Origin of the sequence: Streptomyces sp. NPDC046759 (assembly GCF_040645475.1) — a bacterium.
Taxonomy (GTDB): domain Bacteria; phylum Actinomycetota; class Actinomycetes; order Streptomycetales; family Streptomycetaceae; genus Streptomyces.
Genome location: NZ_JBEYYJ010000019.1, coordinates 1 through 57,671, shown reverse-complemented (window position 1 = coordinate 57,671; position 57,671 = coordinate 1). Strand labels below are relative to the sequence as shown.

Here is a 57,671-nt window from a genome sequence, read left to right as displayed (position 1 = left end):
CCCTGGACCAGCCGGCCCTGGAGTCGCTGATCGAGCGTGCGGTGTCGATCGGCCTGACCCCGCTGGTCGAGGTGCACGACGAGGACGAGGTCGAGCGGGCCGTGGACGCGGGCGCCAAGGTCATCGGCGTCAACGCGCGCAACCTGAAGACGCTCGAGGTGGACCGCGGCACGTTCGAGCGGGTCGCGCCGGAGATCCCGGACCACCTCGTCAAGGTCGCCGAGTCCGGCGTCCGCGGCCCGCACGACTTGATCGCCTACGCCAACGCGGGCGCCGACGCGGTGCTCGTCGGCGAGTCCCTGGTCACCGGCCGCGACCCCAGGACCGCCGTCTCCGACCTGGTCGCCGCGGGCGAGCACCCCGCGCTGCGGCACGGGCGGGGCTGAGCGCCGGTAGGCTGACACCGATGACTCTCACCGTGACGACCGTCGACCGGTACGCCCGCCTGGCGCGGGGCTGCCGGCCGCGGGGCTGCCGTGCGCCGGCGCGGCGCGTGCACGGCCGTCGCGTGCGCTATGTCATCGGTGACGAGCCGGGACAGGTGAACGGACGCCGATGGCAGCGCGCCCTGCAGGGGCGCGGGGAACTGCGCGACCGGCCGCACACGGCCTGAGGTCGTCCACCGAACTCCGCCCCCACGGCGAAACAGTGTCTTTTCACACGCACTCACCGTGAGGTTCCGGCATGCCCAGCGATTTCTTCTTCCCTGACCCCGAGGGGCAAGTCCCCACCGCCGAAGGCTATTTCGGCGTCTTCGGCGGCAAGTTCATCCCGGAGGCCCTCGTCGCCGCCGTGGACGAGGTCGCCGTCGAGTACGACAAGGCCAAGGCCGACCCCGAGTTCGCCCGCGAACTCGACGACCTGCTCGTCCACTACACCGGCCGGCCCAGTTCCCTGACCGAGGTGCCGAGGTTCGCCGAACACGCCGGCGGTGCCCGGGTGTTCCTCAAGCGCGAGGACCTCAACCACACCGGCTCCCACAAGATCAACAACGTCCTCGGCCAGGCCCTGCTCACCAAGAGGATGGGCAAGACCCGGGTCATCGCCGAGACGGGCGCCGGCCAGCACGGCGTCGCCACCGCCACCGCCTGCGCGCTGTTCGGCCTCGACTGCACCATCTACATGGGCGAGGTCGACACCAAGCGCCAGGCCCTGAACGTGGCCCGCATGCGCATGCTCGGCGCCGAGGTCATCGCCGTGAAGTCCGGCAGCCGCACCCTGAAGGACGCCATCAACGAGGCGTTCCGCGACTGGGTCGCCAACGTGGAGTACACCCACTATCTGTTCGGGACCGTCGCCGGCCCGCACCCGTTCCCGGCCATGGTGCGCGACTTCCACCGCGTGATCGGTGTGGAGGCACGGCGGCAGCTGCTGGAACGCGCCGGGCGCCTTCCCGACGCCGCCGTCGCCTGCGTCGGCGGCGGCTCCAACGCCATCGGCCTCTTCCACGCCTTCATCCCCGACGAGGGCGTCCGCCTCATCGGCTGCGAGCCGGCGGGACACGGCATCGAGACCGGCGAGCACGCGGCCACCCTGACCGCGGGCGAGCCCGGCATCCTGCACGGCTCCCGTTCCTACGTGCTGCAGGACGAGGAAGGCCAGATCACCGAGCCGTACTCGATCTCGGCGGGCCTGGACTACCCGGGCATCGGCCCCGAGCACTCGTACCTCAAGGACTCGGGCCGCGGTGAGTACCGCGCGATCACGGACGACGCGGCCATGCAGGCCCTGCGTCTGCTGTCCCGCACCGAGGGCATCATCCCGGCCATCGAGAGCGCCCACGCCCTCGCCGGCGCCCTGGAGGTCGGCAAGGAGCTCGGCAGGGACGGCCTGATCGTCGTCAACCTGTCCGGCCGCGGCGACAAGGACATGGACACCGCCGCCCGCTACTTCGGCCTGTACGACACCGACGCCGAGGTGGCCGCGGACCAAGCCGACACCGCCGAGATCGAGGGGGACGCCAAGTGACCGGGAACATCCAGCTGCTGACCGACACCCTCGCGAGGGCGAAGGCCGAGGGCCGGTCCGCGCTCATCGCCTACCTCCCGGCCGGGTTCCCGACGGTGGACGGCGGCATCCAGGCGATCAACGCCGTCTTCGAGGGCGGGGCGGACGTGGTGGAGGTGGGGCTGCCGCACAGCGACCCCGTCCTCGACGGCCCGGTCATCCAGACCGCCGACGACATCGCACTGCGCGGCGGCGTCAAGATCGCCGACGTGATGCGCACGGTCCGTGAGACGTACGAGGCGACCGGCAAGCCCGTGCTCGTCATGACCTACTGGAACCCCATCGACCGCTACGGCGTCGAGCGTTTCACCGCGGAGCTGGCCGAGGCGGGCGGTGCCGGCTGCATCCTGCCCGACCTGCCCGTCCAGGAGTCGGCGCTGTGGCGGGAGCACGCCGACAAGCACGGCCTCGCGACCGTTTTCGTCGTGGCGCCGAGCAGCAAGGACGAGCGGCTCGCCCAGATCACCGCGGCGGGCAGCGGCTTCGTCTACGCGGCCTCGCTGATGGGTGTCACCGGCACCCGCGAATCCGTCGGCGCGCAGGCCCAGAACCTGGTCGGACGCACCCGCGCGACCGGCACCGGCCTGCCCGTCTGCGTGGGACTCGGCGTCTCCAACCAGGCGCAGGCCGCCGAGGTCGCCGGCTTCGCCGACGGCGTCATCGTCGGCTCCGCCTTCGTGAAGCGGATGCTGGACGCACCCGACCACGCGGCGGGCCTCGAGGCGGTCCGCGAGCTGGCCGAGGAGCTGGCGAAGGGCGTACGCGGCCAGGCGTGACCGCAGGTCACTGCCCCTGTCGGAAAATTCGCTCAGAATATTCGGTCACTCGAACGAGTGGACCTCGGGCCGGGGAGGCGCGCTGCGCCTCCCCGGTTCGTTCTGGGGGTGTGAGCGAGAAGAACCATGACGGAAAGCGCACCGCCCGGGAGCGGCTGGCGGTCGAGCGCGAGAAGCAGAAGGCCGCGGACAAGCGGCGGCGCACGCTGATCGTGGGGGCGAGCATCGTCTGCGTCCTGGGCCTTGCGGCGGTGATCGGCGTGATCGCCGCGAACGCCGGCAAGAAGGGCGGCGAAAAGGCGGGCCCGGTGGTGGCGCCCTCGGGCGCGCAGGGCAAGGACAGCCTCGCCGTCCCGGTCGGCAAGGACAACGCCAGGTCGACGCTCACCATCTGGGAGGACGTCCGCTGCCCGGCCTGCCAGGCCTTCGAGGTCGCCTACCGCCCGACGCTCCACCAACTGGCCGACTCCGGCAAGCTCAGGATCCAGTACCACCTGGTCCGGCTGATCGACGGCAACCTCCACGGCACCGGCTCCCTGCGCGGAGCCAACGCCGCGGCCTGCGCCCAGGACGCCGGAAAGTTCCGCGAGTACCACGACGTGCTGTACGCGAACCAGCCCAAGGAGACCGACGACGCGTTCGCCGACAACGCCAAGCTGATCGAGCTGGCCGGCAAGGTCCCCGGTCTGGACACGCCCGCCTTCCAGAAGTGCGTCAAGGACGGCACCCACGACAGCTGGGTCGACAAGTCCCACAAGGCCTTCCAGCGCGGCGGCTTCACCGGCACGCCCACCGTCCTGCTCAACGGCAAGAACATCTACGAGGACCAGACCATGACCCCGGCCAAGCTCAAGCAGATGGTCGAGGCGGCCGACCGCGGGTGAGGACCTTCACTCGGCCGCCGGTTTTTCTCACACCCCCGTTATGGACCCGTAGCCGGGCTGCTTGCCGTCCCCACGGCCCGGCACGGTAGCGTCGGACCTGCCATGGAACTTGCCTACATTCCCAGCCCGTCGCGCGGGGTGCTGTATCTCGGCCCCATCCCGCTGCGCGGCTACGCCTTCTGCATCATCATCGGCGTCTTCGTCGCCGTCTGGCTCGGCAACAAGCGCTGGATCGCTCGCGGCGGGCGGCCCGGCACGGTCGCCGACATCGCGGTCTGGGCTGTGCCGTTCGGCCTGGTCGGCGGCCGGCTGTACCACGTGATCACGGACTACGAGCTGTACTTCAGCCCGGGCCGTGACTGGGTGGACGCCTTCAAGGTGTGGCAGGGCGGCCTCGGCATCTGGGGCGCGATCGCGCTCGGCGCGCTCGGCGCGTGGATCGGTGCGCGGCGCCGGGGCATCCCGATGCCCGCGTACGCCGACGCCGTCGCGCCCGGCATCGCCTTCGCGCAGGCGATCGGCCGCTGGGGCAACTGGTTCAACCAGGAGCTGTACGGCCGCGAGACCCATGTGCCCTGGGCCCTGCACATCACCTCCTCCGAGGGCGGCCGGGTGCCGGGCTACTACCACCCGACCTTCCTGTACGAGTCCCTGTGGTGCATCGGCGTGGCCCTGCTGGTCATCTGGGCCGACCGCCGTTTCAAGCTGGGCCACGGCCGGGCGTTCGCCCTGTACGTCGCCGCGTACTGCGTGGGCCGCGGCTGGATCGAGTACATGCGCGTGGACGACGCGCACCACATCCTGGGGCTCCGCCTGAACGACTGGACCGCGCTGCTCGTGTTCCTGCTGGCGGTGACGTACATGGTGGTCTCGTCGAAGATGCGGCCAGGTCGCGAAGCCGTGGTCGAGCCCGGCGCCCACGAGGAAGTGCGCGGCGACGAGCCGGACACTGCCGCCGGGGCGGAGGACAAGGGCGAGGACAGGGCCGAGGACGAGCCCGGGGACAGGGCCGAGGACGAGCCCGGGGACAAGGGCGAGAACAGGGCTGAGGTCAAGCCGCAGGCCGAGGACGGGGCCGAGGCCGAGCCGGGTCCCGTTGCGGCGAAGGACGAGGCCGGGTCGGCGACGAAGAAGAGCTGACCGCCGGCTGCAGGACGAGGGCGCCCGGAGTTCCTCCGGGCGCCCTCGTCGCGTTGCGGATCACTTCCGGCGTGCCAGCGACAGCGTCCGCCGGGCCGTCGCGACCACCGCCGCGTCGACGAACCGGCCGTCGGGGAGGGCCTGGGCGCCCTCCTCCGCGGCGGCCGCCTTCAGGATCGTCTCCGCGTGTTCGATCTCCGCCGGGGTCGGCAGATAGGCCCGTTCGATCACCGGGAGCTGCCGGGGATGGATGGCCGCCCGGCCCAGGAAGCCGAGGGCGCGGCCGTGGGCGCAGGAGGCGGCGAGGCCGTCCAGATCGCGGATGTCGGGGTGGACCGACTGCGCCGGCGGCGCGAGACCGGCCGCACGGGCGGCGACGATCACCCGCGAGCGCGGCCAGTCGAGGCCCGCCTCGGCCTGCACCCCGAGGTCGGCCCGCAGATCCGCCTCGCCGAGGGCGATGCCCCGCAGGGCGGGGTGCGCGGTGGCGATGGCGTGGGCCCGCTCGATGGCGAGGGCCGTCTCCAGCAGGGCGTACAGCGGCAGCGGGGCGGCCGCGGCGACCCGTGCGATCTGCTCCGGGGCGCTCACCTTGGGCAGCCGCAGGCCCGACACGCCGGGCAGCGTGGCCAGGGCGGCCAGGTCGTCGGCCGCCCAGGGGCTGTCCGGGGCGTTGAGGCGGACGTGCACCGGGACCGGCTGGCGTGCGCTGAGAAGGTCGGCGGTGGCCGAGCGGGCGTACGCCTTCCGGTCCGGGGCGACGGCGTCCTCCAGGTCGATCACCACCACGTCCGCGCCCGCGACCAGCGCCTTGGCCACCACGTGCGGCCGGTCGCCGGGTACGTAGAGCCAGGTGAGCGGGGCGCGGGTCACAGTGCGCCCTCCGTGCGCAGGGCGGCGATGTCGGCCCGGGTGAGACCCAGCTCGGTGAGCACGGCCTCGGTGTCGGCGCCGTGCGGACGGCCGGCCCAGCGGATCGCGCCCGGGGTGGAGGAGAGCCGGAAGAGCACGTTCTGCATGCGCAGCGGGCCCAGTTCGGGGTCGTCGACGGTGGTGACCGTGTTCAGAGCCTGGTACTGGGGGTCGGCCAGCACGTCGCGGACGTCCTGGACGGGGGCCGCCGCGGCCTCCGCCTTCTCGAACGCCTCGAGGACCTCGCCGCGGGTGCGGGCGGCGATCCAGGAGCCGACCGCCGCGTCCAGGACGTCGGCGTGAGCGGCCCGGCCGGCGCCGGTGGCGAACCACGGCTCCTCGGTCAGCTCCGGGCGGCCCACCAGACGCATCACCCGCTCCGCGACCGACTGCGCGGAGGTGGAGACGGCGACCCACAGGCCGTCGGCGGTGCGGTAGGTGTTGCGCGGGGCGTTGTTCGCGGAGCGGTTCCCGGTGCGTCGCTGCACATGGCCCAGCTGGTCGTACCAGGTGGGGTGCGGGCCGAGGACCGCCAGGATAGGCTCGATGATCGCCATGTCGACGACCTGCCCGGCGCCGCTGCGCTCTCGCGCGGCCAGCGCGGTCAGCACGGCGTAGGCGGTCGCCAGGCCCGCGACCGAGTCCGCGAGACCGAAGGGCGGCAGCGTCGGCGGCGCGTCCGGCTCGCCGGTGATGGCGGCGAAGCCGCTCATCGCCTCGGCGAGGGTGCCGAAACCGGCGCGGTGCGCGTACGGGCCGTACTGGCCGAAGGCGGTGACGCGGGTGAGGACCAGCCGCGGATTGGCCGCGGACAGCTCCTCCCAGCCGAGGTCCCACCTCTCCAGGGTGCCGGGGCGGAAGTTCTCGATCACCACGTCGGCGCTTGCGGCGAGCCGGAGCAGGGTGGCACGGCCGCCGGAGGTGGACAGGTCCAGGGTGATGGTCCGCTTGTTGCGGCCGAGCACCTTCCACCACAGGCCGACGCCGCGTCTGGCCGGGCCGTGCCCGCGGGACGGGTCCGGCCGCCGCGGGTGCTCGACCTTGATGACGTCGGCGCCGAAGTCGCCGAGCAGCGTGGCGGCCAGCGGGCCCGCGAACAGCGTCGCCAGGTCCAGCACCCGCAGACCGGACAGGGGCGGTGCCGTCGTGCTCATGCGGTGAACCGGGCGTCGATCTCCGGGCGGTACGGCATCGACGTCGACGCCCCGGCCCGCTGGACCGAGATCGCCGCCGCGGCCGCCGCCCAGGACAGGGCCTCCCGTACCGGTTTCTCCTCGGCGAGGGCCACCGCGAGCGCGCCGACGAAGGTGTCCCCGGCGCCGGTGGAGTCGACGGCGGTCACCCTCGGCGCCGGGATCACCAGCGGCTCGGTGCCCCGCGCCAGATACAGGCTGCCCGTCGCACCGAGGGTGACGACGACCTCCGGCACCACGTCCAGCAGGGCGGCGGCGGCCTCGCGCGGATCGGTACGGCCGGTCAGGGTGACCGCCTCGTACTCGTTGGCCACCAACAGCTCGGTCGTGTCCAGGAGTTCCGGCGGAAGCGGCTGGGCGGGCGACGGGGTGAGGACCGTACGGACCCCGTGCCGGCGCGCCGCCTCGGCGCCCGCGACGACCGCGGCCAGCGGGATCTCCAGCTGCAGCAGCAGCGCGTCGGCGGAGGCGATCACCCCCTCGTCGCCGGGGGAGAGGTGGTCCACGGTGCCGTTCGCACCGGGGATGACGACGATGGAGTTGGCGCCCTCGTCGTCCACCACGATGTGCGCGGTGCCGGACGGGCCCTCGACCGTGCGCAGGAAGTCGGTGTCCACACCGGAGTGCTCGAGGGTGTCGCGCAGCCGCAGGCCGAAGGCGTCGTTGCCGACGGCGCCGATCATCGAGACGGTGGCACCGGCGCGGGCCGCGGCGATCGCCTGGTTGGCTCCCTTGCCGCCGGGGGTCGTACGGAACTCCCGTCCCGTCACCGTCTCGCCGCGCTGCGGGGCCTTCGTGACATAGGTGACGAGGTCCATGTTGGTGCTGCCGAGGACGACGATGTGGGTCATGAGCGGGTCGCCTCCAGGTGGGTGAGGTGGGCGAGGGTGTCGAAGCCGGTGCCGTCGAAGTCGGCGACGGTGCTGGCGAGCCGGTTCTTCAGGGGGGCCCGCCAGTGGTCGGGCAGGGCGGCGGGATCGCCCGCGAGCAGCCCCGCGATGCTGCCGGCCGTGGCGCCGACCGAGTCGGTGTCCCAACCGCCCGCCACCGCACGGGCGATGGAGCCGCCGAAGTCGCCGTCCGCGTGGGTGAGGGCGGCCGCGAGCAGGGCGGTGTTGGGGATGGCGTGCACCCAGTGGTGGGCGGCGGAGTAGCGGGCGTGGAGTTCGTCCGCGACGTCGTCGAAGTCCTCGCAGGACTCGGCCAGCCGGACGGCGTGGTCGACGGCCCGCGCGAGCCGGGAGCGGGGCGGGATCACCCGGCGGCCGGTGCTCAGGCAGGCGTGGACGTCGTGCTCGCCGGTGGCGGCGGTGGCGATGACGGCGGCCGCGAACATCGCCGCGTAGACGCCGTTGGCGGTGTGGGTGAGCACCGCGTCGCGGTACGCCTGCTCCGCGGCGGCGGCCGGGTCACCGGGATTCGTCCAGCCGTGCACGTCGGCGCGGATCAGGGCGCCGATCCACTCGCGGAAGGGATTGCGGTGGCGGGCCGTGTGCGGGGGTTCGATGCCGCTGAGCAGATTGCGGTAGGCGATGCGTTCGGCGGTGAAGGTGCGGCCGGGCGGGAGTTCGTCCAGCCAGAGCCGCGCCACGTCCGCGGTGGTGAAGCCCCTGCCGTGGCGTTGGAGGAGAAGGAGGTCGAGGAGGGGGTGGTCGAGGTCGTCGTCCTCGGGCATGCCGTCGATGTTCTCGGCGAGGGAGGTGGCGGCCGAGCGGCGGTTCCAGGGATGGGCGGCGAGGAGGTCCGCCGGGACGCCGCGTGCCGTGAAGTAGCCGGTGAGGGGCCAGTTCCCGGCCGCCCGGGCGAGGGCACGGATGCCGTCCAGGGGGAGCTTTTCGACGGGCTTGCCGAGGAGACAGCCGATGGCACGGCCCAGCCAGGCGGCTTCGAGGGCGGCCGGGAATCGCTCCGAAGGGGCGCGCGGCGAGAGATCGCGTGGCTCCGACGCGTGGGCGCGGACGGCCACGTCCGGCCCGCCGCCGCGTGACGGCGGTTCGCCGCAGTTCGCAGGCACCGGCCAGTCGGCGCACAGGGACCTGATGCGGGCGAGGTCCGTCGGCTCGTCCTCGGACAGCGCACTGGGGAGGTCGGCCAGTTCGTCCAGCAGGTCCTCCGCGAGGAGACGCAGATAGCGGGACGCCCGGTGCGGGGACGCTCCCGCGCGGGACGGCGCTTCCAGGCCGCCCGCCGCCCGCCATCTCGCCTCGATCCGGGACGGTTCCCGCCCGTCCAGCCGGGCCTGGCGGAGCTCGTGGCCCAGCAGGTCCTCCGGCTGGACCCAGGTCAGTCGGAGCATGCGGCGCCTCCGAGAGCCGTGAACGCCCGCTCGTGGGCCCGTCGCCGGCGTACGTCCCGCCGGAAGACCTCGCGCGCGACCTCGCCGAGCGTGCGGGCGGGCTCCCACAGGTCCAGTCGGCTGGCCTCCGCCACCGTCTTCGCCCAGTCCTCGGGGACGGGCGAGCCGAGGGCACCCGCGAGGGCACCGGCCATCGTGGCGATCGAGTCGCAGTCGCGGCCGTAATTGACCGCGCCGAGCACGGCGTGCCGGTAGTCGCCGCCGGACACCAGCAGCATGCCGAGTGCGACGGGCAGTTCCTCGATCGCATGCAGCCGGGAGGGGCGGCGGGCGGCCAGGGAGGGGGCGCGGTAGTCCGGACCGACGGTGTCGTACGGGGCCACCGCCGCGCGCAGCGGTCGTAGCGCGGACTCGAAATCCCGGTGCCGCACGGCCACTTCGCAGACCTTCTCGATGGCCTCGCGTGTGCCGTCCTTCGCCAGGGACAGACAGGCGGCGACGACCGAGTCCGGGGTCGCGCCCGGTGTCGCGGCGGCGGCGACGGCCGCGGCGAGGACACCGGCCGCCTCACGGCCGTACGACGACTGGTGCGCACCGGCGACGTCCAGCGCCTCGGCGTAGGCGGCGGCCGGGTCGGCCGCGTTGACCAGGCCGACCGGGGCCATGTACATCGCCGCACCGCAGTTGACGATGTTGCCGACGCCCGCCTCCCGGGGGTCGGCATGGCCGTAGGCCAGCCGGGCCACGAGCCACTTCTCGGCGAGGAAGAGGCGGTGCAGGGGCAGGGCCTCGGCCTCCAGCTCCGGGATCCAGCGCGGGTTCGTCATCAGGTCCGGGACCAGGTGCTCGGCGACGGCGTACGCGTCGAGGTGGTCGCGGACGCGGGCGTACACCCGGATCAGCGCGTGGGTCATCAAGGTGTCGTCGGTGACGTGGCCGTCGCCCTTGTGGTACGGGGCGATGGGGCGGGCGGTGCGCCAGGCGTCGCCGTCCCAGGGGCCGACGAAGCCGTGGATGCGGCCGCCGTGGCGCTCGGCGATGCGGTCGGGGTCGTAACCCTCGACCGGGCCGCCGAGGGCGTCGCCGACGGCGGCCCCGACCAGGGCGCCGGTGATCCGCTCGTCGAGCGTGTGCGCGGCAGCGTGTGGAGCTGGATCGTTTTCCGGTTCTTTGAGTCCTTTGGACTCTTTGGGGGTCATGCCCCGAATCATCCTCCTGGGCGGGCCGGTTGTGCGGCTTCCAGGAGTCCGGCGAGTTCCACCAGGTCGGTGCCGGTGAGACGGGGCAGGGCGCAGCCGGACAGGGTGCGGCAGGCGTCCCGCCAGGTCTGCGGGACGGCCGCGCCACCGCCGAGGGCCCCGGTGAGGGCGCCCGCGAGGGCGGGTGCGGAGTCGGCGACCCGGGACAGACAGGCGGCGGCGGGCACGGCCTCGGCGATACGGCCGCCGGCCGCGGTGGCCAGGGCGAGGGCGACCGGGACGGTCTCGGCGGCGGCGATGCCGTAGCTGTAGACGTGGTCGACGATCTGGTGCTCCAGGAGCGGGACCAGGGCGAAGGCGGAGTCGCTGTCCCGGGTGAGGGCGAGCGCGTGGCGGGCGTTGCGGCCGATCTCCGTGTCGGCCGGGAGTTCGGCGAGGGCGGCGGTCACACAGGTGTCCGTGCCGGCGTCGGCGAGGGCGAGTGCGAGGGCCGCGGCCATGGCCCGGGCGCCGTGCACACCGTCGCCGTCCTGGGTGTAGCGGGCGTCGAACTCGGCGAGGGCGGCGGCGCGTTCGGGGTCGCCGGGATGGGCGACGGCGAGGACGCAGGCGCGGACGCAGGCGGCGTCGTCGAAGTAGTGCGGGTTGTCGTGGCCGGTGGCGGGCGGGCGCAGGCCGGTGGCGAGGTTGCCGAGACCGGCGCGGACGGAGATGCGGGCGCGCAGGGGGAGCACGGCGGACTCGATCTCGGGTGCGCGGTCCGCCGCGGCGGCGACCTCCGCGGCCACGGCGGTCCAGGTGAGGTCGATGGCGGCGCGGGTACGGCGCTCCCGGCTGAGGTCGCCCAGGGCGTCGTCGTCGCCGGCGCGCAGCACGGCCTCCGCGGCGAAGGCCGCCCACTCGGCGTCGTCGGAGGGGCCGAGGCGGAGGGGCCCGGGGGGCTGGTTGAGGGCGATCGGCACGGGCAGCGTGGTGGTCGCGTTCTGTTCGGCGAAGGTGTCCAGTTCGCGGGTGAGGCGGCGGGTCCATTCGGGCATGCGGGCGGCGCGGTGGCGTGCGGCGGGCCAGCCGGCGGCGTCGCCCGCGGCGAGGCCGAGCAGGAGGCCCTCGATCCGGCGGGGTTTCATGGCCGGCCCTCCCTGTCCGCACCGACGAGGGGGTTCCGATCCCGGGGTCCGCTTTCGCCGGAGGCGGGCGTGAGGGGTGTGAGGTGTCCGGCCGGCCGGGCGGTGGGCGGGAGAGGAGGGGGAGGAAGGGGAGGGGGCGGCTCCGGGCATGGCACGGGCGGCAGCAGTCCCGGGAGGATCACCCCCGCCCCCCACTTCCCGCCCTCCTCGGGGACCAGCAGCTCGGCGATGTCCAGGACGTGGTGGCCGGCCATGGAGGGCAGGCAGCGCCCCCGGGCCGGGCCGATGGCCGCGGCCCAGTCGGGTGGGATCGCGGCGAGGCCCTGCGTCGCGCCGGCCAGGGCGCCGGCCACCGCCGCCGTCGTGTCCGCGTCGCGGCCCATGTTGACGGCCGTCAGGACGGCCTCCCGGAAGTCGCCGTCGGCCGCCGCGTACGCGCCGAAGGCGAGGGCGACCGCCTCGGGCGCCAGGTCGGTCCAGGGATAGCCGCCGATGACGACCGCGGAGCGGACCGCGCGCTCGCCGCGGTGGGCCACGGCGACCGCACGGCGCAGGGAGCGGGCCGTCCAGGAGTCCTCGGGGATCGCCGCCAGGGCGGAGGCGATCACCACCGGAACCCGGGCGCCGGCCATCGCCGCCGCGACCCCGGCCGCGACCGCCTGGCCACCGTAGATCCCCTCGCCCTCGTGGCTGATCGAGCCGTCGATCGCCGCCAGCCGGGCCGCTTCGGCGGGGCGGCCGCACGCGAAGACGCCGAACGGGGCGGCCCGCATCGCCAGGCCGTCGCTCCAGGCGTGCCGGTGCTGGGCCGAGATGGGCGCGGCGAGGCCACGGCGCAGGTTCTCCAGGGTGCCGCGCTCGCTGAAGCCCGCGCCCCGGAAGGGCCCCTCCGCGCGGTCGGCGATCCACTGGAGCCAGGCCGCCTCCACATGGGCGGGAGTGAGCGCCGAGCCGTGCCGGGCCAGCAGGAGGCCGGAGAAGATCGCGTACTCCGTGTCGTCCGTGCCGGAGGGGTTGTTTTCGACGTACCCGGTGATGCGGCCCCAGCGGGCGCGGATCTCGGACGGTCTGAGATTCTCCGCGGGTGCTCCCAGCGCGTCCCCGACGGCCAGGCCGAGCAGCGCGCCTCGGGCCCTGTCATGGAGTCCGGCGGGGCCGTCGGGCGTCGGGACCGGGGAAGTGCAGGCGATCGACGCCATGGGCGGCCTCCTTCAGCGGGCCCCCGAGGGGGACCACGAGACGCTTTGCGGATGTGTGCCACGGTGGGCGGCGGCGCGAGCCTCCGTGAGCACCGAGTCACCCGCTTGCCATCTGAGCAAGATCATGCACGGATGAGCAAAGTCAGGTAAAGGCGCAGGTAAGCCCAGCCTTTCCTTGCTGGCGGAAACAGGGGAAGGGGCGTAGGTTCTCTACCGTCGAAAAGTAGAACTCGTCCAAAGTTAGCTTTGGCTAAGCTATCCGGGGGCCCCACGTGGCGATCATCGAGACCCAGGCCGCGCTGCACGAGGCGCACCGTGACAACCACACGCACCGCGATGTCAACGGCGGCTGGCTGCGCCCCGCCGTCTTCGGCGCCATGGACGGACTCGTTTCCAACCTCGCCCTGATGACCGGTGTGGCCGGCGGTTCCGTGAGCCACCAGACCATTGTCATCACCGGACTCGCGGGGCTCGCCGCCGGCGCCTTCTCCATGGCGGCCGGCGAGTACACCTCGGTCGCCTCCCAGCGGGAGCTGGTCGAGGCCGAGCTCGATGTCGAGCGCCGTGAGCTGCGCAAGCACCCGCAGGACGAGGAGGACGAGCTCGCCGCGCTGTACGTCGCCCGCGGCGTGGAGCCGGACCTGGCCCGGGAGGTCGCGCGCCAGCTGTCCAAGGATCCCGAGCAGGCCCTGGAGATCCACGCCCGGGAGGAACTGGGCATCGACCCCGGTGACCTGCCCTCGCCGCTCGTCGCCGCCGTCTCCTCCTTCGGGTCCTTCGCCCTCGGTGCCCTGTTGCCCCTGCTGCCGTATCTGCTCGGCGCGACCGTGCTGTGGCCCGCCGTGCTGTTCGCCCTCGCCGGGCTCTTCGCCTGCGGTGCCGTCGTGGCCAAGGTGACCGCGCGCAGCTGGTGGTACAGCGGCCTCAGGCAGCTCGCCCTGGGCGGCGCCGCGGCCGGTGTGACGTACGCCCTGGGCACCCTGTTCGGAACGGCCGTAGGATAGCTACACTGGTACTTATGCATCGGGCCGCATAAGTAGCCGCCATCACCCGTTACTCGCTGGTTTCGACCGCGTGACCACCGGGCATGAGCCGTAAGCGCCGCGGGCAACGACGCCCGACGCACCCCCGCGGGATGAGTGAAGACGCTCCCCCCGCCCCCTTATCGGGCCGCCGGACGCCGGATCCGACCGATCTCGTCCGTACGGTCCCCCTTCATACGTGCGCCGTCACCGCGCGGCACCCCAGGCCGCCACGCGCGGTCCCCGTCGCCCTGCGCGGCACCCCCGTCGCCACCGTGCGGCACCCCCCGCCGCCCATGGGCGGCACCGACGCCACGGAGCCCGTGGCGTCCGCATGTTGGAACGGTCTATCCGCTTCCCGAGAACCGCCCCATCATGTAACCTGCACGAAATTTTGATCTCACGCAGAGGGCCAACGTCGTCCCTCGGCACCTGCCACATGCCTCATGACGACGACGGGAGAGCCGATGCGTACGCCGCGCCAGCCGTCCCAGCATTCCGCGAATGGCCAGAACTGGTCGTTCATGGATGCTCGCCCTGCTGCGCAGGGTATGTACGACCCCCGCAACGAACACGACGCCTGTGGCGTCGGTTTCGTCGCCACCCTCACCGGCGAGGCGTCCCACACCCTGGTCGAGCAGGCACTCACCGTGCTGCGCAACCTGGAGCACCGCGGCGCCACCGGCTCCGAGCCCGACTCGGGCGACGGCGCCGGCATCCTCTCCCAGGTGCCCGACGCCTTCTTCCGTGAGGTGGCCGGATTCGAGCTGCCGGCGGCCGGGGCGTACGCCGCCGGCATCGCCTTCCTGCCCGCGGAGGGGACCGCCGAGGTCGTCTCACAGATCGAGACGATCGCCGGTGAGGAGGGGCTGAACGTCCTCGGCTGGCGTGAGGTCCCGGTCGCACCCGAACTGCTCGGGGCCACCGCCCGTTCCACCATGCCGGTCTTCCGGCAGCTCTTCGTCGCCGAGGGCGCCAGCGAGGGCATCGCGCTGGACCGCAAGGCGTTCGTGCTGCGCAAGCGCGCCGAGCGCGAGGCCGGTGTCTACTTCCCGTCGCTCTCCGCGCGCACCATCGTCTACAAGGGCATGCTGACCACCGGCCAGCTGGAGCCCTTCTTCCCGGACCTGTCCGACCGCCGCTTCGCCTCCGCGATCGCGCTCGTGCACTCCCGGTTCTCCACGAACACCTTCCCGTCGTGGCCGCTCGCCCACCCGTACCGGTTCGTCGCGCACAACGGTGAGATCAACACCGTCAAGGGCAACCGCAACTGGATGGTCGCCCGCGAGTCCCAGCTGGTCTCCGACCTCTTCGGCGACCGCGAGCTCGACCGGATCTTCCCGGTCTGCACGCCGGACGCCTCCGACTCCGCCTCCTTCGACGAGGTCCTGGAGCTGCTGCACCTGGGCGGTCGTTCGCTGCCGCACTCCGTGCTGATGATGATCCCCGAGGCGTGGGAGAACCACGACTCCATGGACCCGGCCCGGCGCGCCTTCTACCAGTTCCACTCCACGATGATGGAGCCCTGGGACGGCCCGGCCTGCGTCACCTTCACCGACGGCACCCAGGTCGGCGCCGTGCTCGACCGCAACGGTCTGCGCCCCGGCCGCTACTGGGTCACCGACGACGGCCTCGTCGTCCTCGGCTCCGAGGTCGGCGTCCTCGACATCGACCCGGCCAGGGTCGTCCGCAAGGGCCGTCTGCAGCCCGGCAAGATGTTCCTCGTCGACACCGCCGAGCACCGCATCATCGAGGACGACGAGATCAAGTCGGCCCTCGCCGCCGAGCAGCCGTACGCCGAATGGCTGGAGGCCGGCGAGATCGAGCTGGGCGACCTGCCCGAGCGCGAGCACATCGTCCACACCCACGCCTCGGTCACCCGCCGCCAGCAGACCTTCGGCTACACCGAGGAGGAGCTGCGCATCATCCTGGCGCCGATGGCCAAGGCCGGCGCCGAGCCGATCGGCTCCATGGGCACGGACTCGCCCATCGCGGCCCTCTCCGAGCGCCCGCGGCTGCTGTTCGACTACTTCACCCAGCTGTTCGCGCAGGTCACCAACCCGCCGCTGGACGCGATCCGCGAGGAGCTGGTCACCTCCCTGCGTTCGTCGCTCGGCCCGCAGGGCAACCTGCTCGACCCGACCGCCGCCTCCTGCCGGTCCGTCGTGCTGCCCTTCCCGGTCATCGACAACGACGAGCTGGCCAAGCTCATCCACATCAACGCCGACGGCGACATGCCCGGCTTCAAGGCCGCGACCCTCTCCGGCCTCTACCGGGTCTCCGGCGGCGGCGACTCCCTCGCCGCGCGCATCGAGGAGATCTGCGCCGAGGCCGACGCCGCCATCGACAACGGCGCCCGCCTGATCGTCCTGTCGGACCGCCACTCCGACGCCGAGCACGCGCCGATCCCGTCGCTGCTGCTCACCGCGGCCGTCCACCACCACCTCATCCGCACCAAGCAGCGCACCCACGTGGGCCTGCTGGTCGAGGCCGGCGACGTCCGCGAGGTCCACCACGTCGCCCTGCTCATCGGGTTCGGCGCGGCCGCCGTCAACCCGTACCTGGCGATGGAGTCGGTCGAGGACCTGCTGCGCGCCGGCACCTTCCTCAGCGGCCTGGAGCCGGAGAAGGCCATCAAGAACCTGATCTACGCGCTCGGCAAGGGCGTCCTGAAGGTCATGTCGAAGATGGGCATCTCCACCGTCGCCTCCTACCGCGGCGCCCAGGTCTTCGAGGCCGTCGGCCTGGACGAGGCCTTCGTCGAGAAGTACTTCAACGGCACCGCCACCAAGATCGGCGGCGTCGGCATCGACGTCATCGCCGAGGAGGTCGCCGCCCGCCACGCCAAGGCGTACCCGGCCTCCGGCATCGCCCCGGCGCACCGCGCGCTGGAGATCGGCGGCGAGTACCAGTGGCGCCGCGAGGGCGAGCCGCACCTGTTCGACCCGGACACGGTCTTCCGCCTCCAGCACTCCACGCGCACGGGCCGCTACGACATCTTCAAGAAGTACACCTCCCGCGTGAACGAGCAGTCCGAGCGCCTGATGACGCTGCGCGGCCTGTTCGGCTTCAAGTCCGACCGGCAGCCGATCTCCATCGACGAGGTCGAGCCGGTGAGCGAGATCGTCAAGCGGTTCTCGACGGGCGCCATGTCGTACGGCTCCATCTCCAAGGAGGCGCACGAGACCCTCGCCATCGCCATGAACCAGCTGGGCGGCAAGTCCAACACCGGTGAGGGCGGCGAGGACCCGGAGCGCCTGTACGACCCGGCGCGCCGGTCCGCCATCAAGCAGGTCGCCTCCGGCCGCTTCGGCGTGACCTCCGAGTACCTGGTCAACGCGGACGACATCCAGATCAAGATGGCCCAGGGCGCCAAGCCCGGCGAGGGCGGCCAGCTGCCCGGCCACAAGGTCTACCCGTGGGTCGCCAAGACGCGTCACTCGACGCCGGGCGTCGGCCTGATCTCGCCGCCGCCGCACCACGACATCTACTCCATCGAGGACCTGGCCCAGCTGATCCACGACCTCAAGAACGCCAACCCGGCCGCGCGCATCCACGTGAAGCTGGTGTCGGAGGTCGGCGTCGGCACGGTCGCGGCCGGTGTGTCCAAGGCGCACGCGGACGTGGTCCTGATCTCCGGCCACGACGGTGGTACCGGTGCCTCCCCGCTGACGTCCCTCAAGCACGCGGGCGGCCCCTGGGAGCTCGGCCTCGCCGAGACCCAGCAGACCCTGCTGCTCAACGGCCTGCGGGACCGGATCGTCGTGCAGACCGACGGTCAGCTGAAGACCGGCCGTGACGTGGTCATCGCCGCCCTGCTCGGCGCCGAGGAGTTCGGTTTCGCGACCGCTCCGCTCGTCGTCTCCGGCTGTGTGATGATGCGCGTCTGCCACCTGGACACCTGCCCGGTCGGCATCGCCACCCAGAACCCGGTCCTGCGCGACCGCTTCGCCGGCAAGGCCGAGTACGTGGTGAACTTCTTCCGGTTCATCGCCGAGGAGGTCCGCGAGCTGCTGGCCGAGCTGGGCTTCCGCTCCATCGAGGAGGCCGTCGGCCACGCCGAGGCGCTGGACGTCGAGCGCGCCGTGAACCACTGGAAGGCCCAGGGCCTGAACCTGGAGCCGCTGTTCCACGTGCCGGACCTGCCCGAGGGCGCCGTCCGCCACCAGCTGATCGCGCAGGACCACGGCCTGGAGAAGGCCTTGGACAACGAGCTGATCAAGCTCGCCGCCGACGCCCTGGCCGCGAACGACGCGACCGAGGCCCAGCCGGTGCGCGCCCAGGTGGCCATCCGCAACATCAACCGCACGGTCGGCACCATGCTCGGCCACGAGGTGACGAAGAAGTTCGGTGGTGCGGGCCTGCCCGAGGACACCATCGACATCACCTTCACGGGTTCGGCCGGCCAGTCGTTCGGCGCGTTCCTGCCGCGCGGTGTCACGCTGCGCCTGGAGGGCGACGCCAACGACTACGTCGGCAAGGGCCTGTCCGGCGGCCGGATCGTCGTCCGTCCGGACCGGTCCGCCGACCACCTCGCCGAGTACTCGACCATCGCGGGCAACACCATCGGCTACGGCGCCACCGGCGGCGAGCTGTTCCTGCGCGGCCGTACCGGTGAGCGGTTCTGCGTCCGCAACTCCGGCGCGCTGGTCGTCTCCGAGGGCGTGGGCGACCACGGCTGCGAGTACATGACCGGCGGTCACGCGGTCGTCCTCGGCCCGACCGGCCGCAACTTCGCGGCGGGCATGTCCGGCGGTATCGCCTACGTCATCGACCTCGACCGCGACAACGTCAACGCCGGCAACGCCGACTCCATCGAGGCGCTGGACGAGGCGGACAGGCAGTGGCTGCACGACGTGGTGCGCCGCCACGCCGAGGAGACCGGCTCGACGGTCGCCGAGAAGCTGCTCGCCGACTGGGACGCGGCCGTGGAGCGGTTCAGCAAGATCATCCCCAGCACGTACAAGGCAGTGCTCGCCGCCAAGGAAGCCGCCGAGCGAGCCGGTCTGACCGAGACCGAGATCACCGAGAAGATGATGGAGGCGGCGATCAATGGCTGACCCGAAGGGCTTCCTGAACCACGGCCGCGAGGTCGCCAAGACCCGTCCCGTCGGTGAGCGCGTCAGGGACTGGAACGAGGTCTACGTCCCCGGCTCCCTGCTGCCGATCATCAGCAAGCAGGCCAGCCGGTGCATGGACTGCGGCATCCCGTTCTGCCACAACGGCTGTCCGCTGGGGAACCTGATCCCGGAGTGGAACGACTACGCCTACCGGGAGGACTGGGCGGCCGCCCAGGAGCGCCTGCACGCGACCAACAACTTCCCGGAGTTCACCGGTCGCCTGTGCCCGGCCCCCTGTGAGTCGGCGTGCGTGCTGGGCATCAACCAGCCGCCGGTCACCATCAAGAACGTCGAGGTCTCGATCATCGACAAGGCGTGGGAGACCGGGGACGTCGCCCCGCAGATCCCCGAGCGCCTGTCCGGCAAGACGGTCGCGGTCATCGGCTCCGGCCCGTCGGGTCTCGCCGCCGCGCAGCAGCTGACCCGGGCCGGTCACACCGTCGCCGTCTACGAGCGCGCGGACCGCATCGGAGGTCTCCTCCGGTACGGCATCCCCGAGTTCAAGATGGAGAAGCGGCACATCAACCGCCGTATCGAGCAGATGCGCGCGGAGGGCACCCGCTTCCGCACCGGCGTCGAGGTCGGCCGCGACATCAACGCCCGCGACCTGAAGAAGCGCTACGACGCGATCGTGATCGCCGCCGGTGCGACCATGGCCCGCGACCTGCCGGTGCCGGGCCGCGAGCTCAAGGGCATCCACCAGGCGATGGAGTACCTGCCCCTGGCGAACAAGGTCCAGGAGGGTGACTACGTCACCGCCCCGATCTCGGCCGAGGGCAAGCACGTCGTCGTCATCGGCGGCGGTGACACCGGCGCGGACTGCGTGGGCACCGCCCACCGGCAGGGCGCGGCCTCCGTCACCCAGCTGGAGATCATGCCCCGCCCGAACGACGAGCGGCATCCGGCCCACCAGCCCTGGCCGACCTTCCCGCTCCTGTACAAGGTCACCTCGGCCCACGAGGAGGGCGGCGAGCGGATCTACTCCGCCTCCACCACTCACTTCGAGGGCGACGAGGACGGCAACGTGCAGTGGCTGCACCTGGCCGAAGTGGAGTTCGTCGACGGCAAGCTGACCTCCAAGCCGGGCACCGAGCGCAGGATCCCGGCCCAGCTGGTCACCCTCGCCATGGGCTTCACCGGCACTGACCGGGAGAACGGGCTGGTCGAGCAGTTCGGCCTGGACCTCGACGAACGCGGTAACATCGCCCGCGACGCCGACTTCCAGACCAACGTGCCGGGTGTGTTCGTCGCCGGTGACGCCGGCCGCGGCCAGTCCCTCATCGTGTGGGCGATCGCGGAGGGCCGCTCGGCCGCCCGCGGTGTCGACCGGTTCCTGACCGGTGCCAGCGACCTGCCGGCCCCGATCCGCCCGACCGACCGCGCCCTGGCGGTCTGACGGCACTCGAGAAACGTCCCGTACAACGGCGTGCGGAACACTGACGGCGCCTGCCCGGCAAGTCCCCGACCGGACCCGGGCAGGCGCCGTCACCTTTGCGTGCACAGTTGCTGCTCAGCTCGTCAGCGACGACACCTTCACCCAGGTCAGCGCCAGCAGCAGCGCCAGCAGCGCGACGCACACCCCCGCCTGGACCAGCGTGCGCCGGCCGTCCCGGGGTGCGTAGGCGTAGGCCAGCGCGACCACCGCGCCCGTGAGCAGGCCGCCGAGGTGGGCCTGCCAGGAGGTCGCCCAGGCGGAGACCACCATCCACAGCAGCAGCCCGGCCATGTACTGGTTGACGGCCCGCATGTCGTGGCCGAGGCGGCGGCCCATGACCCAGTACGCGGCGCCCAGACCGAAGATCGCGCCGGACGCGCCGACCGTGAAGGCCGTGGGGGCGAGCAGCAGCACCAGCACCGAGCCGCCCAGCGCCGACAGCAGATACAGGGCGAGGTAGCGGACCCTGCCCAGCTGCGCCTCGACCACCCGGCCGATGTTCCACAGCGCCAGCATGTTGAACAGGACGTGCGTGAGGCCGAACGTGCCCTCGCCGGGCGTCAGATGGAGGAAGGCGCCGGTCAGCATCCGGTACCACTCGCCGTGCGCGACGCCCTCCGGCAGGTACCCCGCGGGCACGGTGCCGAGCATGGCGAAGCGGTCCTCGGCCGACGGCCGGGCCAGCTCGGCGAGATAGGCGAGCACGTTGAGCCCGACGAGCACGTACGTCACCAGCGGGACCGTGCCGATCCGGCCGCCGAACGCGGTGCGGGCCCGGCGGATCGTCCGCGCCCCCTCCTTCACGCACTCCACGCACTGGTGGCCGACGGCGGCCTCGCGCATGCAGGACGGGCAGATGTAGCGGTCGCAGCGGGTGCAGCGGACATGGGACTCCACCCGCGGGTGACGGAAGCAGGTGGTGATGACGGAATCGGCGGCCACGGCCGGCTCCTCGAAGGAGAGAAGGGCTACAGGAAGAAGCCGGTGGGGTCGGCGGCGAACAAACTAGCGAACTGATGTGACGGGAGGGAGAACCGGGGTTGCCGATCACGTAGGCTCGCCCCGGACAATCGAGGGGGGCCATGGCCGCGATCAGTCTCAGCAAGGTGGAGCGGACCGCACCGGCGCTCGCCGGCGCCTACAGGTCGGCGGGGGTGTCGCTCCTCAAGCACGGCCTGGACGGCCTGCGCGCCGCGGTCTACCTGGTCGTCGACCACTCCGGCTCGATGAAGCCGTACTACAGGGACGGCAGCGTGCAGACGCTCGCCGACCGGGTGCTGGGCCTGTCCGCGCATCTGGACGACGACGGCCGGGTGCCGGTGGTGTTCTTCTCCACGGACGTCGACGCGGTCACCGACATCGCCCTCGACAGCCACCGGGGCAGCATCGAGCGGATCGTGGCGGGGCTCGGGCACATGGGCAGGACCAGCTATCACCTGGCGATGGACGCGGTCATCGACCACTACCTGGACAGCGGTGCCACCGACCCCGCCCTGGTCGTCTTCCAGACCGACGGCGGCCCGGCCGACAAGTTCGCCGCCGAACGCCATCTGTGCAAGGCGGCTCGGCTGCCGCTGTTCTGGCAGTTCGTCGGCTTCGGCGACCCCGGCAGCCGGCAGTTCGAGTTCCTGCGCAAGCTGGACGAGCTGGCCGTACCGGAGAAGCGGATGGTGGACAACGCCGGTTTCTTCCACCTCGGCCCGGACCCGCGGCGCGTCTCGGACACCGAGCTGTACGACCGGCTCGTCGGCGAGTTCCCGCAGTGGCTGGCGGCGGCACGTGCCGCGGGCATCGTGCCGTTCCCCTAACAAACGTTTGAAACAATGGGTCCGTGTCGACCAACAAGAAGCCCCGGGTGACCGCGGCGGCGGCCCGGCGCGGCGAACTGCTCAGCACCGCTGCCGAGGTGTTCGCCGAGCTCGGGTACAACGCCACCACCGTCCGCCGGATCGCCGATCACGCCGGGATGCTCGCGGGCAGCCTGTACTACCACTTCGACTCCAAGGAGTCGATGCTCGAGGAGATCCTGCGGACCTTCCTCGACGAGCTGTGGGACGGCTACGACACCGTCCTCGGCTCCGGACTCGGGGCCCGCGAGACACTGGAGGCGCTCGTCACCGAGTCCTTCCGGGAGATCGACCGGCACCGCGCGGCGGTCGCGATCTACCAGAAGGAGAGCCGGCAGCTCGCCGCGCAGGAGCGGTTCGCGTTCCTCGTGGAGTCGCAGACGCGGTTCGAGAAGGCGTGGCTCGGCACGCTGGAACGCGGAGTCGCCGAGCACGTCTTCCGCGCCGACCTCGACGTCCGTCTCACCTACCGCTTCGTGCGCGACACCGTATGGGTCGCCGCCTCCTGGTACCGGCCCGGCGGGCAGCACAGCCCCGAGGAGATCGCACGCCAGTACCTGTCGATGGTGCTGGACGGGATCGCCGTGCGCGCGTAGGCGCCCGCGTTCAGCCGGTCAGGCGGGCCGCCGCGGCGCGCCCGCGCTCGCTCATGACGGACAGGAAGCGGATGACGGTCCGCAGCTCGTCGGTGCTGAACTCCTCGCAGGCCTCGACGACGTCCCGCGCCCAGTCCTCGAAGAGTTCGGCGAGTTCGGCGAGCTTGTCCCGGTTCAGTTCGACCAGCACCCGGCGCCTGTCCGTCGGGTGCCTGGCCCTGTGCACGAAACCCTTGGTCTCCAGCCGGTCGAGCAGACCGGTGACGGAGGCGGGGGCGAGCCCGGTCAGCTCGGCGAGGTCCTTCGCGGTCAGTGGGCCGTGCCGCTGCAGGAGGTCGAGGGTCTTCTCCTCTGTCGCGTTCAGCCCCTGCCTGGCGGCGACGGCCGAGTGGAACATGACCGCTACCCCGCTGTGGACCCGGCTCACCTCCATGAGCTGCCGCAGCGTCCGTGACCGTGCCGTCTCGTCGGGCTTCTCGTCCGCCTTGGCCATGCGCCCACGCTAACAACAAGTCCGTCCGGTCCGACCGAGGACTCATGCCTGGCGCTCCACTCAGGTGTCGCACTCCAGCACCGTCCGGCACAGCCCGCACCGCGCCCGTACCCGCCCCTTGACCGGTACCCGGATCCGCTGGTGACAGGTGGGGCAGGGGAAGGACACGCGCAGGTGGCCGACGGGGTCGGGGGTGAAGGCGTAGGGCGCGGACGGCCCCGGCGCGACCGAGGGCGCGTGCCGGCGGTCGTGGGCGTAGCGGCGCCGGCCCGCCCAGCCCGCCCCGGTCAGCGGCGGCTGCTGCTCGTCCCGCCGGGCCTGGGTCCTCCCCCGCACATACGCCTCGTAGGCCTGCGGGCTGGTGAACCACACCGAGGGGTCCTCGTGGAAGAGCAGCGCCCGCTTGGCGAGGACGTAACCGAACTCCTCCGGGGTCAGATAGCCCAGCTTCTGGGAGGAGACCCCGTCCTCCCGGAAGGCGTCCAGCAGCAGCCAGCCCGCGCCCAGATAGGTCGTCACCGTGTCCGTGAGGATCTCGTTCTCCGCCGTCGTCGGGAAGGAGAGGTCCAGGCGGTGCAGATAGACGTGCGCCACCTCGTGGGCGAGCGCCGCACCGATGTCCCGGCGGTGCGTGCGGAAACGGTCGTTCAGCTCCACGAAGTACTCGGGGCCCGCCGCCAGTTCCACGTTCGCCGCGTGGGTCATCTCCCGGAAGCCGACGATCAGCCGTGCGTCCGGCAGCCGGAAGTGCCGCACGAGCTCGCGGGCCACCCGCTGCGCGCCCAGATGCAGATCGTCGGTGTCGCAGAAGGCCACGTCGGCGGGCGCGAGGCTGGCCGAGAACGTCTGGACGGTGGCGTAGGACAGGCGCTTGTACAGCGCGGTGATGGCGGCCCGCACCGTCTCCAGGTGTGGATAGCCGTGCTGGACCGGTCCGCCGTTCGCCACGCCGCACCCCCAAAGACGCCGGAACTCCTCTCCACTGTAGGCGGGAGGGACGGCCGGTCACACGGGCAGGAGGCGGGGCGCCGGGCGCTCCGGGGCGCTCTCCTGCAGCTCCGGCACCCCCACCGCGTTCCCGCCCCCGTGCAGGAACCGGCCCGGCCCCTGCACGTCCCGCTGGCCTCCGGGGCCCGGCTCGTGCAGGTTCCAGGGGACGCACGTCTCCACGCAGTTGAGGCCCATCGCCCGCCGCTTGGCCGGCCGGTGCCGCCAGTGCCCCTGGCGCATCCGGAAGGGGTGCAGCGTCCCGGACAGCAGCCGTGCCGGCCGCCCGTCCAGCAGGATTCGGATTCCCCCACCCGGAAGTCGCTCGTGCGCCCCAGCCTCAGCCCTTCCGGTGATCAGCGCCCTGGACGAAGATCGGCGCTGCTCGGACCAGAGTCCCGCTCACCGCACGCCCGCCAGGAGCGCCGATGTACCAGACCTGGATGCGGTTCTTCAGCCCCGGCCCCGCACACCACCGCCTCGGCCTGGTCTGCCTCGGCGTCGGCCTCCAGCACGGGACGCTGCCCACGGTCGGCCCGCGCACCCTCGACCACCACGTGGCCGTCGTGATCAGCACGGGCCGCGGCTGGTACCGGGACGCCGACGGCCGCCGTACGGCCGTGACCGCGCCCGCGCTGCTGTGGCTCACCCCCGGCGTGGCCCACCACTACGCGCCCGATCCGGACACCGGCTGGGACGAGGGCTTCGTCGACTTCGCCGGGCCCGCCACCACGACGTACACCGAGCTGGGCTACATCGAGCCGGACCGTCCCGTCGTCCCGCTCTCCGACGCCTCCGCGCCCCGCGCGGTGGTCGCCCGCATCGCCCGCGCCGCCCGCCGCGGCAACCCGCTGCTGGAGGTGGAGACCGGCGCCGCCGTGCACGAGCTCCTCGTCGCCCTGCGCCGGGCCCGCGCCGATCTCGCGCCCGACGGCGACCAGGTGCTGCAGGCCCTCGCGCGGCATGCCTGCACCCCGATGAGCGTCGCCGACCACGCCGCCCGGCACGGGATGAGCACCGCCCAGCTGCGGGGCGCGGTGCGCCGGGCCGCGGGCTGCAGCCCCAAGGACTACCTGCTCCGGATCCGCCTCGGCCGCGCCAAGGAACTCCTCGCCGCCACCGAGCTGCCCGTCGCCGCCGTCGCCCGCCGCGTCGGCTACGACGACCCCGCGTACTTCTCCCGGCTGTTCACGCGCCGGGTGGGCGTGGCCCCGGCCCGCTTCCGTGCCCAGCAGGGCCGCAGCGTGCCCGGCGGCTGGAGCGACCGGGTGCCGGACCCGGACGATCCGCCGGTGATCCACTCTGCGGACAGCCCTTAAGGCGCAGCCCGCAGAACCCCTAGGGTGACGTGCATGACCACCAGCAACACCGGAACCGGTGACGTGGACCCGGAGGTCCGTCAGGAGCTGGAGCGGCTGCGCGACAGCATCGACAACATCGACGCGGCCGTCGTTCACCTCCTCGCCGAGCGGTTCAAGGCCACCCAGCAGGTCGGCCGGCTCAAGGCGGTGCACCAGCTGCCGCCCGCCGACCCGGCCCGCGAGGCCCGCCAGATCGACCGGCTGCGCCGCCTCGCGGAGAACGCCAAGCTCGACCCGGCCTTCGCCGAGAAGTTCCTGAACTTCATCATCGCGGAGGTGATCCGGCACCACGAGCGCATCGCCGAGGACACCGCGAACGGGGAGCAGCCGGAGGAGTGACCCCGCCGGGCCCGGCGGGGCCGTCGCCGGACGTGATGCGTGGCGGTCCCACCGGACCCGTGAGGGCGCTGGGGGAGAGGGCGGGGGTGTGGCGGGAGCGGGCGAGGACCGTGCAGGACCGCAGGAGGTCGCTCGGTAGCGCACAGGAAGCGGTCGGGAGCGGGCGGGGCCGGTCCGGAGCGTACGCGGGCCCGGATGGCGATCCGGACATAAGCCGTGAACCCGGCCACCCCCTGTGCGCTGTCACTGTGATCAGGCAGCATGGCCTGCATGTCCGTACTCACGCGCGACGAAGCGCAGCTCCGAGCACAGCTCCTCGACGTCCACCGCTACACGGTCGAACTGGACCTCACGACCGGGGACGAGACCTTCGACTCCCGCACCGTGATCCGGTTCACGGCGCGGTTTGCCGGGGACACGTTCGTGGAGCTGAAGCCCGCCGAGTTGCGCGCCGTCACGCTCGACGGAGAGCCCCTGGACCCCGAGTCGCTGGACGACGGCCGGCTCCCGCTGAAGAACCTCTCCGCCGGCGAGCACGAGCTGCGCGTCGACGCGGCCATGCGGTACTCCCACACCGGCGAGGGCATGCACCGCTTCACCGACCCGAGCGACGGCGAGACGTACGTCTACACGCAGATGTTCATGGACGACGTCCAGCGCGTCCTCGCCGCCTTCGACCAGCCCGACCTGAAGGCCGTCTTCGAGGTCTGCGTCAAGGCGCCCGAGAACTGGACCGTGCTCGCCAACGGCGTCGCCGAGCACCGGGGCGACGGTGTCTGGCAGGCCGCGCCCACCCCGCCGATCTCCACCTACCTGGTGGCCGTCGCCGCGGGCCCCTGGCACTCGGTGCGCACCGAGCACCGCGGACTGCCCTTCGGCATCCACTGCCGCCGCTCCCTCGCGCCCCACCTCGACGCCGACGCCGACGAGATCCTCGACATCACGCGCGCGTGCTTCGACCGCTACCACGAGAAGTTCGAGGAGCCGTACCCCTTCGACTCCTACGACCAGGCGTTCGTCCCCGAGTTCAACGCGGGCGCCATGGAGAACCCCGGCCTGGTCACCTTCCGTGACGAGTTCGTCTACCGCTCCGCCGTCACCGACGCCGAGCGGGAGACCCGGGCCATGGTCATCGCACACGAGATGGCCCACATGTGGTTCGGCGACCTCGTCACGCTCAAGTGGTGGGACGACATCTGGCTGAACGAGTCCTTCGCCGAGTACATGGGCTACCAGACCACCGCCGAGGCCACCCGTTTCACCGGCCCGTGGACCGAGTTCGGCGTCACCCGCAAGGCCTGGGGCTACGACGCCGACCAGCGGCCGAGCACCCACCCGGTCGCCCCCGAGAGCGTCGACGACACCGCCGCCGCCCTGCTCAACTTCGACGGCATCTCCTACGCCAAGGGCGCCTCCGCGCTGCGCCAGCTCGCCACCTGGCTCGGCGAGAAGGACTTCCTCGCGGGCATCAACACCCACTTCTCCCGCCACAGGTTCGGCAACGCCACCCTCGCCGACTTCATCGACTCCCTCGCCTCCGCCACCGACCGCGACGTGCCCGCCTGGGCCGACAGCTGGCTGCGCACCACCGGCGTGGACAAGCTCACGCCCGTCGTCGCCGCCGACGGCACCTGCACGCTGACCGTCGACCGCGCGGGCAGCCGCCCGCACCGCCTCACCGCCGGCCTGTACGACCACGAGGTCGCCGACAAGGGCCGGCTGGTGCTGCGCGAGCGCGTCGACCTCGACGTCCCGCAGACCGCGCCGCAGCCCATCGGCAAGCGCCCGGCCCTGCTCCTGCTCAACGACGGCGACCTCACCTACGCCAAGGTCCGCTTCGACGCCGAGTCCTTCGAGACGGTCCGCGCCGGCCTGTCCGGGCTGCCCGACCCGCTCACCCGCGCGGTCGTCTGGAACGCCCTGCGGGACGCCGTGCGCGACGGCGAACTCCCGCCCGCCGCCTACCTGGAGGCGGCCCGCGCCCACCTCCCGCGCGAGACCGACCTGGCCATCGCCCAGGGCGTCCTCGCCTTCGCCTCCGGCCAGATCGCCGACCAGTACCTGAGGCCCGAGGACCGCCCGGCCGCCCTGTCGACCCTCACCGCGCTCTGCCGCGACCTGCTGCGGCGCACCGAGGACGGTGACAACCCCGGCCTGCGGCTGATCGCCGTACGGCACCTGATCGGCGTGGCGGCCCACCCCGACACCATCGCCGCCTGGCTCGCCGACGGCACGGTGCCCGGCGGCCCGGAGCTGGACCCCGAGTTGCGCTGGCGCATCCTCGCCCGGCTCGCCGCGCTGGGCGCCACCGACGAGGCCGCCATCGCCGCCGAGCTGGAGCGCGACCCGAGCGCCACCGGCCAGGAGGGCGCCGCCCGCTGCCGTGCCGCCCTGCCCCACCCGGAGGCCAAGCGGGCGGCCTGGGAGGCGATGTTCGCGGGCGACGAGCTGTCCAACTACCTCTTCACGGCCACCGCCCAGGGCTTCTGGCAGCCCGAACAGGCCGAGCTGGTACGGGAGTACGTGCCGCGCTTCTACCCGGACGCCGTCAGCCTCAGTGCCCGGCGCGGCCCCGCGATGGCGGTCGCCGCCGGCCGCTGGGCCTTCCCGGCCCACGCCGTCGACGCCGAGAACCTGCGGTTCGGCGGGGCCTGTCTGCGCGACGCCGACCCCACCCCGGCCCTGCGCCGCACCCTCGCCGACCGGCTCGACGACCTGGCCCGCGCCCTGCGGGTGCGCGGCGAGCGGGCGGAGGAGGCGGAAGAGGCGCAGGGGACGCCGGCGGAGTAGGCCCGGCGACCTAGGGCGCGGCTGGTCCCTGCCGACGATGCGGCGGTCCGGACGGCCCTCCTAGGCTCTAGCTGTCAGGCACGACCAGCCGAGCCTTGGGAGGCAGTTCCGTGATCGTAGTGACCGGTGCGACCGGCAACGTCGGCCGTGCCCTCGTTGACCGTCTCCTCGCCGCGGGCCGGCCCGTGCGGGCTCTCACCCGCGACCCGCGGCGGGCCGCCCTGCCCGACGGCGCCGAGGTGGTGCGGTTCCAGCCGGACGAGCCGGCCGCCCTCTTCGGCGGGGCGACCGCCCTCTTCCTCTACGCACAGGCCGCCGCGCCCGACCTGCTGGCGGCGGCCCGCGCCCGGGGCGTGCGCCATGTCGTGCTGCTCTCCAGCGGCATCGTCCAGGAGGGTGCCGACGAGACCCACCCCATCCACGTCATGCACGCCACCGCCGAACAGCAGATCCGCGACAGCAAACTCGCCTGGACGTTCCTGCGGCCCAACGCGTTCGCGACCAACGCCCTGCAGTGGGCGCCGCAGATCCGGGCCGGCGACACCGTGCGCGGGGTGTTCGCGGACGCGCTCTCCGCGCCGATCCACGAGGACGACATCGCGGCCGTCGCCGAGCGGGTCCTGCTCGACGGTGGGCACGAGGGCGCCGTGCACCGGCTGACCGGCCCCGGGGCGACCAGCAACGCCGAGCAGGTCGCGGCGATCGGCGCGGCCCTCGGCCGGGAGCTGACGTTCGTGGAGACGGACCCCGGCGAGGCGGGCCCGGAGCTGTTCCCGCACGTGCCGCCGCAGATGCTGGAGCGGCTGCTGCGGACGTTCGGGGAGACGGTCGGCGTACCGCCGGAGATCACCGACACGGTGGAGAAGACCACCGGAGTTCCGGCCCGTACGTTCGCCCAGTGGGCGCGGGACCACGCCGGGGACTTCGCGGGCCGGGCGTAGGGCCCGTCCGGAGGGCGCGGGGAACCGTGCTGTCAGCCACGACGCTGCCGCACCCGATCGACGGCCGTCCACGGCACCTCCGTCGGAGCGCTCAGTGCCTCAAGGGCCGGAGCACCGCCCCTCGCACACGTCCTTCCCGCGGTGCGTCGGCATCCAGAGCGAACCCGAGCCGCTGAAGGAAACGTCCGCCGGGCTCCCAGCGGAGCGGCACCGTGGCCGTCACCACCGGCACGTCCCCGGCGCGGTCGAGCAGGGACTCTGCCAGGGCCCGGCCGAGGCCCCGGCCCCGCGCCCAGGGCGCCAGCAGGAACAGGCCCACCGATACCGATCCCGGCTGCGGGTGGTTGCGCACGGCGTCCACCACGCCCGCGACGACCCCCTCCCGTTCCAGCACCAGCAGCACCTTGTCCTCGGGGCCGGCGCCCTCGGGCAGCGCGTAGAACAGGCTCTGCACATCAGCCGGCCCCGACGGCAGGCCCGTCGCCGCCGTGAACCAGTCCTCGCACTCCTCGAACAGCCTGAGCAGCGGCGCCTCGTCCGCCGGGCCGAGTTCGCGCACCAGCACCCGCTCACCGGGCACATCGATCGTCCAAGCGTCCACCATCCGGCTGACGTTAGCCGCGCGGCGCGAGCGCCCCAACGTGTTTTCCTCGCACGGCAGTACCCACTTTCGGGTTCCGATCGTTGGGCTATAGGGACGCACGGGTCTCTTCCCGTACAAGCTGAAAGTCCAGTCACAAGCCGGAACCCCCGGCGCCGGAATCCGCCCCCGAGGGCCGGTCCAAGAGCGGAGGACAGCCGATGAGCGGTGAGGAATCTCTGCCCACCCCGCCCCTCGCCTCGGGCCCCCACGGCCCGGAGGCCCTGCGCCCGCTCCTCGCCACCGCCCTCGACGCGCTCGCGGCCGGAACGCGGGCGCGCGGCGGCCCACTGCCCGGCGGGGGCCCCCAGGCCGTCGCCACGCGCATCGCCGGCGTGCTCGGGGACGTCCTGCCGGAACAGGGCGAACCCGGCGCCCTGCGCACCCTCGTGCACGCCCTCGCGGAGGGCGCCGCCGACCCCGCCGACCCGCTGTGCGCGGCCCATCTGCACTGCCCGCCGCTCGCCGTGGCCACCGCCGCCGATCTCGCCGTGAGCGCCCTCAACCCGTCCCTGGACTCCTGGGACCAGGCCCCGGCAGCCTCCGCCCTGGAAGCCGCGGTCACCCGCGCCCTGGCCCACGCCGCCGGTCTCGCCGACGCCCTCGTCACCACCGGCGGCACCGAGTCCAACCAGCTCGCCCTGCTGCTCGCCCGCGAGGCGCACGGCGGCAGCGTGCGGCTCGTGTGCGGGGCCAACGCCCACCACTCGCTGCCGCGCGCCGCCTGGCTGCTCGGGCTGCCCGACCCGGTCGTCGTCCCGGCCGCGGGCGGCACCCTCGAGCTCGCCGCGCTCGACGAAGCGCTCACCACGCTCTCCGGCCCACTGCTGGTCGCCGCCACCGCCGGCACCACCGACGCCGGCCTCGTGGACCCGCTGCCCGAGATCGCCGGGCTGTGCGCCGCCCACGGCGCCCGCCTGCACATCGACGCGGCCTACGGCGGTGGCCTCCTGTTCAGCGACCGGCACCGCGACAAGCTCGCCGGGCTGGAGGCCGCCCACACCGTCACCCTCGACCTGCACAAGCTCGGCTGGCAGCCGGTCGCCGCCGGCCTCCTCGCCGTCGCCCGCCCCGGCGAACTCGCCGTGCTCCACCATCGCGCCGGCTATCTGAACGCCGACGACGACACCGAGGCCGGACTCCCCGACCTGCTCGACCGCTCGCTGCGCACCACCCGCCGCCCCGACGTCCTCAAGATCGCGGTCACCCTGAAGACCCTGGGCCGCACCGGACTCGGTGCGCTGATCGACCGAGTCTGCGGCCACGCACGGGAGTTCGCGGCGCTGGTGGACGAGCACCCCGGCTTCGAGCTGTACGACCGGCCCGTGATCAGCACCGTCCTGTTCCGGCCCGCCGACGCCACCGACGACGCCGTGGCCGCCGTACGCCGCAGGCTGCTGCACGAGGGCCGGGCCGTCCTCGGGCGCGCCCGGCTCGACGGCCGCCTCTGGCTCAAGGCCACCCTCCTCAACCCCCACACCCGGCCGGACGACCTGGCCCAGCTCCTGAAACTCGTAGCAGAAGGCGCCCTCGCATGACCAACCCCCCACGCCACGAACCCACGTCCCCCCGCGACCTGGTCGGCATCGGCATCGGACCGTGCAATCTCTCCCTGGCCGCCCTCGCCCACCCGCTGGCCGAACTCGACGCCGTCTTCTACGAACAGCGCCCCGGCTTCGACTGGCACCCCGGCCTGCTCATCGAGGGCGCCACCATCCAGGTGCCGTTCCTGGCCGACCTGGTGACCCTCGCCGACCCGACCAGCCCGTGGAGCTTCCTGAACTACCTCAGGGCCCGCGAGCGGCTCTTCCCCTTCTACTTCGCCGAGCGCTTCCACATCCAGCGCGCCGAGTACGACGCCTACTGCCGCTGGGTCGCCCAGAGCCTGCCCGGACTGCGCTTCCGCCACCAGGTCGACGGGGTCCGCTGGAACCCCGAACAGGACGTGTTCGAGGTCGACTTCACCCAGCTCGACGCCGAGGGCGAAACCGAGGCGCTGGGCCGTACGCACACCCGGAACATCGTCCTCGGCGTCGGCACCACCCCCCATGTGCCCGACCCGCTCAAGCCACTGGTGGACGCCCCGGGCGTACCGGTCGTCCACGCCGCCGACTATCTCGACCACCGCGAGAGCATCCTGGCCGCCGGGCACGTCACCGTCGTCGGCTCCGGACAGTCCGGCGCCGAGGTCTTCCTGGACCTGCTCCGGCGCCGCCCCGCCGGCCGCGAGAAGCTGCACTGGATCGGCCGCAGCGCGGCGTTCGCGCCGATGGAGTACTCCAAGCTCGGCCTGGAGCACTTCACCCCCGACTACACCCGCTACTTCCACGCCCTCGCCGAGCCCGTCCGCGACCGGCTGATCGCCGCCCAGTGGCAGCTGCACAAGGGCATCGACGCCGGGACGCTCGGCGCCATCCACGACGAGCTGTACCGGCGCAGCCTGAACGGCGGCTGGCCCGAAGCCGTCCTCATCCCGGGCGTCCGGGTCCGCACGGCGGGGCGCATCGCCACCAGCAAGATCGAGCTGCACCTGGAACACCTCCAGCAGGACAGCCGATCCCGGCTCACCACCGACGCCGTCGTCCTCGCCACCGGCTACCGCGAGCGTCCGCTCGGGCGCCTCCTCGCCGGGCTGGACCCCTATCTGCGCCGCGACAGCAGCGAACGCCTGCGCATCGACGAGGAGTTCCGGCTGGTCCTCGACCCGTCGGTGACCGGCTCGGTGTACGTCCAGAACGCCGAGCTGCACACCCACGGCGTCGGCGCACCCGACCTGGGCCTCGCCGCCTGGCGCAGCGCCACGATCTTGAACTCCCTGACCGGCAAGGAGCCGTACCCGCCCGCCACCCGCACGGCGTTCACCACGTTCGGCCTCCAGGAGGACCGGCAGCGGGTGCCCCCGGCCCGGCAGACCCACCAGCTGACGCCCCTGGTCGACGGAGAGTAGCGAGCCGGGACCGGAAGCCGCCACGTCGTCGGTCCGCGGCGCGGGGACCGGTCGCAAGGGTTCCCGCGCCGCTTTGCGGAGCCGGTCTTTTCGAAGGGAAGATTCGCTCATCGGAGCGAGCGGTCGCACAATTCAACACTTGTCAATAACCCTTTACTCAAAGGTTGTTGAGTGGTCATGTGCGACCGATTCTCTACCCACCGGTAAGGCCTAGGCTCGACCTATGCGCCGAGCAAAGATCGTCTGTACTCTGGGGCCCGCCACCGACTCGTACGACCAGATCAAGGCATTGGTCGACGCCGGAATGGACGTCGCCCGGTTCAATCTCAGCCACGGCACCCACGCCGAGCACGAGGAGCGCTACCGGAGGGTGCGCAAGGCGGCCGACGAAACCGGTCGCAGCGTCGGAATTCTCGCCGACCTTCAAGGTCCGAAGATCCGGCTCGGGCGTTTCGCTGAAGGACCGGTACTCCTTGAACGCGGCGACTCCTTCACCATCACCGTCGAGGAGGGCGTCGAGGGCGACCGCCACCGGTGCGGCACCACCTACGCCGGACTTGCCGCCGACGTCACCCCGGGTGAGCGGATCCTCGTGGACGACGGCAAGGTCTGCCTGGAGGTCACCGCCGTCGACGGCCCCCGCGTCCGCACCCGCGTGATCGAGGGCGGCATGATCTCCGACCACAAGGGCCTGAACCTCCCCGGCGTCGCCGTCTCGGTCCCCGCGCTCTCCGGGAAGGACCAGGACGACCTGCGCTGGGCGCTGCACACCGGCTTCGACGTCATCGCCCTGTCCTTCGTCCGCAGCGGCGACGACGCCAAGGACGTGCACCGGATCATGGCCGAGGAGGGCCGTCGCCTGCCGGTGATCGCCAAGGTCGAGAAGCCGCAGGCCGTGGCGAACCTCGATGACATCGTGGCCGCCTTCGACGGGCTGATGGTCGCGCGCGGCGACCTGGGCGTGGAGATGCCGCTGGAACAGGTGCCGATCGTGCAGAAGCACGCGATCAAGCTAGCCAAGCGCAACGCCAAGCCCGTCATCGTCGCCACCCAGATGCTCGACTCGATGGTCGGCAACTCCCGGCCGACCCGGGCCGAGGCCTCCGACGTGGCCAACGCGGTGCTCGACGGCACGGACGCGGTGATGCTCTCCGGCGAGACCAGCGTCGGCAAGTACCCGGTCGAGACCGTGCGCACCATGGCGAAGATCGTGGCAGCGGCCGAGGAGGACATGCTGGCCAAGGGCCTGCCGCCGCTGACCGAGCGGAACAAGCCGCGCACCCAGGGCGGCGCGGTCGCCCGGGCCGCCGCCGAGATGGGCGACTTCCTCGGCGCGAAGTTCCTGGTCGCGTTCACCCAGTCGGGAGACACCGCCCGCCGGCTCTCCCGCTACCGCTCGCCGATCCCGCTGCTCGCCTTCACCCCCGAGCCGGCCACCCGCTCCCAGCTCAGCCTGACCTGGGGCGCCGAGACCTTCCTCGGCCCGCACGTCGACTCCACCGACGCCATGGTCGACCAGGTGGACGAGCTGCTGCTGAGGTACGGCCGGTGCGAGAAGGGCGACGTCGTGGTGATCACGGCGGGTTCCCCGCCCGGTGTCTCCGGCTCGACGAACATGGTCCGGGTCCATCACATCGGCGAGGACGACAGCCCCAGGTAACGGGGCGGGGCCCTTTGCGGGGCCCTTTTCAGTGCTTGGGACCGACGTGGGTGTCCATGAGGGCTACGGAGGCCTTCTTGGCGACGGAGATGGTGTACGGGTTGCCGCCGCGTGGGCAGTGCGTCCACTGGACACCCAGCTTGTCGAGGGTGCCGGTGTAGAGGGCCCGGATGTCGTCCGACTTGTTGGTGAAGAAGTAACGCGGGTATTCGTACCGCTTGCGCTCACCGGCGACCATGCGGGTCGTCCAGTTGGTGACGCGGCAGCCGTCGGAGTGAACGAGGCCTCGGACGAACTCCCAGGGGTGGGCTTCGACGATCGCTCGCTGCCAGGGCTCGAGGGTGATGGGGCGCTCGTGCTTCTTGCCGGGGCCGTGCTGGGGGAAGAGGTGCGGCCAGTGCCGGGAGTAGCTGGTCACCATGGAGCAGCCCTGCTTCTGAACGGCGTAGGTGCCGACACCGGGGTGCACTTTCGTGATGGGCTTCGCGGCACAACTGCATCAGGCCGGGCCACGCGTCGGCGCACGCGACCCTGAGGTGGTACCCGATTCCGCGCGGGTGAGCGCTGATGCAGCCGTCGCCCAGATAGAGGCCGAGCAGGTAGGCGTACGCGCAGTCGTCGGCGGGCGATACCGGATCCGGGGTCGTCATGCGAGGCAGCGGCTCCAGACGGTGCCGCCAGGAGCGGATCGCAGCCCTGGAGATGCCCATCTCCTTGCTGACGGAGTTGATGCTGCGGCCCTGCGCCACCAGCGAGAGGGCTCGCTTGCGCGTGCTGACGTCGTGCATGTGACCACTCTGGGGCGCTAAGTCCCCCCGGGGACAGCAAAAAGCGGAGCACCACGCGAACGTGGTCCTCCGCTTGCACATAGCGACCTTGGAACTGAAGGAAAAGTGCCCCGGGTCGGACTCGAACCGACACTGTACGGGTTTTGAATCCGTTGCCTGCTGCCAATTGGGCTACCGGGGCTCGCAGAATCCAAGGTTTCCCCCGACCCTCCGCGCGTCCACCTTACCGCAGCTAGGTAGGCTCTTGTCAGCAGTACCGGCCTGCCCAGGACCAAGGAGCCTCAGTGACCGCCCCCGAGTCGCCCCAGCCCGTAGACGCGCCCGACGACGACAAGTCGCACGTGCCTCCGCTGACGACCCGTGTCGTCATCGCCGAGGACGAGGCCCTGATCCGGCTCGACCTGAAGGAGATGCTGGAGGAGGAGGGGTACACCGTCGTCGGCGAGGCCGGGGACGGCGAGCAGGCCGTCGAGCTGGCCCGTGAGCACAGGCCGGACCTGGTCATCCTGGACGTGAAGATGCCCAAGCTGGACGGCATCTCCGCGGCCGAGAAGATCGCCGAGGAGTCCATCGCGCCGGTCCTGATGCTCACCGCCTTCTCGCAGCGCGACCTCGTCGAGCGCGCCCGGGACGCGGGTGCCATGGCGTACCTGGTCAAGCCGTTCAGCAAGAGCGACGTCGTCCCGGCCATCGAGATGGCCGTCTCCCGCTTCACCGAGCTGAAGCAGCTGGAGAAGGAGGTCGCCGACCTCACCCAGCGCCTGGAGACCCGCAAGCTGGTCGACCGCGCGAAGTCGATCCTGCAGACGGAGTACGGCCTGACCGAGCCGGCCGCGTTCCGCTGGATCCAGAAGACCTCCATGGACCGCCGGATGTCGATGCAGCAGGTCGCCGAGGCGGTCATCGCGGACAGCGAGGAGAAGAAGGCCGCCAAGAACGGCTGAGCGGCCCCTTGCGCACGACGCGGCCCGCGCCCCGGAGAAGAGGACGCGGGCCGCGTCGGTACGGTCAGTCCTCGCCCAGGTAGGCCTTGCGGACCGACTCGTCGTGCAGCAGATCCTGCCCCGTGCCGGAGAGGACGATGTTGCCGATCTCCATGACATGGCCGTGGTCGGCGAGCGAGAGCGCCGCCTGGGCGTTCTGCTCGACCAGCAGGATCGTCGTGCCCTGTGCCTTGAGCTCGGCGATCGTCGACATGATCTTCTGCATCATGATCGGGGACAGGCCCATCGACGGCTCGTCCAGCATCAGCAGCTTCGGCTGGGACATCAGCGCCCTGCCCATCGCCAGCATCTGCTGCTCACCGCCCGAGAGGGTGCCCGCGGCCTGCTTGCGCCGCTCGCCCAGGATGGGGAAGAGGTCGTAGGCGCGCTGGATGTCCTTTTCGATGCCCGGCTTGTCGCTGCGCAGGAACGCGCCGAGGCGCAGATTGTCCTCGATGGTCATGCGCGGGAAGATGTGCCGCCCCTCGGGGGAGTGGGCGAGGCCCAGTGAGACCACCTGATGGGCCGGGACCTTCTTCAGCGACTTGCCGTTGAACCGGATCTGCCCGCCGACCGGCTTCAGCAGACCGGAGAGGGTGCGCAGGGTGGTGGTCTTGCCGGCGCCGTTGGTGCCGATGAGCGTGACCACCTCACCGGCCTCGACCTTGAAGGAGATGCCCTTGACGGCCTCGATCTTGCCGTAGGCGACCCTCAGGTCCTCCACTTCGAGCAGTGCGGTCATCGGTCGTTCTCCTTGCCGGGCGCGGCGTCGGGCGTGGTCTCGGCGTGCGCGTCGGCGGCCTCGGCCGTGGGTTCGGCCGTGGGTTCGGCCTGCGCGTCGGCGGGTTCGGCCGTGGCCTCGGCGTCCGCGTCGGTGGGCTCGGCCGTGACCCCGGCGGGTTCGGCCGTGGGTTCGGCCTGCGCGTCTGCGGGCTCGGCCGTGGCCTGGGCATCCGCGTCTGCGGGCTCCGCCGGGGTGGCGGAGTTCGCCTCCGCGGCCTCCACCTCGGCGGCCTCATCGTCGCCGGGCGCGTTCTCGAACGGCTCGCCGAGATAGGCCGCGATCACGCGTTCGTCGCCCTGGACGGTCGCGCTGTCGCCCTCGATCAGCTTCTCGCCCTGCACCAGCACGGCCACCCGGTCGCAGAGGTTGAAGATGAAGCGCATGTCGTGCTCGATGACGAGGACGGCGATTCCCTTGTCACGGATGGCGAAGACCAGTTCCTCGGTCGCCCGGGTCTCCTGCGGGTTCATGCCCGCCGTCGGCTCGTCGAGCAGCAGCAGACCGGGCTCGCTGGCCAGGGCGCGGGCGATCTCCAGCTTGCGCTGCTCGCCGTAGGGGAGGTTGCGGGCGAGGTGCTCGGCCTTCTTCTCCAGGCCCACGAACTGCAGCAGTTCCATGGCCCGTGCGCGGGAGGCCGCCTCGGCCCGGTGGAACCCCGGGCCGCGCAGCAGCGCGGACCACAGGCCCTCCTTGGTGCGGGTGTGCCGGCCGACCAGGACGTTCTCCAGGACCGTCATGTTCGCGAACAGCCGGATGTTCTGGAAGGTACGGGCGATGCCGGCCGCGGTGACCTTGAAGGACTTCGGCGGCAGCACCTGGCCCTTGTAGCGGACCTCGCCCTCGGTGGGCACGTACAGGCCGGTCAGGCAGTTGAAGAAGGTCGTCTTGCCGGCGCCGTTGGGGCCGATCAGGCCGACGATCTCGCCGCTGTTGACGGTGAAGTCGACGTTGCGTACGGCCGTGAGGCCGCCGAAGCGCATGGTCACGCCGCGGGCGTCGAGCACGACCTCGCCGGGTGCGGAGCCGGCGGGGGCGGCGTCCTTGGTGGTGGTGTCGGTAGTCATCGTGGTCAGGCCCCTGCCTCGGTGAGAACGGCGGGTGCTTCGGCCTCTTCGTGGAACTCGAGCTGGCGGCGCCGGTTGGGGATGAGGCCCTCCGGACGGAAGCGCATCAGCAGGATGAGGGTGACGCCGAAGGCGAAGAGCTGGTAGTCGCCCAGGAACTGCAGTTTGGCCGGGATCAGGTACAGCAGGGACGCGCCGACCAGCGGACCGGCGATGGTGCCCATGCCCCCGAGGACCACCGCGGCCAGCAGGAAGGCCGAGTTGGGCGGCACCGCGTAGGCGAACTGGTACTGCTCCGGGGTCACCGTGTAGGTGACGTGGCCCTGCACGGAACCGGACAGACCGGCCAGGCAGGCGCCCAGGGCGAAGGCGATGAGCTTGACCCGGAAGCCGTTGATGCCCATGGCGAGCGCCGCGGTCTCGTCCTCGCGGATGGCGATCCAGGCGCGGCCGATGCGGGAGTCGCTGCTGCGCCGGAACACCACGACCACGATGAGCGTGATGATCAGCATCAGCAGCAGGTAGTTGGCGAACCGTCCGATGGTGGTGCCGAGGATCTGGTGCTCCTGGCCGAAGTCGAAGCCGAGGATCTTCAGGTTCGGGATCGAGGAGATGCCGTTGGAGCCGTTGGTGACGTCCGGGCCCGAGGTGCCGTCCATGTTGAGGACGGTGATGCGGAAGATCTCACCGAAGCCGAGGGTGACGATGGCCAGGTAGTCGCCGCGCAGTCGCAGGGTAGGGGCGCCGATGATGACGCCGAAGATCATGGCGACGACCGCGCCGAGCAACGCCGAGGCCCAGAAGGGCCAGTTCACGTGCAGCGGGGAGGACGGCGAGCCGGAGACGAGCGCCGCGGTGTAGGCGCCGACGCCGAGGAACGCGACGTACCCGAGGTCGAGGAGGCCGGCGAGGCCGACGACGATGTTCAGGCCCAGGGCGACGGTCGCGAAGATCAGGATGTAGACGCCGATCGTCGCGTACTGGTCGTTGGACTGGGTGAAGGGGAAGGCCGCGGCGGCGACGAAGGCGCCGATCATGGTGAGGCTGCGGTGCTTCGCGGTGATCGCCGAGACCCGGGCCACGAGCCCGGCCTTGGAGAGCGCGGCGAAGCCGAAGCCGGCGATGATGAGGAAGCCGACGAACAGCTCGTCGTACGGCGTGCTGACGCCGTAGCTGAAGACCGTCAGGCCGACGGCCATGGCCGCGACGATGACGAGGATCTCGGCGTAGGCCGGCAGGGTGCGTCCCCTGGCCGGGGGCTTGGCGGCGAAGGCCGCCTTGAAGACGTTCCAGTTCTGCCGGGACCTGTGACGGAACAACTCCCAGCCGCTGTCGTCGGGGTCGGCGAGTTCGGGCTCCGGCCGCTCGAACGGCAGGGCCAGCGCGCCGACCAGGGCGGCCAGGGTGGCGACGGCCACGACGAAGCCGCCGGGCTCCAGGTTCACCAGACCGCCGAGCTCGTCGCTGATGGCGACGACGGTGTACCAGGCGACACCGAAGGTGCCGAGCGCGGCCAGCTTCAGGGCGGCGTCGGCGCTTCCGGGGGTCAGCCACCCGAGGCCCTTGAGGCCGTAGGAGGCGAGGCCGAACAGGGTGGTCAGGATGCCGCCGATGAGCACCAGGACCTGCAGGCCGCCCGGGTAGCCGTAGACGGTGAGGTCGCCGGGGAAGTCGGCGGTCCAGGTCCAGGAGAGGAACGTGGACACGATCGCGAGGACGCCGCCGCCGGTGGCGAGGGCCCGGCCGAGCGGGGCCGGAAGGCCGATCAGGCCGGACGCGGCGGGCGCGGGCGCGCTCGGGGAGGCCGCCGGGGTCTCGGGGGACTCGGATGGGGTGGTCTGTGTGGTCATCGGTGTCACGCCCTGTCCGCGACGCGCTCGCCGAGCAGGCCCTGCGGCCTGAACAGCAGTACGAGGATGAGGAGTACGAACGCCCAGACGTCTGCCCAGGACTGGCTGCCGAACTTGTCCATGCCGGGGATGTTCGAGATGTAGGCGGTCGACAGGGCCTCGGCGACGCCGAGGACGAGGCCGCCGAGCATGGCGCCGTAGATGTTGCCGATGCCGCCGAGGACGGCCGCGGTGAAGGCCTTCAGGCCGAGGAGGAAGCCCATCTTGAAGTCGATCTGGCCGTACTTGAGACCGTAGGCGACGCCTCCGACGGCCGCGAAGGCGGCGCCGAGGGCGAACGCGATCACGATGATCCGGTCGGTGTTGACGCCCATCAGCTTGGCGGTGTCCGGATCCTGGGCGGTGGCCTGCATCCCGCGGCCGGTGCGGGTGCGCATCACGAAGTAGGCGAGGAACGCCATGCTGAGGGGGGCCGCGACCACCAGGAAGATGTCACCGGTCTGGATCGTCACGTTGCCGATGTTGAAGGGGCCGCCCGGAATGGTCGGGAAGGTGCGGGCGGACTTCGCCTGCGGGTACCAGGCCCACACCGCCTGCTGCAGGGCCAGGGAGAGGCCGATCGCGGTGATGAGGGGGGCGAGTCGCGGGGCGGTGCGCAGGGGGCGGTAGGCGAACCGTTCCGCTCCGACGGCGACCAGGACGGAGGCCAGGACGGCGCCCACCAGCATGAGAGGCAGGGCGATCCACATCGAGGTGCCGTCCGGCAATATGTACGCGTAGACCGTGAGCGCGCCGAAGGCGCCGGTCATGAAGATCTCGCCGTGGGCGAAGTTGATGAGCTGGACGATGCCATAGACCATCGTGTAGCCGATGGCGACCAGCCCGTACATGGATCCCAGTAGCAGGCCGTTGACCAGCTGCTGCGGCAGTTCGTTCACCGCATGTCCTCCGAGAGGTTCGGAAAGCTTCGACGGATGGAGCCGGATGCGAGGACGCGCGGGGCGCCAGTGGAACAGCGCCCCGCGCGGCTCTGTGGTGCGGGTGTGGGTCAGCTGCTGGGGGTGTAGGTGCCGGAGTGGGCAGCCTTCCAGGCGCCGCCGTCGACCTTGTAGACGGTGAGCTGCTTGTTGGTCGCGTCACCGTACTCGTCGAAGGAGACCTTGCCGGTCACACCGTCGAAGGAGACGTTCTGCACCGCGGCGGTGATCTTCGCGCGGGCGTCGGACGGGAGCTTGCCCCCGTTGTCGTCGACGACCTTCTTCACGGCCTCGATGATCGACCAGGCCGAGTCGTAGGAGTAGCCGCCGTAGGCCGCGTAGTCGTCCGTGTAGCCCGCCGCCTTGTAGTCGGCGACGAACTGCTTGGCGGAGGCCAGCGTTTCGACCGGGGCGCCGACCGAGGTGGCGAGGTCGCCGGTGGCGGCGCTGCCCGCGAGCTTGATGAAGGTCGGGTCGTAGATGCCGTCGCCGCCGACCAGCGGGATGTTGGCGCCCGCCGACTTGATCTGCTTGCTGAGCGGACCGGCCTGCGGGTACTCGCCGCCGTAGTAGACGACGTCGGCGCCCGAGTTCTTCACCTTGGTGGCGACCGCGGAGTAGTCCTTGGTGTCGGGGTTGATGTGCTCGGTGCCGACGACCTTGCCGCCGAGCTTCTTGAACTCGTCGGTGAAGGTCTTGGCCAGGCCGGCGCCGTAGGTCTTCTTGTCGTCGATGACGAAGACCTTGGTCTTCTTGGCCGTGTTGTAGACGTACTGCGCGGCGAACGGCCCCTGGATGGCGTCCGTGGTCGCCGTGCGGAAGTACGACTTGTACGGCCGCGACTTCGACGTCTGCCAGTTGGCGCCCTGGGTGAGGTCGGGGCTGGTGTTGGCCGGCGAGACCTCGACGAGCTTGGCGTCGTCGAAGACCTTCTGCATCGACTGGGCCACGGAGGAGTTCAGCGGGCCGACCACGCCGAGGACGCTGTTGTCGCCGACGAACGCGGAGGCGTTCGACTGGCCGGAGGAGGGCTGGGCCTGGTCGTCCTTGGCGTCGATCTTGAAGGTGACACCCTTGACGTAGTTCTTCTTGTTGGCGGTCTTGACCGCCAGGTCCACGGAGTTCTTGATGCCCAGGCCGAGCGCGGACAGGTCGCCGGTCAGCGGGGCGTCGACGCCGATGGTGACGGTGGTGCCACCGCCCTTGCCGGAGTTCGAGCCCTTGTCGCCGCTGTCGCGCGAGCCGCAGGCCGTCAGGGTGAGTGCTCCCGCTGCCAGCGCGGCGGTGATGGCGATAAGCGAACGTTGACGCACGATCAGTCCTTTCCCCAGGACGACCGTTCCCCCCTGGAAACGGTCGAGCCGCGCGCATCCCCCTGAAGCTGCAAACCGAAGAGCGAATCGGGGGCGCGGTGACTGGCCGTGACTCTAAGCGCGTGTGGGGAACGCGGAGGAGTGTCTGACGAAGGCTGTGACTCTCTTGTTATGACACGAGGTAATGCAGAGCGGTACGCCGTGGGGGAAAGGGAGGAATTCCGGCCGATTCGCGCCGTCCGCAATGTGAGAACCCGCAGGAATCACCATGATCAATTCAGGCGTCTCGGCGGTTTTGGTGATGACACAACTCCGTTGCCGCATACATCTTTCAAGGCCTGCGAGAGGTGCCGCGCGTAGCGCGGACCGAGGATGTAGCCCTCGATCTGGATTGCGCGCGTATTACGCAGAGTTACATCCAGGAAAGGAAGCCCCGCGTCCATGGGTACTTTCCCGCATTGCGTCACGTGCATGGTTATGGTGATCTTGCGGTCCGAACCTCCCTTTGTCCGGAAGGGCGGCCGTGGGTCCGTCACCAGCGAGATTCCCGCGTACGGCTGGGTGACCCGGGCCACCGTGACGGACGGTCCCGTTTGCACGCTCAGTAGCACCGCGAAGCTGAAGCTGCGGGGCGGGGCGCCGGCCGTGGTGGGCTGCCCGCCCGCGAAGGTCACCTCCACGGCCTGCGCGGGATAGGGGGCGGGGGGCGGCGGCGCAGGCCGCGGCCGGGTGGCGTAGAAGTAACCACTTCCGGCCAGGAGTGCGGCGGTCGCGACGAGGGTCAGGACGGCCGGCCGGTGGCGGTTGTACCGGGTCGTCACGGTCGACCGAAAACGGGCCAGGGGGGCGGGAGTCGGGCCCGCCGCCGGGTGGGTGTGCCGTTCCCGGGTGCCCTCGCCCGGCTCCACCGGGCCGATACCGCTCACGCCCAGGAACCCTCGGTCGGCGTTCCGTGCCGGTAGCGCTCGGCGCATGCGTCCCGGGCCTGACGGTCGATCAGCTTACCTGCGGCCGCATCCCCCTGACGTCGCTTCACCGCCCGTGCCGCGCCGACGACGTGCCGCAGGATCTCGAACTGCCCGGTGGACAGGCCCATCGACTGGTAATCGCCGTAGGTGGTGCCGTCGAGCACCTCGCGCGACCAGTGCGCGACGAGCCGGAGGCACAACTCGGCGTCGGAGGTCGTCGACGAGGAGGCCCCGGAGGTCGTCGACGGAAAGACCTCGGAGGCCGTCGACGAGGAGGGGCGCGTGGGATGCCCGGGGCCGGCCGATCGGCCGCATGCCGTCGTCCACAGCAGTGCGGGCAACATCAGCCCGAGCACCAGGACCCTCATCCCCGTCCGGGGATCCCCTCGCCGTCCCATGAGCCGAAGCTAAGGGGCGGGACGGCGGGGGGCAACGGTCCGGTGGAGGTCGGTGCGAACCGGCGCGACAGACCGGTCGCGCCGGACGGAGTCGTCAGTCCCCTGCGGGCCGCGCCCGCGCCGCGTCGCCCGGTCGTGCGTCCCGCAGCAGACAGGTCAGCCGGGCGCTGCACACCCGGCGGCCCTCCTCGTCGCTGATCACGATCTCGTACGTCGCCGTCGAACGGCCCCGGTGCACCGGCGTGGCGACACCCGTCACCAGCCCCGAGCGCACCCCGCGGTGGTGCGTGCAGTTCAGGTCCACACCGACCGCGATCTTCGAACTGCCGCCGTGCAGCATGGAGCCCACCGAGCCCAGGGTCTCCGCCAGCACCGCGGAGGCGCCGCCGTGCAGCAGGCCGTACGGCTGGGTGTTGCCCTCCACCGGCATGGTCCCGACGACCTTCTCCGCCGAGGCCTCCAGGATCTGCACACCCATCCGGGTGCCCAGGTGCCCGGCCGAGAACAGGGCGGGCAGGTCGACCCCGAGGGCCGCGTACTCGTCGATGACCTCCTGCGGGAATCTCACCTGCTGCTGCTCGCCCATGGGTCCGGCTCCGTTCGTCGTACGCCTGTCTGCTCGCTGAGCAAACGCTCAGTCGGTCGCCGATTGTTCCAGACGACCGTCCGTTTCCCGGGTGTGATCTTCGAGACGTACGACCACGGACTTGCTGGCGGGGGTGTTGCTCGTGTCGGCGGTGGCGTCGAGCGGGACCAGGACGTTGGTCTCGGGGTAGTAAGCCGCCGCGCACCCCCGGGTCGTCGGGTAGTGCACGACGCGGAAGCCGGGCGCCCGCCGCTCCACGCCGTCCTTCCACTCGCTCACCAGGTCGACGTACGACCCCTCGGCGAACCCGAGCGCCCGCGCGTCCTCGGGATGCACCAGCACCACCCGCCGGCCGCCGGTGATGCCCCGGTAGCGGTCGTCCAGGCCGTAGATCGTGGTGTTGTACTGGTCGTGCGAGCGCAGCGTCTGCAACAGCAGTCGGCCCTCGGGCAGTTCGGGGTACTCCACCGGCGCCGCCGTGAAGTTCGCCTTGCCCGTGGCGGTCGGGAAGCGGCGTTCGTCGCGCGGGGCGTGCGGCAGGGCGAAGCCGCCCGGCCGGGCCACGCGCGCGTTGAAGTCCTCGAAACCGGGGACCACGCGCGCGATGCGGTCACGGATCGTCGCGTAGTCCCTCTCGAACTCCTCCCACGGCACGACGGAGTCCGCGCCCAGCACACGGCGCGCCAGTCCGCAGACGATCGCGGGCTCCGATCTCAGCCCCGGGCTCGCCGGTGCCAGCCGCCCGCGCGAGGCGTGCACCATGCCCATCGAGTCCTCGACGGTCACGAACTGCTCGCCGCCGGCCTGGAGGTCCCGCTCGGTACGGCCGAGGGTGGGCAGGATCAGCGCCCGCGCGCCGGTGACCACGTGCGAGCGGTTGAGCTTGGTCGACACATGCACCGTCAGCCGCGCGCGCCGCATCGCGGCCTCGGTCACCTCGGTGTCGGGGGAGGCGGAGACGAAGTTGCCGCCCATGGCGAAGAACACCTTCGCCTCGCCGTCGCGCAGCGCGCGGATGGCCCGTACGACGTCGAAGCCGTGCGCGCGCGGCGGCGCGAACCCGAACTCCTTCTCCAGCGCGTCCAGGAAGGCCGGGGCGGGGCGCTCGAAGATGCCCATCGTGCGGTCGCCCTGCACGTTGGAGTGGCCGCGCACCGGGCACACGCCCGCGCCCGGCCGGCCGATGTTGCCGCGCAGCAGCAGGAAGTTGACCACCTCACGGATGGTCGGGACGGCGTGCTTGTGCTGGGTGAGGCCCATGGCCCAGCAGACGATGGTCCGCTCCGAGGCGAGGGCCATGCCGAGGGCCCGCTCGATCTCCGCGCGCGTGAGACCGGTGGCCTTGAGGGTCTCGTCCCAGTCGGCGGCCCGGGCGGCCGCTGCGAACTCCTCGAAACCGTGGGTGTGCTCGCGGACGAACTCCTCGTCGACCGCGCCTTGCGTCTCCAGGATCAGCTTGTTGAGGAGCCGGAAGAGCGCCTGGTCGCCGCCGATGCGGATCTGCAGGAACAGGTCGGTGAGCGCGGCACCCTTCAGCAGGCCCTGCGGGGTCTGCGGGTTCTTGAACCGCTCCAGGCCGGCCTCGGGCAGCGGGTTGACGCTGATGATCCTCGCGCCGTTCGCCTTGGCCTTCTCCAGCGCGGAGAGCATGCGCGGATGGTTCGTGCCCGGGTTCTGCCCCGCGACGATGATCAGGTCGGCCTTGTGGAGGTCCTCCAGCAGGACGCTGCCCTTGCCGATGCCGATGGTCTCGCTGAGCGCCGAACCGGACGACTCGTGGCACATGTTGGAGCAGTCCGGCAGATTGTTCGTGCCGAGCTCACGCGCGAAGAGCTGGTACAGGAACGCGGCCTCGTTGCTGGTACGGCCCGAGGTGTAGAAGACCGCCTCGTCGGGGGAGGGGAGCGCGGCGATCTCCTCGGCGACGATGTCGAAGGCGCGCTCCCAGGTGACCGGTTCGTAGTGCGTGCCGCCCTCGGGCAGGTACATGGGATGCGTGAGCCGCCCCTGCTGGCCCAGCCAGTAGCCACTGCGGCCGGCCAGGTCGGCCACCGGGTGCGCGGCGAAGAACTCCGGGGTGACCCGGCGCAGGGTGGCCTCCTCGGCGACCGCCTTCGCGCCGTTCTCGCAGAACTCAGCCTTGTGCCGGTGCTCCGGCTCGGGCCAGGCACAGCCCGGACAGTCGAACCCGTCCTTCTGGTTCACGCGCAGCAAGGTCAGCGCCGTGCGCCGCACGCCCATCTGCTGCTGGGCCATGCGCAGCGTGTGCCCGATGGCGGGCAGCCCGGCGGCCGCGTGCTTCGGCTCCGCGACCTGCGGCGCGTCCTGAACCGGATCCCCCTTGGGCGGCTTCGTCGCCATCGCACGCTCCCCTTCGACTGCGTGTGAGAAGTACGGCGCCGATCCTCCCACGGAGCACCGACAGTCACGCCCGGCGGGAGGTACGGAAGCACCGGCACCGTCCGTCACCGAGGGCAACGCTGCGCAGGCCCGGGTCAGTGCCGGACCGGACTGTCAGTGCGGCGTGGCAGGATCGGGGACGTGGCAGAGACAGCATCGAAGCAGACCGACAAGAACCCCGGCGGCGGCCGTCCCCGGCTCATGCTCATGGACGGGCACTCGCTGGCCTACCGCGCGTTCTTCGCGCTGCCCGCGGAGAACTTCACGACCGCGACCGGCCAGCCGACGAACGCGATCTACGGCTTCGCGTCGATGCTGGCCAACACCCTGCGTGACGAGGCGCCCACGCACTTCGCCGTGGCCTTCGACGTCTCGCGCAAGACCTGGCGCTCCGAGCGGTTCGTCGAGTACAAGGCCAACCGCTCCAAGACCCCGGACGAGTTCAAGGGTCAGGTCGAGCTGATCGGCGAGCTCCTCGACGCGATGCACGCCCCGCGCTTCGCCGTCGAGGGGTACGAGGCGGACGACGTCATCGCCACCCTCGCCACCCAGGCCGAGGCCGAGGGCTTCGAGGTGCTGATCGTCACCGGCGACCGCGACTCCTTCCAGCTGGTCACCGACCACATCACGGTGCTGTACCCGACGAAGGGCGTCTCGGAGCTGACCCGGTTCACCCCGGAGAAGGTTTTCGAGAAGTACGGCTTGACGCCCGCCCAGTACCCCGACTTCGCGGCCCTGCGCGGCGACCCCTCCGACAACCTCCCCGGCATCCCCGGCGTCGGCGAGAAGACCGCCGCGAAGTGGATCAACCAGTTCGGCTCGTTCGCGGAGCTGGTCGAGCGCGTCGAGGAGGTCAAGGGCAAGGCCGGGCAGAACCTCCGCGACCACCTGGAGTCCGTGAAGCTCAACCGCGTGCTCACCGAGCTGGAGCGCCAGGTGGAGCTGCCGAAGTCGGTCGCCGACCTGGAGCGTGCGGCGTACGACCGCAAGACCGTCGCGATGGTCCTGGACACCCTGGAGATCCGCAACCCGTCCCTGCGCGAGCGTCTCTTCGCCGTCGACCCCGGCGCCGAGGAGGCCGAGGTCACCCCCATCACCACGGACGGGGTGGAGCTCGACGGAAAGATCCTGCGCACCGGCGAGCTGGGCGCCTGGCTCGCCGGGCACGGCGCCGAGACCCTGGGCGTCGCCACCGTCGACACCTGGGCGCTGGGCACCGGCTCGGTCGCCGAGGTCGCCCTGGCCGCGGCCGGGGGAGCGGCCGCCTGGTTCGACCCGGCCGAGCTGGACGAGGCGGACGAGAACGCCTTCGCGGCCTGGCTGGCCGACGCCGGCCGCCCCAAGGTGCTCCACAACGCCAAGGGCGCCATGCGCGTCTTCGCCGAGCACGGCTGGAGCGTCGAGGGCGTGACGATGGACACCGCGCTCGCCGCCTACCTGGTCAAGCCGGGCCGCCGCTCCTTCGACCTGGACGCGCTGTCCCTGGAGTACCTGCACCGCGAGCTGACGCCCGCCGCCGCGGCGGACGGCCAGCTGGCCTTCGGCACGGACGACGGTGCCGAGGCCGAGGCCCTGATGGTCCAGGCCCGCGCGGTCCTCGACCTCGGCGCGGCCTTCGGGACCCGCCTGGAGGAGGTCGGCGCCGCCGACCTCCTGCGCGACATGGAGCTGCCCACCTCCGCCCTGCTCGCCCGCATGGAGCGCCACGGCATCGCGGCCGACCGGGCGCACCTGGAAGCGATGGAGCAGACGTTCGCGGGCGCCGTGCAGCAGGCGGTGAAGGAGGCGCACGCGGCGGCCGGCCACGAGTTCAACCTGGGCTCGCCCAAGCAGCTCCAAGAGGTCCTCTTCGGCGAGCTGGCCCTGCCGAAGACCAAGAAGACCAAGACGGGCTACACCACCGACGCCGACGCCCTGGCCTGGCTCGCCACCCAGACCGACAACGAACTGCCGGTGATCATGCTCCGCCACCGTGAGCAGGCGAAGCTGCGGGTGACCGTCGAGGGCCTGATCAAGACCATCGCGGGCGACGGCCGTATCCACACCACGTTCAACCAGACGGTCGCCGCCACCGGCCGCCTGTCCTCCACGGACCCGAACCTGCAGAACATCCCGGTCCGTACGGACGAGGGCCGCGCGATCCGCCGCGGGTTCGTGGTCGGCGAGGGCTTCGAGTCCCTGATGACCGCCGACTACAGCCAGATCGAGCTGCGCGTGATGGCCCACCTCTCCGAGGACGAGGGACTGATCCGGGCGTTCACCTCCGGCGAGGACCTGCACACCACGGCCGCCTCCCAGGTGTTCGGCGTCGAGCCCGCCGGGGTGGACGCGGAGATGCGCCGCAAGATCAAGGCGATGTCGTACGGCCTGGCCTACGGCCTGTCCGCCTTCGGCCTCTCCCAGCAGCTGAACATCGAGGCGGCGGAGGCCCGCGCCCTCATGGACGCCTACTTCGAGCGCTTCGGCGGCGTCCGGGACTACCTGCGCCGCGCGGTCGACGAGGCCCGGGCGACCGGTTACACGGCGACGCTCTTCGGCCGCCGCCGGTATCTGCCCGACCTCAACAGCGACAACAGGCAGCGCCGCGAAGCCGCCGAGCGCATGGCCCTCAACGCGCCCATCCAGGGCACGGCGGCCGACATCGTCAAGATCGCCATGCTCAAGGTGGACAGCGCCCTGCGGGCGGCGGACCTGAAGTCCCGCATGCTCCTGCAGGTCCACGACGAAATCGTCCTGGAGATCGCCCCGGGCGAGCGGGCGGCCGCGGAGGAGATCGTCCGCCGCGAAATGACCCATGCCGTCCAGCTCCGCGCACCCCTGGACGTCTCCGTGGGCGTGGGCCCGGACTGGGAGTCGGCCGCGCACTAGTGCCGCGCCCGGAAGGGTTCACCGGCTCGCGACGCCCGGCCCGGCACCTCGCCGCGTTCTCGCCTCACCCGGGTACATCCCGTACGCGGGGCGATGCTCCGCCTTGCGAGGCTCCCCCACTGCCTGAAGGGCGTGGGAGGTGCCCCCGGCACCGGACGCCGCGAGCTTTCCGGCACACCTTTCCGGTCACAGCACCAGCCTGCGGCGTTCGGGCGGAGGGGGCGTTGCAGTCGGTCCCGGCTGCGACACCCCCTCCGCCGCATCGCCACGGCCACGAGCACCGACACCGGCCCCCACTTCCCCGCCCGCCCCGCCCCGGCCCGGCCCGGCCCGCACCCTGCGAACCCCGTCCTGACAGCCGGCCGCAACGCCGCTCAGCCCGCACGGCGCAACTCGCCGGTGCCGGGCCCACCGCACCCCGCGCCGGCGCACCCCGCACCGTCCCCCCTCGCCCCCGTGCCCCCCGCGCCTCGCACCGGCAAGTCGGGCGAACCCCCGCAAGGGCCGTCACTCACGTGGCCCCCGCCAAAACGCCCCCCACCCCTCAGAGCCGCAAAACTGCGGGCATGGGTATACGCATGCTTCACCGCCGGACGCCCGAGGCAGACACCCGGGCCTGGGCGGACGCCGCCTCGGCGCAGGCCATGCCCGCCTCGCCGGTCCCGGCCCTCGCGGCCGACGCAAGCACCGCCCGCATCCCCGTCGACCTGGCCGCGACCGTCCGCAGGGCAGCCACGGACCTCAGGAACAGACTCACCGGTCTGACCGCCCCCCGGGACCACGCCCCCGACTGGCGTCAGTGGGCCGACCTCGCCCGCGGCTATCTGGCCCTCGCGCTCACCGTGCTCCCGAGACCGCGCCCCCGGCGCACCCTCACGGTCTTCGTCGCGTCCCTCGCCGAGCGGCCGGCCGGCCGCGGCCCGCACCGGCCGCCCCACCGAGATCCCCGGGACCGTCAGGAGCAGAGCCCCGACGCCACGCCCTGACCCCGACGCCACGCCCTGACTCCGACGCCACGCCCTGACCCCGACGGCGTACAGCACCGGCCCCAGGGCCGGCCCGGCGCCCCTCCGCAGCACAGGGCGGGCACCAGCTCCCACGGCCACTGCGGCGCGCCCGCCGGGGTCCACCACCGCGCCCGCGCTGCGCCGCCCCGGCCGGCGTACAGCCGCCGCTCGTCGCCGCGGCCACCACTGGTCCCGTACGCACAGCACCGGCAACCCCGCCCGTGCCCCGCCCGGTGCCCGACGCACCGTACGTACGGCGATCACCGCGATCACGCCGGCACCCGCCACGGACGAGCCGTACTGCAGCCACGTGAACAACGGCACGCCCGCCACCCGGTCCCGTGAGACGGCCGGAGTCAGCCGCGTCCCGCACCGCCCCCGAGGGGGAACGCGTCCCGCACCACATCGGTGGCGCACCCAGCACCGCGGCACCGCGCAGACGTACCACCGCGCCGCCGTGACGCCCCGTGCACGCGCGCGCGGCACACCGCGGCGCAGCAGCCCGGCCCACCGCCCCTGCCCGCCCCGCGGCGGCAGCGCGAGCAACGGGTCGCGCACGAGCAGTCACAGCCCCGCCGGCGCCCGGGAGATGAGCACGTCGACCGCGCCGACCCCGGCGAACGAGTGCGTGACCGAGCCGAACTCCCTCGCGCCCGGCAGGACACTTGCCCCGTAGAAGGTCATGCCGGGCGCCAAGAAGCCCGCGACCGGCACCGCCGGTACCAGCGGGCCACGGCCGGTCCCTTCCCGGCGGACCGCGGGAAGGACGGCCGCCGCATGTCTGAGGGTGAGCGGCGACGGAGCCCCCGGCAGCGGTTGTCGGCCGTGCTGCCGGGCCGGTGATCGAGTCCGTCCAGTACGCCGGGCCCGTATTTGGTCCCCTACGCGATAACAAGAGTTGGCCAACCGGTAAAAACCGGGCATGAACGGGTCCCGGCGCAAAGCAAGTTGCCGTAGGGTCGCCTGCGGCGCCATGCCGGGAGAACGGCCGGACACGAGTCGCACAGAGGGAAGGGCGGCACAGGGGCAACCAGAACACCGGGTCAACCGTCACACCACAGCGAGACAGCAGAAGGAGAAGGACGCACCGCGTCCACGGGAGGGGTTCACTCGATGGCGGCGCATTTCGGAAGGCGGCTGCGCAAGGGGGCGGCGACCACCGCCGTGGCCGCGGCAGCGGTCGCGGCCCTGTCCGCGTCCCAGGCTCCGGGAGTGACCGGCGAAGCCCACGGCAGACCGGCGGCGGCCGGTGCCTCCACCCCCGTACCCGACGGGGCCTCCGACGGCAACGCCACCGGCAACTCGCCGTACTACACCGACCTGCCGCCGCTCCACAGCCCCAACCCCAGCCCCAGCTCCTCGCCGAGCGCCGGCACCCCCGTCGTCCAGGGCGACGCCGAGGCCGGTATCCCGGCGACGGTCCTCGATGCCTACAAGAAGGCCGAGGCCGAACTGCGTTCCTCCAAGCCCGGCTGCAACCTGTCCTGGCAGCTGCTCGCCGCCATCGGCAAGGTCGAGTCGGGCCAGGCCCGGGGCGGCCGGGTCGACGCCGGCGGCACCACGATCGGCCGGATCCTGGGCCCGGCGCTCGACGGCAACGGTTTCGCGCTCATCAAGGACACCGACCACGGCCTCTACGACGGTAACACCGAGTACGACCAGGCCGTCGGACCCATGCAGTTCATCCCCTCGACCTGGGCCTGGGCCGGTCGCGACGGCAACGGCGACGGCAGGAAGGACCCCAACAACGTCTACGACGCCGCCCTCGCCGCCGGCCACTACCTGTGCCGCAACGGCTGGGACCTGGCGCGCGAGGACGGCCTGCACAGCGCGATCCTCAGCTACAACGACTCGCAGGACTACCTGAACACCGTCCTGTCGTGGCTGGAGTTCTACCGCAAGGGCACCCACTCCGTGCCCGACGGCACTGGCGGCGTGCCCACCCACCGAAGCGACAGCGGCAGCCCGCACCCCCGGTCCTCGAAGCACTCCGGCACGCCGGGCACCAAGCACGGCCGCAAGCCGGGCCCCAAGCCCCACTCGCCCGGCGGCGGGAGCGGGAGCCCCAGCCCGAAGCCACCGAAGCCGCCCGTCCCGCCGACGCCTCCGCAGACCCCCACCGACACGGTGGACCACCTCCAGGACGCCGGCACCGCCAAGCTCACCACCATGGCCGGGCACGCCTTCACCGAACGGATCGGCACCCGCGCCGAGACGAAGGCCGGCAAGTCCGTCGCCAAGGTCAGGGTCCGGTTCACCATCACCGGGGACACCGACACCACCTTCACCGGCGGCGAGACCGTGGCCACGGTCGCCACCGACGCCAAGGGCGTGGCCCTCGCCCCGGTGCTGCTGGCGGGCGAGAAGACCGGCGACTTCAAGGTCATCGCCAGCGTCGTGGGCCGCTCGGTCAGCGGCCTCGGCTACACGGCGACCGTCACCGCGCGCGCCGCCGACACCCTGACCCGCACCGGCGACACCCCGCTGACCTGCACCCCGGGCGGCGAGTTCGCCGACCAGGTCCAGGTGAAGGCGACGTACAAGGGCGCCGTCGCGGACAAGGTCGCGGCCACCGCCACCCTGATCAAGTCCGACACCGACGCCACCGAGAACGACAAGGGCCCCTACTTCAAGGACGCCGACGGCCAGCCCGTACGCACCCTCACCGGCCTCCAGACGGACGCCAAGGGCCTGCTGACGCTGCCGAAGCTGTACGCGGACGACACCACCGGCACCTTCCTGCTCCGCATCACCACCACCGGCGGTGCGACGCTCACCGTCGAGCTGAAGGTCGCCGCCGACGACTCCTCGGCGAGCCCGTCCCCGAGCCCGTCCGCCTCCTGACACGAGCCGGCCGAAGGGCGCCCTCTCCGCACCGGCGGACAGGGCGCCCTCGTTCGTGCCTGCACCGCTGTTCTCATCTCACCCGCCCGTTGCTACGGTGCCGCACCTGACGACCCATCAGGAACCCATGAGGACCTGAACCGTCCGCCTGGAGGCCCGTATGCGCGCCCTGATCGCCGCCGCGACCGGTCTCGCCCTCGCGTTCGCCCTGGTCCTGGCGATGACCGCCATGGGTACGCCGACGGGCCGGACGTCCCCCAAGCCGCTGCTGACGACGGTGCCCTCGCACCCGTAGCCGCGCCCCTACGGGAAGGAGGCCTTCCATGCGCCGCAAGGCAAGCCTGGTCCTGCTCGCCTGCGCCGTCTTCTGCGCGGCGCTGTCCCCGCTGATGCGCTGGTACGCCTTCCCGCGCCTGGCCCGGATCCCCGCGAACCAGTACCAGGACATGGTCCTCGAGGCCAAGGGCGCCACCCTCCTCGACTACGGCACCATGCGCGCGAAGAAGGTCTCCGGGGTCACCATCGTGCAGACCCTCAAGGGTGACGTCGAAGCCGCGAAGAGGATAGAGAAGACGGCGGGCCGGCCGGTCGTGGTCTGGGACAGCCTCTCCTACGTCCAGGGTCCCGACGGCAGGATGGTCTCCAAGGTCCCCGAGCGGTACATCTTCGACGCCCACAGCCAGGACCCCGTGCACGCCACCGGCGAGACGGTCGACGGCGACCCCGTCACCCGCGAGGGCATCGAGTTCAAGTGGCCCTTCCTCACGCAGAAACGCGACTACGAGTACTTCGACGCGCAGACCCGCACCACCGGCCCGATCCACTACAAGGGCACCCGGACCTTCCGCGGCCTGAAGGTCTATTACTTCGAGCAGACCGTCCCCTGGACCAGGGTTCCCATGCCGAAGACGATGCCCGTCCGGGGCATCACCCCGGAATCGGTCGCCAGGACCGGCACCACCCGCTGGTACAGCACGGTCCGCCGGTTCTGGGTCGAACCGGTCACCGGCGCGCCCGTCTACGGAGAGGAACTCCACAAGGAGGAACTGCGCGGCGGCACCCTGCTCGGCGGCCGGGCCCGCGTCACGGCGTTCGCCGGCGACGTGAAGATGCGCGAGGACTACATCGAGCACACGGTCGCCCTGGTCAAGCACAACCGCACCCTGGTCCTGACGCTCACCTCGTACGTCCCCCGGGGCGCCCTGCTCCTCGGCCTGCTGCTGCTCGCCCTCTCCCTCTTCCTGGAGGCCCGCGCCCGCCGCCCCGAGGGCCCCGCGGCCACCGGGACACCGGAGCGGGAACCGGTCAGCGTCTGAGCCGGGCGTTCGTGTGCCGGGTCGGCTCGGCGGTCGCCGGGTCCTCGGGCCACGGATGCTTCGGATACCGCCCGCGCAGCTCCGCCCGCACGCCCTGGTAGCCGTCCTTCCAGAAGGAGGCGAGGTCGGCGGTGACCGCGGCGGGCCGCCCGGCGGGGGAGAGCAGATGAACGAGCAGCGGCACCCCCGCCACCTCCGGCGTCCGCTGCAGTCCGAACATCTCCTGGAGTTTCACCGCGAGCACCGGACGCTCCGGATCCCGATAGTCGATCCGGATTCCGGACCCACTCGGTACGGTGATCCGCTCCGGCGCCAGCTCGTCCAGCCGGGCCGCCTCCCCGCTCGCCCAGGGCAACAGCCGCGCGAGCGCCTGCCCGGCGTCGATCCGGCCCAGATCAGCCCGCCGCCGGGCCCGGCTCAGCTCCGGCTCCAGCCATTCGTCCACGCGCGCGTGCAACGCCTCGCCGGACACGTCCGGCCATGGCTCACCGAGATGCGTCCGCAGGAACGCCAGCCGCTGCCGCAGCGCCTCCGCAGCCGGCGACCAGCGCAGCAGCCCGAGCCCTTCCTGCCGCAGTCCCTCCCGCAGAGCCCCGCGTACCAGCGCCGGATCGGCGTCCCTCAGCGGCCGTGCGGCCAGCTCGACCGCGCCCAGCCGCTCGACACGCCGGGCCACGACGTCACCGTCCGCCCAGTGCACCTCGTCCCCCTCGGTGAGCAGCGCTCGGGCGACGGTGAGCGCCACGCCCTCTGCCACAGCGGCTCCGAGCAGCACACGCGCGTGCCCCTTGCCCGTGGGCCGGTCGGCGACGGCGACGACGATCCAGGGCGCCCCCCGCAACGCCGACCCGTCGCCCAACTCCGCACGGGTGCCGGAGGCCATGAGATACGACCCGCCGTCGAGCTTGGCGACACGCTCGGGGAAAGCGAGCCCGGCGACGAGCCCGGCGAGCCTGTCGTCATCGTCACCCGGTCCGGCCGGGCCGGTGCCTTCCGGCCCACGGCCACGGGCGGGCGGCCGGGAGGACTGCGACGAGACGGCCCGCAGCCGCCGTACTTCCGCGGTCCACCGCGCAGCGTAGGCGTCATCCCCACGCCGGGCACGACGCAGCGCCCCGGCGAGATCGTCCCCGTAGTCCCGCGGTACCTCCTCGGCGAGCAGGGCGACCACCTCCGCGCCCTCACCGGCCGTGTCCAGCAACGCCCTCCCCAGCCGGGGGTGAACCCCCAGCCGGGCCAACCGCACACCGGCCGGCGTGGCCCGGCCGACGCAGTCCACCGCGCCCACCGCCGTCAGCACGGAGCGCGCCGCCGCCATCACCCCACCCGGCGGAGGATCGAGCAACGCCAGTCCGGAGGCGTCGGGATCGCCCCAGCAAGCCGCCTGCAAGGCGAACGCGGTCAGGTCGGCCACCTTGATCTCCGGCGACGCAAACGCGGGCAGACGTCCGTCCTCGGCCTCGGCCCAGCACCGGTACACCGCACCCGGCGCCTCCCGCCCTGCCCGGCCCGCCCGCTGCCGCCCGGCCGCCCGCGACGCCCGTACCGTCGTCAGCCCGCTCAGGCCCCGTGCGTGGTCCACGCGCGGCTCCCGCGCCAGTCCCGAGTCCACCACGACCCGCACGCCGGGCACGGTCAGCGAGGACTCGGCCACCGAGGTCGCCAGCACCACCCGGCGCCGCGCCCCGGGGGCCAGCACCGCGTCCTGCACGGCGGCCGGCGCCCGACCGTGCACCTGGAGCACGTCGACCTCACCGAGCTCGCCGAGCCGGCCCGCCACGCGCGCGATCTCGCCCACACCGGGCAGGAAGCACAGCACGTCGCCCTCCCGCTCTGCCAGCGCCCGCCGCACCACCGACGCCACGTGTGCCAGCAGCGCCGGATCGACACGCATCCCGTGCGGCGGCCGGACCGGACGCGCCGGAGGCGCCCACACCACCTCCACCGGGTGCGTGACGCCCTCCGCCTCGACCACCGGCGCCCCGCCCAGCAGCCGCGCCCAGCCCCCGGCGTCCGTCGTCGCCGACGCGGCCACCAGCCGCAGCTCCGGCCGCAGTGCCTGCCGTACGTCCCACAGGAACGCGGCCGCCGTGTCGGCGTCCAGATGCCGCTCGTGGCACTCGTCGAGGACGACGACCTCGACGCCCGGCAGCTCCTGGTCCCGCTGCAGCCGCTGCAGCAACACGCCGGTCGTCACGACCTCCACACGCGTGTGCCGCCCCACCGCACGCTCTCCGCGCACCGTGAATCCCACGCTCTCGCCGGGCCTCTCACCCAGCAGCCACGCCATCCGCCGGGCCGCCGCGCGTGCCGCGATCCGGCGTGGCTCGGCCACCACGACACGCCGCGCGGGCCCACCGCCGACCAGCCCCGCCAGCACGAGCGGCACCAGCGTCGTCTTGCCGGTGCCGGGCGGCGCCACGAGCACGGCGGTGCCGCCGTCCTCCAGGGCATCGGTCAGGGCCGGCAGGGCCGAGCGCACGGGCAGCGCGTCCAGGGCGTCGTAACGGATCACGCCCCTAGGGCCTGTGTGAGGTCGTGATCAATCTCGGGTTCTGGTCCCGTGCGGGGGCGGGACCTGGTAGGACGCTGGGTGTGACACGTAGGCAACTCA

General features: G+C 72.1%; 44 protein-coding genes, 1 tRNA gene and 3 pseudogenes (1 of these 48 running past the window's edge). 24 read left to right on the top strand and 24 right to left on the bottom strand.

Annotated features, from left to right (window positions below):
* The 6 genes from trpC to lgt form a co-directional block, all read left to right on the top strand.
* Window positions 1-386, top strand: the 3' end of a protein-coding gene (gene trpC, locus ABZ919_RS24620; RefSeq protein ID WP_361251600.1) for an indole-3-glycerol phosphate synthase TrpC. The gene continues 424 nt to the left of window position 1, outside the view; only the last 386 of its 810 coding nucleotides appear in the window; its start codon lies beyond the left edge, outside the window; it ends in the stop codon at window positions 384-386.
* 20 nt (window positions 387-406) lie between these two features.
* Window positions 407-613, top strand: a complete 207-nt coding sequence (locus tag ABZ919_RS24615) for a hypothetical protein (protein WP_361251598.1) — start codon at window positions 407-409, stop codon at window positions 611-613.
* Window positions 614-684: 71 nt separating this feature from the next.
* Window positions 685-1,968 (top strand): tryptophan synthase subunit beta, encoded by a 1,284-nt coding sequence (gene trpB, locus ABZ919_RS24610; protein WP_361251595.1) that lies wholly within the window; start codon window positions 685-687, stop codon window positions 1,966-1,968.
* Window positions 1,965-2,783 carry a tryptophan synthase subunit alpha gene (gene trpA, locus ABZ919_RS24605; protein ID WP_361251592.1) on the top strand — a complete coding sequence of 273 codons (819 nt, stop codon included), beginning with the start codon at window positions 1,965-1,967 and terminating at the stop codon, window positions 2,781-2,783. The genes trpB and trpA overlap by 4 nt, the downstream gene beginning before the upstream one ends.
* Before the next feature lie 110 nt (window positions 2,784-2,893).
* Complete coding sequence (locus tag ABZ919_RS24600; protein ID WP_361251589.1) at window positions 2,894-3,667, top strand: thioredoxin domain-containing protein; 774 nt, start codon at window positions 2,894-2,896, stop codon at window positions 3,665-3,667.
* A 102-nt stretch (window positions 3,668-3,769) separates the two neighbouring features.
* Complete coding sequence (gene lgt / locus ABZ919_RS24595) at window positions 3,770-4,807, top strand: prolipoprotein diacylglyceryl transferase (protein ID WP_361251587.1); 1,038 nt, start codon at window positions 3,770-3,772, stop codon at window positions 4,805-4,807.
* 60 nt (window positions 4,808-4,867) lie between these two features.
* On the opposite strand, the gene ABZ919_RS24590 is transcribed toward lgt, so the two are convergent.
* The 7 genes and pseudogenes from ABZ919_RS24590 to ABZ919_RS24560 form a co-directional block, all read right to left on the bottom strand.
* Complete coding sequence (locus ABZ919_RS24590; RefSeq protein WP_361251584.1) at window positions 4,868-5,680, bottom strand: CoA ester lyase; 813 nt, start codon at window positions 5,678-5,680, stop codon at window positions 4,868-4,870.
* The gene (locus tag ABZ919_RS24585) at window positions 5,677-6,873 is read right to left on the bottom strand and encodes a CoA transferase (RefSeq protein ID WP_361251581.1); all 1,197 of its coding nucleotides are present in this window, start codon (window positions 6,871-6,873) and stop codon (window positions 5,677-5,679) included. Before ABZ919_RS24585 ends, ABZ919_RS24590 begins: the two co-directional genes overlap by 4 nt.
* Window positions 6,870-7,763: a ribokinase gene (rbsK, locus tag ABZ919_RS24580; protein ID WP_361251578.1), complete on the bottom strand. Its 894-nt coding sequence runs from the start codon at window positions 7,761-7,763 to the stop codon at window positions 6,870-6,872. The genes ABZ919_RS24585 and rbsK overlap by 4 nt, the downstream gene beginning before the upstream one ends.
* Window positions 7,760-9,208, bottom strand: a complete 1,449-nt coding sequence (locus ABZ919_RS24575) for an ADP-ribosylglycohydrolase family protein (protein WP_361251575.1) — start codon at window positions 9,206-9,208, stop codon at window positions 7,760-7,762. The genes rbsK and ABZ919_RS24575 overlap by 4 nt, the downstream gene beginning before the upstream one ends.
* Window positions 9,196-10,407, bottom strand: a complete 1,212-nt coding sequence (locus tag ABZ919_RS24570; RefSeq protein WP_361251572.1) for an ADP-ribosylglycohydrolase family protein — start codon at window positions 10,405-10,407, stop codon at window positions 9,196-9,198. The genes ABZ919_RS24575 and ABZ919_RS24570 overlap by 13 nt, the downstream gene beginning before the upstream one ends.
* A gap of 8 nt (window positions 10,408-10,415) precedes the next feature.
* On the bottom strand, window positions 10,416-11,834 hold the full coding sequence (locus tag ABZ919_RS24565; protein WP_361251889.1) for an ADP-ribosylglycohydrolase family protein: 1,419 nt from the start codon (window positions 11,832-11,834) through the stop codon (window positions 10,416-10,418).
* Window positions 11,726-12,733: pseudogene (locus ABZ919_RS24560) on the bottom strand (ADP-ribosylglycohydrolase family protein); the annotation flags it as partial. The gene ABZ919_RS24565 and the pseudogene ABZ919_RS24560, both read right to left, overlap by 109 nt.
* Window positions 12,734-13,005: 272 nt before the next feature.
* Here ABZ919_RS24560 and ABZ919_RS24555 point away from each other — a divergent pair.
* From ABZ919_RS24555 to ABZ919_RS24545, 3 genes are all read left to right on the top strand, one after another.
* Window positions 13,006-13,737, top strand: a complete 732-nt coding sequence (locus ABZ919_RS24555) for a VIT1/CCC1 transporter family protein (RefSeq protein WP_361251569.1) — start codon at window positions 13,006-13,008, stop codon at window positions 13,735-13,737.
* 485 nt (window positions 13,738-14,222) lie between these two features.
* Window positions 14,223-18,815: a glutamate synthase large subunit gene (gltB, locus tag ABZ919_RS24550; protein ID WP_361251566.1), complete on the top strand. Its 4,593-nt coding sequence runs from the start codon at window positions 14,223-14,225 to the stop codon at window positions 18,813-18,815.
* Window positions 18,808-20,271, top strand: a complete 1,464-nt coding sequence (locus tag ABZ919_RS24545) for a glutamate synthase subunit beta (protein WP_361251563.1) — start codon at window positions 18,808-18,810, stop codon at window positions 20,269-20,271. The genes gltB and ABZ919_RS24545 overlap by 8 nt, the downstream gene beginning before the upstream one ends.
* A 114-nt stretch (window positions 20,272-20,385) precedes the next feature.
* On the opposite strand, the gene ABZ919_RS24540 is transcribed toward ABZ919_RS24545, so the two are convergent.
* Entirely contained in the window at window positions 20,386-21,252 is an 867-nt protein-coding gene (locus ABZ919_RS24540; RefSeq protein WP_361251560.1) for a rhomboid family intramembrane serine protease, read from the bottom strand.
* Between the two features lie 140 nt (window positions 21,253-21,392).
* On the opposite strand from ABZ919_RS24540, the gene ABZ919_RS24535 reads away from it, so the two are divergent.
* Complete coding sequence (locus ABZ919_RS24535) at window positions 21,393-22,118, top strand: VWA domain-containing protein (protein WP_361251557.1); 726 nt, start codon at window positions 21,393-21,395, stop codon at window positions 22,116-22,118.
* 23 nt (window positions 22,119-22,141) lie between these two features.
* A complete protein-coding gene (locus ABZ919_RS24530; protein WP_361251555.1) occupies window positions 22,142-22,753 on the top strand; it encodes a TetR/AcrR family transcriptional regulator in 612 nt (203 codons plus the stop codon).
* A gap of 10 nt (window positions 22,754-22,763) precedes the next feature.
* Here the strand turns inward: ABZ919_RS24530 and ABZ919_RS24525 are convergent, their stop codons facing one another.
* The 3 genes and pseudogenes from ABZ919_RS24525 to ABZ919_RS24515 form a co-directional block, all read right to left on the bottom strand.
* Window positions 22,764-23,246 (bottom strand): MarR family transcriptional regulator, encoded by a 483-nt coding sequence (locus tag ABZ919_RS24525; protein WP_361251552.1) that lies wholly within the window; start codon window positions 23,244-23,246, stop codon window positions 22,764-22,766.
* Between the two features lie 60 nt (window positions 23,247-23,306).
* Complete coding sequence (locus tag ABZ919_RS24520; RefSeq protein ID WP_361251549.1) at window positions 23,307-24,194, bottom strand: hypothetical protein; 888 nt, start codon at window positions 24,192-24,194, stop codon at window positions 23,307-23,309.
* Window positions 24,195-24,335: 141 nt separating this feature from the next.
* Window positions 24,336-24,571 (bottom strand): annotated as a pseudogene (locus tag ABZ919_RS24515) (beta-galactosidase); the annotation flags it as partial.
* A 90-nt stretch (window positions 24,572-24,661) separates the two neighbouring features.
* Here ABZ919_RS24515 and ABZ919_RS24510 point away from each other — a divergent pair.
* The 4 genes from ABZ919_RS24510 to ABZ919_RS24495 all read left to right on the top strand — a co-directional run bounded on the left by ABZ919_RS24510 (window position 24,662) and on the right by ABZ919_RS24495 (window position 29,664).
* Window positions 24,662-25,552, top strand: a complete 891-nt coding sequence (locus tag ABZ919_RS24510; protein WP_361251546.1) for an AraC family transcriptional regulator — start codon at window positions 24,662-24,664, stop codon at window positions 25,550-25,552.
* Window positions 25,553-25,585: 33 nt separating this feature from the next.
* Complete coding sequence (locus tag ABZ919_RS24505; RefSeq protein ID WP_361251543.1) at window positions 25,586-25,933, top strand: chorismate mutase; 348 nt, start codon at window positions 25,586-25,588, stop codon at window positions 25,931-25,933.
* 270 nt (window positions 25,934-26,203) lie between these two features.
* A complete protein-coding gene (gene pepN / locus ABZ919_RS24500) occupies window positions 26,204-28,723 on the top strand; it encodes an aminopeptidase N (protein ID WP_361251541.1) in 2,520 nt (839 codons plus the stop codon).
* A gap of 110 nt (window positions 28,724-28,833) precedes the next feature.
* Window positions 28,834-29,664: an NAD(P)H-binding protein gene (locus ABZ919_RS24495; RefSeq protein ID WP_361251538.1), complete on the top strand. Its 831-nt coding sequence runs from the start codon at window positions 28,834-28,836 to the stop codon at window positions 29,662-29,664.
* A gap of 91 nt (window positions 29,665-29,755) precedes the next feature.
* Here ABZ919_RS24495 and ABZ919_RS24490 read toward each other — a convergent pair whose 3' ends face one another.
* A complete protein-coding gene (locus tag ABZ919_RS24490; RefSeq protein WP_361251535.1) occupies window positions 29,756-30,268 on the bottom strand; it encodes a GNAT family N-acetyltransferase in 513 nt (170 codons plus the stop codon).
* A gap of 197 nt (window positions 30,269-30,465) precedes the next feature.
* Here ABZ919_RS24490 and ABZ919_RS24485 point away from each other — a divergent pair, with 197 nt between their 5' ends.
* The 3 genes from ABZ919_RS24485 to pyk all read left to right on the top strand — a co-directional run bounded on the left by ABZ919_RS24485 (window position 30,466) and on the right by pyk (window position 34,911).
* Window positions 30,466-31,842, top strand: coding sequence for an aminotransferase class V-fold PLP-dependent enzyme (locus ABZ919_RS24485; RefSeq protein ID WP_361251532.1), 1,377 nt, complete (start codon window positions 30,466-30,468; stop codon window positions 31,840-31,842).
* Complete coding sequence (locus tag ABZ919_RS24480) at window positions 31,839-33,251, top strand: SidA/IucD/PvdA family monooxygenase (protein ID WP_361251529.1); 1,413 nt, start codon at window positions 31,839-31,841, stop codon at window positions 33,249-33,251. The genes ABZ919_RS24485 and ABZ919_RS24480 overlap by 4 nt, the downstream gene beginning before the upstream one ends.
* Before the next feature lie 223 nt (window positions 33,252-33,474).
* The gene (gene pyk, locus ABZ919_RS24475) at window positions 33,475-34,911 is read left to right on the top strand and encodes a pyruvate kinase (protein ID WP_361251526.1); all 1,437 of its coding nucleotides are present in this window, start codon (window positions 33,475-33,477) and stop codon (window positions 34,909-34,911) included.
* Between the two features lie 28 nt (window positions 34,912-34,939).
* Here the strand turns inward: pyk and ABZ919_RS24470 are convergent.
* Together ABZ919_RS24470 and ABZ919_RS24465 are read right to left on the bottom strand one after the other, a co-directional pair.
* A pseudogene (locus tag ABZ919_RS24470) lies at window positions 34,940-35,699 on the bottom strand (helix-turn-helix domain-containing protein).
* A gap of 106 nt (window positions 35,700-35,805) precedes the next feature.
* Window positions 35,806-35,880, bottom strand: a tRNA-Leu gene (locus ABZ919_RS24465).
* A 103-nt stretch (window positions 35,881-35,983) separates the two neighbouring features.
* Between ABZ919_RS24465 and ABZ919_RS24460 the strand changes: the two genes are divergently transcribed.
* A complete protein-coding gene (locus ABZ919_RS24460) occupies window positions 35,984-36,643 on the top strand; it encodes a response regulator (protein ID WP_361251523.1) in 660 nt (219 codons plus the stop codon).
* Between the two features lie 64 nt (window positions 36,644-36,707).
* Here ABZ919_RS24460 and ABZ919_RS24455 read toward each other — a convergent pair whose 3' ends face one another.
* The 9 genes from ABZ919_RS24455 to ABZ919_RS24415 all read right to left on the bottom strand — a co-directional run bounded on the left by ABZ919_RS24455 (window position 36,708) and on the right by ABZ919_RS24415 (window position 46,983).
* Window positions 36,708-37,424: an ABC transporter ATP-binding protein gene (locus ABZ919_RS24455; RefSeq protein WP_361251520.1), complete on the bottom strand. Its 717-nt coding sequence runs from the start codon at window positions 37,422-37,424 to the stop codon at window positions 36,708-36,710.
* On the bottom strand, window positions 37,421-38,530 hold the full coding sequence (locus ABZ919_RS24450; RefSeq protein ID WP_361251517.1) for an ATP-binding cassette domain-containing protein: 1,110 nt from the start codon (window positions 38,528-38,530) through the stop codon (window positions 37,421-37,423). Before ABZ919_RS24450 ends, ABZ919_RS24455 begins: the two co-directional genes overlap by 4 nt.
* A gap of 5 nt (window positions 38,531-38,535) precedes the next feature.
* Window positions 38,536-40,380 (bottom strand): branched-chain amino acid ABC transporter permease, encoded by a 1,845-nt coding sequence (locus ABZ919_RS24445; protein WP_361251514.1) that lies wholly within the window; start codon window positions 40,378-40,380, stop codon window positions 38,536-38,538.
* A 5-nt stretch (window positions 40,381-40,385) separates the two neighbouring features.
* A complete protein-coding gene (locus ABZ919_RS24440) occupies window positions 40,386-41,318 on the bottom strand; it encodes a branched-chain amino acid ABC transporter permease (protein ID WP_361251511.1) in 933 nt (310 codons plus the stop codon).
* A gap of 110 nt (window positions 41,319-41,428) precedes the next feature.
* Window positions 41,429-42,670 (bottom strand): branched-chain amino acid ABC transporter substrate-binding protein, encoded by a 1,242-nt coding sequence (locus ABZ919_RS24435; protein ID WP_361251508.1) that lies wholly within the window; start codon window positions 42,668-42,670, stop codon window positions 41,429-41,431.
* Window positions 42,671-42,942: 272 nt separating this feature from the next.
* Window positions 42,943-43,596 carry a Tat pathway signal sequence domain protein gene (locus ABZ919_RS24430; protein ID WP_361251505.1) on the bottom strand — a complete coding sequence of 218 codons (654 nt, stop codon included), beginning with the start codon at window positions 43,594-43,596 and terminating at the stop codon, window positions 42,943-42,945.
* On the bottom strand, window positions 43,593-44,006 hold the full coding sequence (locus ABZ919_RS24425) for a hypothetical protein (protein WP_361251502.1): 414 nt from the start codon (window positions 44,004-44,006) through the stop codon (window positions 43,593-43,595). Before ABZ919_RS24425 ends, ABZ919_RS24430 begins: the two co-directional genes overlap by 4 nt.
* Before the next feature lie 124 nt (window positions 44,007-44,130).
* Complete coding sequence (locus tag ABZ919_RS24420) at window positions 44,131-44,622, bottom strand: hotdog fold thioesterase (protein ID WP_361251500.1); 492 nt, start codon at window positions 44,620-44,622, stop codon at window positions 44,131-44,133.
* A gap of 48 nt (window positions 44,623-44,670) precedes the next feature.
* Window positions 44,671-46,983 carry an FdhF/YdeP family oxidoreductase gene (locus ABZ919_RS24415; RefSeq protein WP_361251497.1) on the bottom strand — a complete coding sequence of 771 codons (2,313 nt, stop codon included), beginning with the start codon at window positions 46,981-46,983 and terminating at the stop codon, window positions 44,671-44,673.
* A 180-nt stretch (window positions 46,984-47,163) separates the two neighbouring features.
* Here ABZ919_RS24415 and polA point away from each other — a divergent pair, with 180 nt between their 5' ends.
* From polA to ABZ919_RS24390, 5 genes are all read left to right on the top strand, one after another.
* Complete coding sequence (gene polA / locus ABZ919_RS24410; RefSeq protein ID WP_361251494.1) at window positions 47,164-49,890, top strand: DNA polymerase I; 2,727 nt, start codon at window positions 47,164-47,166, stop codon at window positions 49,888-49,890.
* A 566-nt stretch (window positions 49,891-50,456) separates the two neighbouring features.
* Entirely contained in the window at window positions 50,457-50,876 is a 420-nt protein-coding gene (locus ABZ919_RS24405) for a hypothetical protein (RefSeq protein ID WP_361251492.1), read from the top strand.
* 1,134 nt (window positions 50,877-52,010) lie between these two features.
* Window positions 52,011-53,741 (top strand): lytic transglycosylase domain-containing protein, encoded by a 1,731-nt coding sequence (locus tag ABZ919_RS24400; RefSeq protein ID WP_361251489.1) that lies wholly within the window; start codon window positions 52,011-52,013, stop codon window positions 53,739-53,741.
* 160 nt (window positions 53,742-53,901) lie between these two features.
* On the top strand, window positions 53,902-54,036 hold the full coding sequence (locus tag ABZ919_RS24395; RefSeq protein ID WP_228622578.1) for an SPW_0924 family protein: 135 nt from the start codon (window positions 53,902-53,904) through the stop codon (window positions 54,034-54,036).
* Window positions 54,037-54,064: 28 nt separating this feature from the next.
* Complete coding sequence (locus ABZ919_RS24390; protein ID WP_361251485.1) at window positions 54,065-55,057, top strand: DUF3068 domain-containing protein; 993 nt, start codon at window positions 54,065-54,067, stop codon at window positions 55,055-55,057.
* Here ABZ919_RS24390 and hrpB read toward each other — a convergent pair.
* Window positions 55,047-57,572 (bottom strand): ATP-dependent helicase HrpB, encoded by a 2,526-nt coding sequence (gene hrpB / locus ABZ919_RS24385; protein ID WP_361251482.1) that lies wholly within the window; start codon window positions 57,570-57,572, stop codon window positions 55,047-55,049. The genes ABZ919_RS24390 and hrpB overlap by 11 nt on opposite strands.
* Between the last annotated feature and the right edge of the window lie 99 nt (window positions 57,573-57,671).

Bases quoted from the DNA above. Each gene is read 5' to 3' on its own strand.
- ABZ919_RS24615 (WP_361251598.1), top strand. From the start codon at position 407: ATGACTCTCACCGTGACGACCGTCGACCGGTACGCCCGCCTGGCGCGG.
- trpB (WP_361251595.1), top strand. From the start codon at position 685: ATGCCCAGCGATTTCTTCTTCCCTGACCCCGAGGGGCAAGTCCCCACC.
- lgt (WP_361251587.1), top strand. From the start codon at position 3,770: ATGGAACTTGCCTACATTCCCAGCCCGTCGCGCGGGGTGCTGTATCTC.
- ABZ919_RS24585 (WP_361251581.1), bottom strand. From the start codon at position 6,873: ATGAGCACGACGGCACCGCCCCTGTCCGGTCTGCGGGTGCTGGACCTG.
- rbsK (WP_361251578.1), bottom strand. From the start codon at position 7,763: ATGACCCACATCGTCGTCCTCGGCAGCACCAACATGGACCTCGTCACC.
- ABZ919_RS24575 (WP_361251575.1), bottom strand. From the start codon at position 9,208: ATGCTCCGACTGACCTGGGTCCAGCCGGAGGACCTGCTGGGCCACGAG.
- ABZ919_RS24570 (WP_361251572.1), bottom strand. From the start codon at position 10,407: ATGACCCCCAAAGAGTCCAAAGGACTCAAAGAACCGGAAAACGATCCA.
- gltB (WP_361251566.1), top strand. From the start codon at position 14,223: ATGCGTACGCCGCGCCAGCCGTCCCAGCATTCCGCGAATGGCCAGAAC.
- ABZ919_RS24545 (WP_361251563.1), top strand. From the start codon at position 18,808: ATGGCTGACCCGAAGGGCTTCCTGAACCACGGCCGCGAGGTCGCCAAG.
- ABZ919_RS24535 (WP_361251557.1), top strand. From the start codon at position 21,393: ATGGCCGCGATCAGTCTCAGCAAGGTGGAGCGGACCGCACCGGCGCTC.
- ABZ919_RS24525 (WP_361251552.1), bottom strand. From the start codon at position 23,246: ATGGCCAAGGCGGACGAGAAGCCCGACGAGACGGCACGGTCACGGACG.
- ABZ919_RS24510 (WP_361251546.1), top strand. From the start codon at position 24,662: ATGTACCAGACCTGGATGCGGTTCTTCAGCCCCGGCCCCGCACACCAC.
- ABZ919_RS24505 (WP_361251543.1), top strand. From the start codon at position 25,586: ATGACCACCAGCAACACCGGAACCGGTGACGTGGACCCGGAGGTCCGT.
- pepN (WP_361251541.1), top strand. From the start codon at position 26,204: ATGTCCGTACTCACGCGCGACGAAGCGCAGCTCCGAGCACAGCTCCTC.
- ABZ919_RS24490 (WP_361251535.1), bottom strand. From the start codon at position 30,268: ATGGTGGACGCTTGGACGATCGATGTGCCCGGTGAGCGGGTGCTGGTG.
- ABZ919_RS24485 (WP_361251532.1), top strand. From the start codon at position 30,466: ATGAGCGGTGAGGAATCTCTGCCCACCCCGCCCCTCGCCTCGGGCCCC.
- ABZ919_RS24480 (WP_361251529.1), top strand. From the start codon at position 31,839: ATGACCAACCCCCCACGCCACGAACCCACGTCCCCCCGCGACCTGGTC.
- pyk (WP_361251526.1), top strand. From the start codon at position 33,475: ATGCGCCGAGCAAAGATCGTCTGTACTCTGGGGCCCGCCACCGACTCG.
- ABZ919_RS24455 (WP_361251520.1), bottom strand. From the start codon at position 37,424: ATGACCGCACTGCTCGAAGTGGAGGACCTGAGGGTCGCCTACGGCAAG.
- ABZ919_RS24450 (WP_361251517.1), bottom strand. From the start codon at position 38,530: ATGACTACCGACACCACCACCAAGGACGCCGCCCCCGCCGGCTCCGCA.
- ABZ919_RS24445 (WP_361251514.1), bottom strand. From the start codon at position 40,380: ATGACCACACAGACCACCCCATCCGAGTCCCCCGAGACCCCGGCGGCC.
- ABZ919_RS24425 (WP_361251502.1), bottom strand. From the start codon at position 44,006: ATGAGGGTCCTGGTGCTCGGGCTGATGTTGCCCGCACTGCTGTGGACG.
- ABZ919_RS24420 (WP_361251500.1), bottom strand. From the start codon at position 44,622: ATGGGCGAGCAGCAGCAGGTGAGATTCCCGCAGGAGGTCATCGACGAG.
- ABZ919_RS24415 (WP_361251497.1), bottom strand. From the start codon at position 46,983: ATGGCGACGAAGCCGCCCAAGGGGGATCCGGTTCAGGACGCGCCGCAG.
- ABZ919_RS24405 (WP_361251492.1), top strand. From the start codon at position 50,457: ATGGGTATACGCATGCTTCACCGCCGGACGCCCGAGGCAGACACCCGG.
- ABZ919_RS24400 (WP_361251489.1), top strand. From the start codon at position 52,011: ATGGCGGCGCATTTCGGAAGGCGGCTGCGCAAGGGGGCGGCGACCACC.
- ABZ919_RS24395 (WP_228622578.1), top strand. From the start codon at position 53,902: ATGCGCGCCCTGATCGCCGCCGCGACCGGTCTCGCCCTCGCGTTCGCC.
- ABZ919_RS24390 (WP_361251485.1), top strand. From the start codon at position 54,065: ATGCGCCGCAAGGCAAGCCTGGTCCTGCTCGCCTGCGCCGTCTTCTGC.